Source organism: Lentilactobacillus parafarraginis DSM 18390 = JCM 14109 (assembly GCF_001435895.1).
GTDB classification, from domain to species: Bacteria; Bacillota; Bacilli; order Lactobacillales; family Lactobacillaceae; genus Lentilactobacillus; species Lentilactobacillus parafarraginis.
Genome location: NZ_AZFZ01000008.1, coordinates 1 through 57,671, shown reverse-complemented (window position 1 = coordinate 57,671; position 57,671 = coordinate 1). Strand labels below are relative to the sequence as shown.

Here is a 57,671-nt window from a genome sequence, read left to right as displayed (position 1 = left end):
AGTCTTAAGATAAATTTAAAGTACTTTTCTAAGATACAAATTACTGAGACCGTTGTCAATTAAAATTGTCCTGAGAATGATATGACACAATCAAAATAATCCGTGTTTTCGGTGGGGATTATCGGTCACCGGACGATTAAGAAAAAGCCGTGGTTGAGATCATCCAGAACTTGGATCTCAACCACGGCTGTTAAATTGAAAAGTATGTGATTTAAACGCGTTTATTTTTGAGGGTCCGTTTAATCTTTACCGGACTGTTAAGCAGTGATTCGTCGGTTATCAGTGGCGTAACGTCCCCAATGCTGATGAGAGTCAGATGATGCATCGCTCTGGTGATAATCGTGTAGAGGGTTCCCAGCAAGGAATCATCCGGGTAATTAGTCGAGGAGGTGTCCCAGGCAATCACTGAATCAAATTCCAATCCCTTAGCCAAATAAATTGGCAGAACCAAAACCCCCTTTGGCAGTGTGCGGTCGGCATCCCTTAACAGCGTGGCGTCAGTTTGGCTACGGATCCGGTCATAAACTAGTTTGGCTTCCGCCATGTTTTTTGTGAGCACCGCGACGGTTCCAAACTGTTCGCGTTGGTCAGCCACCGTTTTGAGAACGGTATCAATGGCTTCGTCGGTATTGGGTGACACCACTAATTCCGGGTTTTCACCGTCACGATTAAACGCTTCGATGTCATCGCCGTTTGGCAGGATCGATTTCGCAAAGGTTGTGATCGGATACGTTGACCGGTATGACCGCATGAGACTGATTAGGCGGGAATGACGGACGTGAAAGGCGTCGTTTAATTTTTTGAGAATTTCTGCTGGCTGTTCAACTTCTTTGAAGAGGGCCTGTTCACTATCGCCGAGCAGGGTCCATTTCGTTTTCGGAAATGCGTACTTCAAATACTTGAGCTGGGCAACCGAGTAATCCTGCATTTCGTCGACAAACAGGTACTTCATGGTGTTGTTTTGGCCGCTGGCGCAGATATAGTCCCGCATATAAAGTAGTGGGGCGCAGTCGTCTAAATGAATTCGATGAAATTCAATTTCCTGACTGAAGGCGGTCATTTTTCGTTGCCAGTCAACTGGGTCGACATTATCAGGAAGCGAAACCTGATGAAGAAAGTCCGTGTATTGCAGGTAGGGATCAATGAAATTATTGTTAAAAATCGCGTCGTATACGACAGTAAGCCGGTCGGTGACGATCTTCTTGGCGATGAAGAAGCGCTCATCGTCTTCATTTTGAAAATCGTGGAGTCGCTTGGTGCCAAGCAGGTCGTGATATTTTTCGTTACTCAGCTGATCAATTTGTTCATTGACCCAGTCGGCACGCGTTTCTTTAACAATTCGCTGTTTCAGCCGTTTAATAAGGGCGTTTTTTGTCTTGAAGAAACGATCCGGCACGCTCATTGCCGTTGGAAACGACGCAAAGATGCGCTGAATCTCATGTTTACTGAAGAATACCGATTCGTTGAAGACGATATCGCTGAATTTTAGCTGTGATGGATGCAGCCCATCACAATAATCCTGAATGGCGTCCATGAAAGCTGCCGATTCTTTAAACTGGCGGGTCTTGCGCTGGCTTTCGGTAAGCTCATTGTCACTTTCGTACCGTTCAAACAAACTCTGCACGTTCAGGCCCTTTAATCGGTTATCGATGAACTCATCCAGGGTGACCTGACGCATGTTACGTTCTCCCAGGCTGGGCAAGACTTCAGAAATATAGTGGCTGAAGAGTTTATTCGGCGAAAATAAAATGATTTGGTCGGCTTCAAGCGTGTCACGGCTGTGATAAAGCAAAAATGCAATTCGTTGTAAAATCGCCGACGTTTTACCGGAGCCGGCGACTCCTTGGACGACGAGAAGATTGCTGGTCGTGTCGCGGATAATATCGTTTTGTTCGTGCTGAATGGTGGCCACGATATTTTGCATGTAGTCATCATTTTGCTCGCCGAGGGCCGACTGCAACATTTCGTCGCCAACCGTTTCGTTGGTATCAAACATGTTTCGAATCTTGCCGTTAACAATCTGGAACTGGCGTTTTTTTATCAGGTTGGTTGCCTGGCGGCCCATTGGGGTATCATAGCTGACTTCTCCTAAGGTCCCATTATAATAAATACTGGAAATGGGGGCCCGCCAGTCATAAACTAAAAAGTCACCGGCATGGTCTTCAAAGGACGCGATTCCAATGTAGAGTTTTTCAGCTTGGCTGTCACCTGCATCCTGAATATCAATGCGGCCAAAATAAGGGGACTTTTGGAGGTCCTTCATGGTGGCCAGCTGGCGCTTCAAAATGTTTTCATTTTCGGTTAATCGCGAAACCAAGCCCCGTTGCTGCTGAAGTTCAGCACTGGTTTCAATTCGATCATCCACTTCAAAGTAGTTGACAGATGTGTTATCAGAATAGTTTTGCTGAACCTTTTTGGTTTCCGTGTGGGCCCGGTTATATTCATTTTCGGTTGCCGTTATTTTGGCATCGATTTTGGTGATAACCCGATCCACCCGCTGCTGCTCTTTTTGCTGTTCGTTGATTTCCAAAAGGGTTCCTCCATTCTGTGGCCTTCGATAGTTCGCTATTGTTCTCTTATGCTTGCACAATTTTAGTTTGATTTTGGCAGTCTGTCAATTGAATGCGTCAAGGCGGAGAAATGTTGCCAGAGTCTTTGACATTTGGGCGATTTATCAGTAAAATTAAAGTGTTATTAACAGATGAGTAGAATTGTCAAAAACAGAGAGGTTGAGCGTGCTGAGAATGACCGCGGCAATTCGAATTGGAGCTTCATTTGATGAATGGGTGGCACCCCTATCGCCTGGAGAGGTGACTGTTGACTAACAGGCAGTTACAATTTAGGTGGTACCACGTTTGAGCGTCCTATTGTTAAAGCAATAGGGCGTTTTTTCACAAACGGTGATCACTCCCAACTAAATTTTGAAAGGATCGTTTCACGATGGCAAAGAAAATTATTTTAACAGGTGACCGACCAACCGGCAAATTACATATTGGTCATTACGTCGGCTCACTCAAAAATCGGGTTCAGCTCCAAAATTCTGGAGACTACGAAACGTTTATTATGATCGCTGATATGCAGGCGCTGACTGATAATGCCCGGGACCCGGAAAAGATTCGCCACAGCTTGATTCAGGTTGCCCTGGATTATTTAGCTGTCGGAATTGATCCGCAAAAGTCGACGATCTTGGTGCAATCCCAAATTCCAGCGTTGCCCGAGCTGACCCAGCACTATTCAAACCTGGTGACGGTTTCGCGATTGAACCGAAACCCAACCGTTAAAACCGAAATTAAGCAGAAGAACTTTGGTCAAAGTGTTCCGGTTGGATTTGCGATGTATCCAATTAGCCAGGCCGCTGACATTACTGCCTTTAAGGCCACGACCGTTCCAGTTGGTGATGATCAGGAACCGATGCTGGAACAAACTCGAGAAATCGTGCGGTCGTTTAATTCGATATATAAAGAGAACATTTTGGTTGAACCGGAAGGCTACTTCCCACCGAAGGGGATGGGCCGAATTCCTGGATTGGACGGCAATGCGAAAATGAGCAAGTCTTTGGGTAATGCGATTTACCTTTCTGACGATGCCGACACCATTCAAAAGAAAGTCATGTCCATGTATACGGATCCAAACCATATCCACGTCCAAGATCCTGGTCAGGTTGCCGGTAACACGGTCTTTACTTACTTGGATATCTTTGATCCGGATAAGCAAAAGGTAGCCGATTTGAAGGCTGAGTATCAGCACGGCGGCCTCGGTGACGTGAAAATCAAGAAGTATCTTAACGACGTCCTGCAAGCTGAATTAAAGCCAATTCGCGACCGGCGTCACCAATACGAATCTGACATTGCCGGGGTTTATGATATCTTAAAAGCCGGTAGTGCCCATGCCAATGAGGTTGCCAACCAAACCCTGAAAGAAGTTCGTGATGCGATCGGAATTAATTACTTTGGCTAGAACTGCCGGAAAGGATGGCAGGGATGCAAAACCTCGTAATTTTGGATATTGGTTCTAATTCGGTCCGCATGGCAATTAATCAAATCTTGAGCGACGGAACCTATCGAGAGATCAAACGGGTCAAGAGCGATAGCCGTCTTTCCGAGGGAATGGGGCGGGCTAAAATGCTTCAACCCCAAGCAATGGAACGAACGATTCAAGCACTGGCTGAATTTAAGACGATTTATCAGCGTTATGAAGCCGGGACCGTGATTGGGATTGCCACGGCGGCCGTTCGTCAGGCAAAAAATCAAGCGACTTTTCTGGCGAAAGTTAAGAAACGAATCGGGATTACCATTCGGGTACTCTCAGGTGTCCAGGAGGCCCATTATGATTATTTGGGGGTCATTAACCGACTGGGAATCAAAAATTGTCTGATTTTAGATATTGGCGGTGCCAGCTGTGAATTGATTCGCGTGGTCGAGGGCCAGAGCAAAAATTTGACCAGCATACCAATTGGCGCGGTGAACATTAGTGAACGGTTTCATCTCAATGATACGGTTTCCGGCGCTAACTTATTTAACGCCCAGTTACACATTTCGAAGGTTTATGCCCGAATTAAATGGCTGAAGCATTCCCAGCGTGAACCACTGGTATTACTGGGTGGGGCCAATCGCACACTGGCGCGGATCAATCGGACGCGTCAGGGGATGAAACGTGTTGACGCCATTCATGGCTATCATTTAAGCTATGAGCAAGTGAACCGCACTTTTCTTAATCTTCTTCGTGGTGATGTGAATCGCCGGCGCCGAATTCAGGGGCTGGAACGTGACCGGGCCGATATTATTGTTGGCGGCTTGCTGCCCTTGGTCGTCCTCATGGATAAGGTGGATACCCGTAAGGTCCTCTTTTCGGAGAGCGGCGTTCGTGAAGGGGTTATCACCGAGTTTGTCGAACAGAACCAATCATCAATTTAGTAACTGAATTGTATGACATAATAAGAGGCTGGAACCAGGATTATTCCTGCCCAGCTTTTTGTGCCTTTTCCTAACTGATTGTGAGGTGTGCTAGCAATGGCGGCAAATTGGAATCATTTCTATCAAAAATCCGCTGAGCAGCGGCTGGCATTAGTCGCTCAGTGGGCGCATTTAACTCCCAGCCAATTAAATGACCTGCAGCAAACCAATGCGCCAATTTTTGATCATTTAATCGAGAACTACCTTGCTGATTATGCCCTCCCAGAGGGGATCGTCACGCATCTAACCGTTAACGGGACTGCCTATCTGGTACCGATGGTTATTGAGGAGCCCTCGGTGATTGCGGCGGCCAGTAATGGGAGTAAGCTATTATCCGCAGGGCAGGGGATTTCCGCGACCATAAAAGAGCGGTTGTTAGGCGGCGAGGTGGTTATGAAGAATGCCAGCAATGCGGCTCTTAGCGCTCTGGTCGCTCGCCAGCAGGCGACCCTGATTCAGCTTGCAAATGCCAGTCACCCCAGCATTTTGCGGCACGGCGGCGGTGCAAAGCGACTAACGGTCCGGAAACTGGATGATCAGTTTACCGCGGTTGACTTGTTGGTTGACCCTGGTGAAGCAATGGGGGCTAACCTGATTAACACAATGCTGGAGGCCGTTGCCGGCTGGTTTCGCGACCGTCAGTATGACGTGATCATGGCAATTTTAACCAACAACGCCGACCATAGTTTAGTCAGGGTTCAAGGAACCATTTCATTTGACCGGCTTGGGGCAACCTTAGAAGCAGGCAGAAATGTTGCTGATCGGATTGCCGATGCCAGTACGGTCGCCGAAATTGATCCGCACCGGGCTGTCACAAACAACAAGGGGATCATGAACGGAGTTGACGCGGTGGTCCTTGCAATGGGCAATGATTGGCGGGCAGTTGAAAGTGCCGTGCATGCATTTGCTGCCAGCACGGGTCAGTATCGCGGGCTCAGTCACTGGCGAGTGACCCAAACCGGGTTGACCGGCGACATGACGATCCCGCTGCCGGTTGGATACGTTGGCGGGGCCGCCGGGGTATTCCAAATGGTCGCCGTCAACCACGCGATTGCGCATGTGACCGACGTTTCGGAATTAATGAAGGTGATTGCCGCTGTCGGCCTTGCCCAAAATTTAGCGGCGTTAAAAGCGCTCGTTACCGATGGCATTCAGAAGGGGCACATGAGTCTGCAATTAAAATCCTTGGCAATGGCCAACGGCACAAAGCCTGCGGAACTTGGCTTTATTGTTGGCGAGTTACGAAAGCTTGCCCGGCCAGACGCGGAAGATGTCAAACAACTACTAGTCCAATTAAGAAAGCAGGATTTTCATGAATAATGAAGTGAATATTGACTTAAATGATGACGTTCAAAGCTTAATCAACGCTGTTAATAATTTCTTTCCAGGCACCGCAACGGTGACGTTTATCGGCAAATTACAAGCCGGTTATGTTCGCCATGATCAGGCCCAAACCATTCAGGACGGCAAGAATATCATCGTCCAAATTGACGATTTGAGCGCGCCGAACTATACCGCATCACATGAACTGCTGCATTTGCTGATGGTGTTGCGCGGATTTCCTCAGGTGTTTTTCTCATTGACCACTGGGGATGACAAACTTGACGAGCAGTTAAAAATGATGGGGACTGAATTGTACGACATTGTGTCGCACTTTGTGGTCGTCGCCGAACAACGCAAGCACGGCCTGATTACTGACGAGATTGAGTCGATGTACTTAAAGGGCATTTATGCCACTATTAAGCCGGAACCTCAGCCGGTTGATGATCAAATGACGTTGCGGCTAATGACGCTGCTGGACGCCATGGTTTTCTATGGTGATAAATTTGGCCAGGTGAACGATCAGCTGGAAAAGGATTTTCCAATCTCGCTTGCGGCGGCGAAGAAATTGTACAAGGTGATCACCGAAAAGCCCACGGATTCACCGTTTGGTCTTCGGCGAAACGTGGTTAAACTGTTTAAGGCCTTCGACGAGCAAATGAAACAGTGGGAACTGCCGCCGCTTCATAATACTGAGTTTACGACGTTAACCAGCGTGCTGTCGAAACGGCAATTGAACCTTCAAGTGAAACAATTATTCGAAGTTTTTCATTCGGAATTAATTGAGGTTAACAGCAATAGTCGGGCCTATGTGGGCTTCAACCGCGTGGATGACCAAAATTCGTTTGTCCTGGCAAATCCGAAGGGCGAAAAGGATAATCCAGACTTTTTCAAAGAAGTTTACAATAAAACCGTGAAAGAACTGTTCGATGACCTCAAAATGCCTTATATTGAACGTGTGTAATTGATTAAGGAGAGGTGGCTGACAAATGATTGATTCAAAGATTCAGGAACAATTTGATGATGCCAAAAAGATTGTCTTTCTAACGGGAGCCGGGGTTTCAACAGCTTCCGGGATTCCGGATTACCGGTCGAAAAACGGTTTGTATACCAATGATAAAACCGACAAACCGGCTGAATACTATTTGAGTACTGACTGCCTGCACGATGAGCCGAAAGTATTTTATGAATACGAAAAGTCGAATATGTATTATCCGGATGCCAAGCCAAACGTCATTCATGAGCGTCAGGCTGAGTTTACCCAAAAGCGGGATGCGATGGTTGTGACGCAAAATATTGACAGTTTGTACCGAAAGGCCAACACCAAAAATCTGGTTGAATTTCACGGGAACTTATACAACGTATATTGCCAGAAGTGCCGGAAAAAGGTGGATTACCGGGAGTATTTGAAGAGTATGTATCATCGTAATTGCGGTGGCGTACTGCGTCCGGACATTGTGCTGTATGGTGAAGGGCTCAATCCAAGCGCCATTTCACAAAGCGTTAAAGCCGTTTCGGATGCTGATTTGATCGTGATTGTTGGCACGTCAATGCGGGTTTATCCGTTTGCCGGCTTAATTGACTATCGATCAGCAAACGCGAAGGTATTAGCAGTTAACGAAGAACAGCTTAGCTTCTCATTTCCGTTTACAATGATTAAAGAAAATGCGGTTGACTTCTTTAAGGATCTTAAGGTTAACGCTTAGACAACCGATGATGTCAGGGGGCAGCAGGGTGATTACAATTGGATTAACGACGTTTTCAGAGCATCCGGCATTGATCGATCACGCCAAACGAAAAGTGCGGCTGACCGAGTACAGCGCCCATTTCCCGGTTGTCGAACTTGATACGCCCTTCTATGCGGTGCCTAAGGTTGACGTGATTACCCATTGGCAGCAGCAGGTTCCTGACGGTTTCCAGTTCATCCTGAAAGCCAACCAGGTCATGACCATGCACGATCAGGGAAGCGGGGATCCGGTCGGAAACGAACAACGGCTGGCGGTGTTCAATGAATATAAGCGGGCCGTTTCCCCGCTTATGGCTGCCGGCCAGTTGAAAGCGGTCCTGTTTCAATTTCCACCGTATTTTGCAAGAAAGGTGGCGACGATCGAATACCTTCGACGGATCAGTCTCTTGATGGCCGGGTATCCGGTTGCCATTGAGTTTCGCAATCCTTCGTGGTATGGCAAGGAGATTACCCGTGACGTGGCCGGTTTTCTCAAGGAATTGGGTCTGGGAATGGTGGTCGTCGACGAACCGCATACCACCAACATGGGCGTGCCGTTTGAGCCAATTGCGACGAATCCGGATTTGTGTATGCTCCGACTGCATGGCCGAAACGTTAAGGGGTGGACCGACACGACGGGGGATTGGCGGGGGAAGCGAACCCTATATCGCTACTCCCACGATGAACTGGTTAGTTTTAAAGAAACGGTTTTAAATCTGCAAAAGAGCAGTCGGGAAGTTTGCGTGATCTTCAATAATAATGCCGGTCGGGATGCGGCTGACAACGCTTTGGAGCTGCAAAAACTGCTGGGGCTGTCATTTAATGATCTTTCCCCCCTGCAGCTTGACTTATTTTAAGATGGTTGGTAAATAACGGTTCCGGCAAAATAACAGTTTTGTCGCGTGCTATTATTTGCTATACTTGACGTATTATTATCAATCATCATTGATGAATTCGATTGGAAAAGAGGTACTTTCATGGCAGAAAGTAAACCAACATTTTATATCACAACACCTATTTATTATCCCTCAGGAAGATTACATATTGGTAATTCCTACACGACAATTGCCTGTGATGCCGTCGCCCGGTACAAGCGTGCGATGGGCTACGACGTCTTCTTTTTGACGGGAACTGACGAACACGGCCTCAAAATTGAACAGAAGGCCGAACAGCTTAAAATGACGCCCCAAGCCTACGTTGACAAGATGGCAACCGGGATTAAAGCACTCTGGAAAAAATTGGAAATTTCCAATACCAAGTTTATTCGCACGACGGATGATTACCATGAGAAAGCCGTTGCTGATATTTTTCAACAATTGCAGGATCAAGGAGACATCTATCTCGGCGAGTACACTGGCTGGTACTCAGTTTCTGATGAAGAGTACTTCACCGAAAGTCAGCTTGCCGAAGTCTATCGTGACGATAACGGGAAGGTTATCGGCGGTAAGGCTCCCAGCGGCCACGAGGTTCAATTGGTTCATGAACAATCCTACTTTTTCAAAATGAGTAAGTATGCCGACTGGCTGCTTCAATACTATAAGGATCATCCTGATTTCATTCAGCCGGCAACCCGCATGAATGAAATGATCAAGAACTTTATTGAACCCGGGCTGGAAGACTTGGCGGTATCCCGGACAACCTTTCATTGGGGGGTGCCGGTTAAGTCGGATCCCAAGCACGTGGTGTATGTTTGGATCGATGCGCTGACCAACTATATCACCGCCCTGGGCTATGATGGTCAGGATAACAGTAACTTTAAGAAGTACTGGCCGGCCAACGTTCAGATGGTTGGTAAGGAAATTGTCCGGTTCCACACGATTTATTGGCCAATTATTTTGCACGCGTTGGGATTGCCATTGCCGAAAACGGTTTACGGGCACGGTTGGCTGCTCATGAAGAACGGTAAGATGTCCAAATCAAAGGGCAACGTGATTTATCCGGAAACGCTGATGGACCGTTATGGGTTGGACGCATTGCGGTACTATTTGCTGCGGGCAATGCCTTACGCCAACGATGGGATTTTTACTCCGGAAGACTTTGTTGACCGGGTTAACTTTGACTTGGCCAATGATCTTGGCAACTTGTTGAATCGAACCGTATCGATGATTAACAAGTATGAAGATGGCGTTATTCCAACTTATCAAGCCGGTGTCACGGAGTTTGATGCGGCGTTGGAAGAGACTGCCGCCACAGCGGTGAGTGAATTTAAATCAGCCATGGACAGTTTGCACTTTTCAGACGCTTTATCTGCCGTTTGGAAGTTGGTGGCTCAAAGTAACAAGTACATTGATCAGACCGAGCCATGGGTTCTCGCAAAGAACCCCGAGGATAAGCAAAAGCTTGCCGCCGTCATGGCCCATTTAGCAGCTAGTTTGCGGGTGATTGCCGAATTGATTAGTCCGGTTATGACCCACGCGCCAAAGGAAATATTTGCCCAGTTGGGCTTGGATGAACCGATTGATATTAAGCATCTTGACATCGCGGACCTGCCGGCTGGCGCCAAAACGGTCGCCAAGGGAACCCCAATTTTTCCACGGGTCGACGTTGAAGAAGAAGTTAACTTTATCAAGAATAAAATGACCGTTAACACCAAAGCAAAGGGCCGTTCAGCAATGAAGGCCGCTGCTGAGAAGAATTTTGATCCCGAAGAGACCAACTTGAAATTGACGAAAAAGCCGGTTCGCTTTGAAGCGTTTGAAAAGATTGAATTAAAGGTGGCCGAAGTTCTGGACGTTCAAAAGGTTGAGGGCGCCGATAAACTACTTCAGTTCCGGTTGGATGCTGGGGATGATGGTGACCGGCAGATTCTGTCCGGAATCGCCAAATGGTATCCAAATCATCAAGACCTTGTCGGCAAAAAAGTGATCATCGTTTCCAATCTGAAGCCCAGAAAGATGCGCGGTCAGGTCAGCCAAGGCATGCTGCTGTCCGTTGAGCACAAGGACGGCCGGGTTGAATTGGTCACAGTCGATTCACATTTGGAAAACGGATTAACTTTGGAATAGCAATCAATGGGCTGAATTTCTCATTTTTCAAGTGAGAAGAATCCAGTCCGTTTTTTGTTATCCGGGGTGACTGACAGTGAGGAAAACACGAATGAAAATTTTTGATTCACACACACATTTAAATGATGATCACCTCTACCCTGAAGCCGATCACTATAACCGCCACGCCAAACAGCTGGGCGTCGTTAAGCTAGCTAACGTTGGCTCCAATCAGGTGTTGAACGACCGCTCGTTAGCGCTGGCTGCCCAGTATGATAATATGTACTCAATTATTGGCTGGCATCCAGAAGATTCGATTCATTTTCATGATGACCAAGAAGCATTACTAATTGAGCAGCTCCAGCGGCCAAAGGTGATTGCGCTCGGAGAAATTGGTCTGGATTACCATCAGACAACGTCACCGCGGGCAGTTCAAAAGCGCGTGTTTGCCAAGCAGATTGATATTGCCAAGCAGTTACACCTACCGATATCGGTTCATAATCGGGACGCGTTTGAGGACACCTACGCGATTTTAAAAGACATGGATGTTCGCGACATTCGTGGCGTGATGCACAGTTTTAACGGTGACAGTGAGTGGTTAAAAAAGTTTTTGGACTTGGGCATGCTGGTATCCTACAGCGGGGTTGCGTCATTTAAGAAGACTAAGGAAGTCCATGAGGCCGTTGTCAACACGCCGTTTGACAGCATGCTGGTGGAAACTGATGCCCCGTATTTGGCACCCGAACCCTTGCGCGGCAGGCAGAACGAACCCGCTTATACGCTTTACACGGTTGAGGCGCTGGCGCGGTTTTGTGATGTGAATCCGGACGTGATTGCGGCCAATACCTATCGCAACGCCCTGAAATTATTTGGAATTGAGGATTAAATGAAAAAGATTAAAGAAGTGATCGTCGTTGAAGGTAAGGACGACACCAAACAGCTTTTAAGAGCGGTTGATGCTGACACCATTGAAACTAGGGGGTCGGCGATTCCCGAAGAAACCATGACGCTCATCAAGCAATTAGCAAAAACTCGGGGAATTATCGTGTTCACCGATCCCGATTTTTCTGGTGAGAAAATTCGCAAGGCAATTTCGGCAGAAGTTCCCAATGCCAAGCACGCCTTTATCACCAAGAAGCAGGGGGTCCCAAGACGTTCCGAGGGGTCACTGGGCGTCGAGCATGCGAGTGTTGCCGCAATTCAAGAGGCTCTTCGCCACGTCTATACTGAAGATGATGATGCCGAAGAATTAATTAGTCGCGACACCCTGATGGAAAACGGTCTAATGGGAAATCCAGATGCGAAGCGGCGGCGCGAGCAATTGGGAGAATTATTAGGAATTGGTTATGTGAATGGCAAGCAGCTTCAGCACCGGTTGCGGATGTTTGGCATCACCAAGGATCAGTTTCAAGCTGCTGTAAAGAAAATTGATGGAGATGTTGATCATGAATGATTATCCAGAAATCGCGTCACCGACTCGGACTCAGGCAATTTTAAACCGGTACCATTTATCGGCGAAAAAGAGCCTTGGCCAGAATTTTTTGACGGATTTAAATATCTTAAAAAAGATTGTTGAAGCCGCTGACCTTACCAGAAATGACAATGTGATTGAAATCGGCCCGGGGATCGGCGGGTTGACCGAGCAATTGGCGAAGGCTGCCAACCGGGTGTTGGGATTTGAAATTGACCAAAACCTGTTACCGGTGTTGGCCGAAACGCTGGCGCCGTACGACAATGTTGAGATTGTGAATCAGGATATTTTAAAGGCGAATTTGCCGGAAATCGTCGAATCAAAATTCAAGGCTAGCCATCCCCTCAAGGTAGTTGCGAATTTACCGTACTACATTACAACGCCAATTGTGATGGACTTATTGGCTAATCCGGTGGCGTTTGTTGCGATTGTTGTGATGATGCAAAAGGAAGTGGCCGATCGACTGGATGCAAAACCCGGAACCAAGCCATACGGATCACTCTCAGTGATTGTTCAGCAGCAAAATAACGTTGACATTGCGTTTACCGTTCCCAAAACGGCTTTTATTCCCCAGCCAAAGGTCGATTCTGCTATCGTAAAGTTAACCCCGAAGAAGAATATGGGCGTTGAACCATTTGATCGCAAAAAATTTGTTGGCTTTGTTCGGGGATGTTTCATGCATCAGCGTAAGACACTTTGGAATAATTTGCTGGGGATTTTTGGTAAGGACGCTGACGTGAAGGAACAAATCCAAACAACGCTGGATCAATTAGGGATTCGGGCGGCAAATCGACCGGAACAACTGCGCGTTGACCAGTTCGTTGCCCTTACTAATGCGTTTCATGAAGGTGACTTAATTTAGTTGATAAAAGACCAATTTTTGGTTGTCAGATAAAGTGATTTGTGATATAATTTGCGGTTTTATTACTTTTATGGTATAATGCCTTATCGTGAGGTGAGACGCATGCCAATTACTTTGTCTGTGATCAAACACAGGATGGACGATCATATTGGTCAGCATGTTCTTGTTACTTCTCAAATTGGTCGTCGTAAAACGACCAAACGGCACGGAATTTTGAGGGAAACATTCCCAGCTGTTTTCATTGTGGAGCTTGATCCCGGTAAATCCAGTTTCGAGCGGGTTTCGTACAGTTATACGGATATTTTAACGAAGAATATTGCAGTGAATTTTGATGACGAGCAAGTCGATTAATGTGAATACCGATTGTCTAGGGGGACGGATGCAATTTGAAGTTGCGTTTGGCCTTTTTTTCTAGGCCCTTTTTTATTTTTTTGGTGATTATTCACCAACACCTGACAATTGGGTAATTATTTAGTATAATTTTGTTATTAATTTATCTTGAACGAAAGTGACGTTTCGAAAATATCAGCGGGCTTCACAGCAAAATGGGCTGTTGGCATTGCCCGGCCGCTTACTTTGATAAGAAGCAGCGGTGGAAGAGGGGTTTAGAGTGAAACTGATTGTCCGAGCACCTGCAAAACTAAATCTGAGTTTGGACGCGCCCTTTACCCACTCTGATGGCACGATTGAATGGCGGATGGTGATGACGTCAATTGGCCTTAGCGACTTTGTGCAGATTGAAACCAATTCGTCAAACACCATCAAGGTGACTTCTGACAGTGGTTTTTTACCAGGGGATAGCCGCAATTTAGCGTATAAAGCCGCTGAAATCTTTTTGGAAAAAACGGGGATTGACACCGGGCTTGTAATCTCAATCGAGAAGCATATTCCGGTGGCTGCCGGATTGGGTGGCGGTTCATCAGACGCGGCCGCGGTTTTTCGGGCGCTCAATGATATTTTCGAAACTCATCTCTCGTTGGACCAGCTGGCGAAGATGGGCCTTGCCGTGGATTCTGACGTGCCATATTGTATTTATGGCGACACGGCGTTGGTAAGTGGCCGGGGTGAGGTGATTACCCCGCTGCAAAAATTGCCGAAAATGTGGTTTGTGCTGGCTAAGCCCAACGTCAGCGTTTCGACGCCCCGGGTGCTGCGAAAACTTTTGAAAACGCCAATCAGTCACCCGCGCACCGACGAACTATTAAGGGGAATTGCCGAACAGGATTACACGAAAATTGTGACAAACTTAGGTAATGCGCTCGAGGCAATTTCAATGGCCGAGCATCCTCAGATTTTGACCCTAAAGCAGCGGTTGTTGAAGTACGGCTGTGACGGGTCACAAATGAGTGGGAGCGGGCCCACCGTTTTTGGCATTTGTCGCACCGAATCGCGGGCAAAACGGGTATATAACAGTCTGTCAGGCTTCTGCAATGAGGTGTACCTGACGCAGGTCGCTTGTGAACGGATTCATCAATCATAGGCAAATTAAACACTGAATTGCTTAAAAACTCTAAATTTTGTTTAAGCAATTCTTTTTCTTTTGTTTTGGATTGCAATCAAATCCGGACTCATTTAAGGTATAATAGTAATAATTACTTTTTACATTTTGGAGGTAGCAGTTTTGAGTGATATTTTAATCTCTTGTGAAAACTTATCGTTGAGCTTTCCGAATCACCAGGTCCTATCAGATCTAAGCTTCCAGCTTCACCGGGGTGATTTCTTAGGCGTTATTGGTGAAAACGGGGTCGGAAAGACCACCCTTGTTCGATTGATCTTGAAACAGCTGCGGCCCTCTGGCGGCCACATTCGTTTGGCGCCGGGGCTTAAAATTGGCTACGTTCCCCAATTTCGAAATATTGACGTTGAGTATCCCTTATCAATTCGCGATTTTATTGGGCTTAGCTTCACTGGCTTGAAACTTCCGTGGCTCTCTGGTAAGGAAAAAAACCGGGTTAATGAAGTGATGAAAAGTGTCGGCCTTACCGAAATTGCCGATCGACCGCTGGGATTGGCCTCAGGCGGTGAGAAACAAAAGGCCTATTTGGCCCAAGCCCTGATTAACCATCCAGACCTGTTGATTCTGGATGAATCAACCGCTAGCCTGGATCCCAGCACGAAAAAGGAGTTATTGGACGTGGTGCTGAGACTGAACAATCAGTTAGGATTGACAATTTTGTTTGTTTCCCACGACATGCAATTGATTCGCGAGTACCCTAAGCACTATCTGTGGTTACAGAAAGATCACTATGAAACTGGCAAAATCCAGGATCTACCAGAAGGGGCAGAGGAGGGCTTGTATGTTTAGTTTTGAATTCATGCAAAATGCTTACTTGGCGGGAACATTAATTGCCATCGTTAGTGGAATCATGGGTGTTTTTGTCATTGCCAGAAACATGCCCTTTATGACCCACTCGTTGTCTGAAATTGGCTTCGCTGGTGCGGCATTTGGCATTTTTGTTGGCTGGACGCCGTTAAATGGTATGCTGACGTTTACCACAATTAGTTCAATTTTGGTTGGTAAATTAAGCGGACGGGTTCAATCCAGACGGGAAGCCGTGATTAGTGCAATTTCTGGCTTCTTTATTGGGTTGGGGATTTTATTTCTATCACTTTCAAATAAGAATTCCAGTTACGCGACAAATATATTGTTCGGCAGCGTCATTGGTATCAGCCGCCAAGATGTGTTGCAAATGGTGATTTTGTCAGTCATTGTGCTGTTAATTCTGTTAGTGATATTTCGAAATCTCAAGGATGATTCGTTTGATCCGGTCGGCGCACAAACCAACCATGTGCACAGTGCCACAATTTCAATTATTTTTCTGATCATTTTGGCCTTTAGTGTCAGTGTTGCCGCCCAAATTGTCGGCTCACTGCTGATCTTTGTGTTGCTGACGCTGCCAGCTGCCAGCGCCAAGTATTTCACGCACACCGTCATTAAAATGATGGGGCTGGGAATTGGGTTTGCCCTGTTTGGGGTTTGGTTTGGCCTTTACTTGGGGTATGTGACCAACTGGCCGGTGACATTCTTTATCGCCACCATTGAGGCCGCGATTTACGCGCTGTCATTAGGGTATAATTATTTACGGAGTCAAACCGAGTAATCGGCCAATAAATCCTAAGAAATTGATGTGATTTTCGTAAAATTCCCCAAAATCCGAACATTTATGATAAAATCAAATAGATAATGCATAAACCAGAGGTGGGAGAATTGAAAGTACGAAGAAGTGATCGACTGATCGATATGACCAGATATTTGTTGGAGCGCCCGCATACGCTAGTGCCCTTAACATTTTTTGCGGAACGGTATGATTCTGCAAAGTCATCAATTAGCGAAGATTTAACGATATTAAAACGAACATTCCAAGCGCGGGGGACTGGGCTGCTGGAAACCATTCCAGGAGCAGCCGGGGGAACCCGCTTTTTGCCTTACATCTTGAAAGAAGAGGCTAACCAGGTGGTGGAAACGCTGATTAACCAGATGTCATCAAATACCCGGTATCTGCCGGGAGGATACGTCTATATGTCCGATTTGCTTGGTAATCCAGCAACGCTGCGTCAAATTGGCCGGATCTTTGCGACCCAGTATTTAAATCAAGACGTTGACGCTGTCATGACAATCGCGACAAAGGGCGTACCGATCGCCCAGAGCGTCGCCGACTTTTTAAACGTGCCATTCGTCATTGTTCGCCATGACACCGAAATCACTGAGGGATCAACCGTTAACGTCAACTATGTTTCTGGCTCTTCGACACGGATTGAAAAAATGTCTTTGTCAAAACGAAGCTTAAAACCCGACTCAAACGTTCTGATCGTGGATGACTATATGCGCGGTGGCGGCACCATTGGCGGCATGATGTCTATGGTTGACGAATTTGACGCGAATTTAATCGGCGTTGGGGTGGTTGCTGAAAGCACTGCGCCTGGCGGCCGAGCAGTTAAGGATTATACGTCCTTAATGCGGGTGGACGCTGAAAATGACACGGTTATTTCCAAGCCGGGAAACTATTTGGAAAAAATCTTTAATTAACTTGTTTTTACTGAGGAGAGTTTAGAATGGCAACAAAAAATACGATCATATTAGCCGCTGGCAAGGGTACGCGGATGAAATCCAAACTATATAAGGTTCTTCACCGGCTTTGCGGTAAAACGATGGTTGATCACGTGTTGACGCAGGTTGAAAAGGCCGATATGGATAACATTATTACCATTGTGGGCTTTGGTGCCGATGCGGTTCGCAACAATATTGGGAACCGAACCCAGTATGCGGTTCAGGAAAAGCAGCTGGGAACCGGACACGCGGTCCTGCAGGCTGAAAAATTGCTGGGAAACCTTGATGGGATGACGATGGTCGTTAGTGGTGATACCCCGCTCTTAACCGCGCACACTTTCGAAAATTTATTCACCTATCACCGAAATAAGAAGGCTAAGGCAACTATCCTGACGTCCAACGCGCCTGATCCAACTGGCTATGGTCGAATTGTTCGCAATGATTTAGGAATTGTTGAAAAAATTGTTGAACAAAAGGACGCCACGAAAGAAGAGCAGGCAATCCACGAGATTAATACCGGCGTTTATGTATTTGATAATCAGGCCCTTTTTCAAGCACTGCATCAAATTAACAATCAGAACGCCCAGGGCGAGTATTACCTAACCGACGTCATTGAGGTCTTGAAATCCGAGGGCGAGACCATTGCAGCTTACAAAATGGCTGACTTTGATGAATCGATGGGCGTTAACGACCGGGTTGCCCTTGCACGAGCGACTAAAATTATGCAGGCAAGAATTAATCGCCAGCACATGATGGATGGCATTTCAATGATTGACCCGGAACGAACTTACATTGATGCTGACGTTAAAATCGGCTCAGATACGATTCTTGAACCCGGTGTTCAATTAAAGGGAACCACCACGATTGGCAGTGATTGTTACATCGGCGCGAATTCGGAAATTCGCGATTCAACCATTCATGACCACGTTACCGTCACGTCCTCACTGATTGAAGAATCCGAAATGGCCGATTATTCTGATATTGGGCCCAACAGTCATCTGCGGCCAAACGCGGTGATTGGTGAGCACGTCCACCTTGGCAACTTTGTTGAGGTTAAAAAGGCATCAATTGGCGCCGGAACAAAGGTCGGTCATTTGACCTATGTTGGTAACGCCAAGCTGGGTAAGAACATTAACGTTGGCTGTGGGGTCGTATTTGTGAACTACGACGGTGCCAAGAAGCATGAGACGGTCGTTGGTGATGATTCCTTTGTCGGCAGTAATTCCAACCTGATTGCACCGCTTCAAGTTGCTGATCACTCATTTATTGCCGCCGGATCAACCATTAACCGCCAAGTCAATCAATATGACATGGCCATTGCGCGGTCTCGTCAAACCAATAAACCGGGTTATTTCAAGAAATTACCATATCAGAAGGATTAATGGTCATTTTTCAATCGAAAACATTGTATAATTAAGATATAAAATAACAATTGGAGGATCATATGGCTCGGCAATATTTTGATTCTAAACTGAAAATCTTTGCACTGAATTCTAATCGGCCGCTGGCTGAAAAGATTGCTCAGACTGTCGGCGTTGCCCTTGGGAAGACTTCTGTTGATCGTTTTAGTGATGGTGAAATTCGCATTAATATCGAGGAAAGTATTCGTGGCGACAACATTTTTATCATCCAGTCCACATCGTCACCCGTTAACGATAACCTCATGGAACTGTTAATCATGATTGACGCGCTTCGGCGGGCCAGTGCGGGGACCATTAACGTTGTGATTCCTTACTATGGCTACGCTCGTCAGGATCGCAAAGCCCGTTCGCGGGAACCAATTACCGCAAAGCTTGTGGCCAACATGCTCCAAAAGGATGGTGCGGATCGGGTTGTTACGCTTGATTTACACGCTGCCCAGATTCAAGGGTTCTTTGATATTCCCGTCGACCATTTGATGGGCGCCCCGTTATTGGCCGATCACTTCATTAAAGAAGGATTCGGGTCAACTGACGTGGTTGTTTCACCTGATCACGGGGGTGTTTCGCGGGCTCGGGCATTGGCTGAATTTTTAAAGGCCCCAATTGCAATTATTGATAAGCGGCGGCCAAAGGCCAACGTTGCCGAGATCATGAACATCATTGGCGACGTATCTGGTAAACGCTGCTTGATGATTGATGACATGATCGATACCGCGGGCACCATTACGCTCGGTGCTCAGGCACTGATTGATGCTGGCGCCAAAGAGGTCTATGCTTGCTGTACCCATCCGGTCTTGTCTGGTCCAGCGATTGAACGAATTGCCAAATCACCAATTAAGCAGTTAGTGGTCACTGACACAATTCAGTTGCCGGAGGACAAACACATTGATAAAATCCAGCAGGTTTCAGTCGGCCCTCTGATTGGTGATGCCATTAAGCGGATTAACGAAAACAAACCAGTTAGCCCACTGTTTAATAACCGATTTCGTGGTGAAAATGACTAATGAAGGCCGTTGTTAAGCGATATCCGGTGGCAACTGGGATTGGATTGATCATTATGATTAACCTGATCTTTGTTGGGTTAAGAATGCCGCTAATGGCAGTGGGGAATCTTGACTTTCTTGCTGGCCTGTTCCTGTTGGTTTTGGCTTCAATCTTTATCGTGGGTTCCGGCCATCTGTTTACCGGCTGGCGTTTTTCGGTCCGCAAGAAGACCGATTTGGAAGCCGAAAACGACCCTAAGCATCCCGCTGCCAAGGACGTGGCGTCGATTAAGAATCGGCCAATTACGGTCAATAAGTACGCCCACTTTTGCTTGCTTGTGGGGTTGTTTTTAATCGTTCTGGGAATTGTTTTGACCAGTATCTAACATCAATTTGATTATGAGAAAGGGCCTTGAAATGGTGATTGCCATTCCAAGGCCCTTTAACCAACTGTTCAACGGGCTGATTTAATTAATCCGCTTGCAGAACCCAATGATTAATGGCGTAAGCGACGCCGTCTTCTGCGTTTGTTTTGGTGATTTCCTTTGCCGCGGTTTTAACGGCATCGATGCCGTTACCCATTGCGACGCCAAATCCAGAATATTTGATCATCGTGAGATCGTTTCCCTGGTCACCAATGGCCATGACATTTTCGGCTTTCAACCCCAAGTCCGCTGCTAGATCACGGAGGGCGTTTCCCTTATTGGCGTTTTTATTCATCATTTCAATAAAGAACGGCTCGCTTTGAACGACGTACAGTTGATCACGGAGCGCTTGCGGGAAATTTGTGTTGGCTTTCGAAATCAGCTTTGGAAAGTCAACCAGCATTGCCTTTGAAATGACCAGATCAGATGGGATTTCTTCTGGCGATCGGAACTTAATGGGCAGGCGCACCAAGTAACTTTCGCCGATACTGTACGGACTCAGGTCGCGATTAAACGCGTAAATGGCGTCCATTGTTTCAAATTGGTAATGAACCCCAAGTTTTCTGGCGATCATTTCGGTCTGCAAAAAATCATCGTACGTGAGGGTTTGGTGGGCGATGACCTTTCCGTCCAAATTTTGGGCCATTGCCCCGTTAAAAGTGATGGCGTACTCGTCAGCTCCGGAGATGTTTAATTGATCCAGGTAGGGTTGAACCCCACTTAGGGGCCGTCCAGTACAGAGGACGACTTTGATGCCGGTCTGACGAGCCTTTGAAATGGCGGTAATCGTTGCTTTTGCCAGCTGGTTATGCTCATTTAGTAGGGTGCCGTCGATGTCAATTGCAATTAGTTTGATAGCCATGCGTGATTTTCTCCTTTATGGGTTTGTTAATTTGCCATTGCGAATGTGACGTTTAAACTCATCATATTCAGGTTCAAAAAGATCAACATTTTCTTGGGGTTGAAGAACTTCCCGTGGGAAGAAGAAGCGGTTGTCACCGGTTTGCTTGTCTGAAATGGCACTGACGATGGGGCTGACGGTGGAAAGATCCACCAGCGAGCCGTCGTCTTGAAGTAATTCAATTTGTTTTTTACCCGGACGGTAAGCGTCATAGGGCAGGTCAAAGCTGTTATCGGTTGCGGTGTAGTATTTGGGATTAAATCCGGATTGCTCGATGATTTTACGTAACTGCGGCAGCTGACGCTTCGTTGATTGATCAAATCGAACCGATTTGAAAGGCTTTCTGTCGATAAAGCGGGTCGCTAAGTTGCTCAAAATGTCGTCTGGATATCGTTTCCAATGGATAAAGTAGGTGTTAAGAACCCCATCGTCGAGTTGGAGATAGTCGTCCAGATCGAAGTCGCCTCTCAAAAATGGCAACAGCATATAGGGAGTTGACGGCCCGTTTTGGGTGTGATCGCTAAAGATGTAGGTGGCTCGGGAAAGCAGCCGGTTTAACACAACTTCCATTGCCCGGGAAACCGGGTGAAAATAAACTTGCTGATACATTTGGAAACGACTGACGATGTAGTCTTCAACGGCGTGCATGCCACTCATCTCAAAGCAGATGTGACCCTTATAGGGGCGCATTACTTCCAAGATACGGGCCAGATCAAAGGTTCCGTACTTGACGCCAGTATTGTAAGCGTCGCGCAGCAGATAATCCATCCTGTCAGCATCCAGTTGACTAGAGATCATTTCAACGACTTGCCGATTGGGGTAGGTCTTATTAATGACACTGGCAACTTCTTGAGGGAAGTCGGGACTGACGCGTCTTAATACCTGATTGATTTCGGTTTTATCGGAAGTGATAATTTCTTGGGTGATTTGTTCGTGATTGGTGCCAAAAATGTGTTCAAAGGTGTGGGAATACGCCCCGTGACCGATGTCATGGAGTAAAGCCGCGCACAGGACCACTAAATCCTGGGAAGAATCCCAAAGCCCGTCTCCCTTGGTAGTGGACGGAAAGTTTTTTTCAAATGATTCAACGATCCGTCTGGCAATTTCGTAAACCCCAAGGGAATGGCCGAAGCGTGAATGTTCGGCCCCATGAAAAATTAGGGAAGTTGTCCCGAGTTGATGAACCCGGCGCAACCGCTGAAATTCCGTGGTATTAATTAAATCTAAAATCACTTGATAATTAACGTATACATAATTGTGAACGGGATCGCGAAAGACCTTTTCCCGCTTGAGCTGTTGATGTGCGTAATCCAACAGGTAAGCCTCCATTGATTTAAATTGTTGGTAACTGATCGTTTCTAAGCTGAATTTTGCGTAATTGTTGTTGAAACAGGGATTTAAAGGATTCAGAACGAGCCAACTGGGCTTGACCGTCCATATCCAAGGAGATGTCCTGCCGACTGACGCTTGTCAAAAATTTTTCTTCGACGGCCGAATTTGTGATTTCTGGGAATCCGAGATCCGCAACCGTTGTCATCACCCCTGGATCAACCTCTGGGAAGTGCCAACGATCTTGAGAATAGGCGTTTCCGGCAGTGTAAAAGTCCGCAACTGTTCGGCTTCTGGCATTCTGGTCGCCATTGACGCTGAGGTAGAGCATCAAAACAATGGCGTTGCGAGTTCTCCGTTGGGCAATGCCAGCGATTTTTTGACCGTTAACGCTCAGATCAAATTTTCCAGGACAGTACGAATTAACGATTTCGTAAGTGGCAATTGTTAGCGTTGGAAAGGTTTGCTTCATTAAATTAGCAATCATTTCGTAAGCTGAATCGACACTATATTCCTGGTTGGGATCGGGAATGAACAGTGAGATGTTTAAAATACCGGGATCACTGATCACTGCAAGGCCGCCGGAATTTCGTAAAAAGTGGTCATATTGATGAGACCGTAAACTGTGAAGGGCGGCGGGCAGATTCGGTAAGTGACGATCATTGATGCCCAGGATGAGTGTTGGTGATTCAGTGGTCCAAAAGTGGATGAACGGCCGACAATAGCGGTCGCAGTATTCCAGAAGGGCGTTGGTATCCGCAAAGCTGTCGAGCTTTTGGGATGGCGCGTACCGTTGTGAAATGACCGTGATTGGATTAGTTGTAAAAGCCATGAAAATCCCCCGTTCTGCTAAATAAACAATACAATTAATTATAACAGAACCCAAGCTCCCGCGGCAGTTTCCAACCGAATTTTGAGGCGGTCTGGAATTGGTGAATGATTGATTATCGATGGCGGCCAGCGTAAAATTGAGGGTAAATAGGATGCACAAATTGGCGGTTGGATATATAATGGTTGGTTAGTACAAGAAGTTTTGAGAGAAGGTGCATGATGGATAATTTAGCAACTGGCGTGCCCGTCCAAATTCATTTGGAAACCAACATGGTTCAAAACGGTGAACAGTCGAATTTCGTGTTCGACGTGACCGGTCAATTGGTCAGAGTGGGCTCGTCAATCTATATTCGTTATAGCGAAGACACTGATGACGGTCAGGTGCCGGTCACAATCAAAATAATGGCCAATGGCGACATTCGCCTTACCCGGTCAGCCGAGAATCGACTGCAGCTATTGTTTTCTGCGGGCAAACGGGTGGCAACCCGTTATCGAACACCATATGGACCGTTGGAAATTCAAACGGTGACGTCTTCACTTGATATGGAGATCCTTAATCAGCCTCTGCGTGGCAATATTAATATTGATTATTTGTTATATGCCGGCAGTGATTTATTGGGTAAGTATAATATTCGATTGCAATTTACAATTTAATCGGGTATAGTAGTTTTTAGACTGTTGAAAGGACGTGTACCAGTTTGGAATTAGAAGTCTTTAAAGGCCAAAACAAAAATGAACTATCGATGATTGAAGTTGCCCACGCGATCTTAGCTAAGCGGGGCGACACGATGCCGTTCGCGGATTTAGCCAACGCGGTACAAAATTATTTAGGCGATAGTAACAAAGAAATACGTGATCGCTTGTCGCAATTCTACACTGATTTAAACGTTGACGGTAGCTTTATTTCACTTGGTGATAATCTTTGGGGCTTACGAACATGGTACCCTTACGAATCAATCGACGAAGCAACTGTTCATGCCGAAGATGAAGATGAGGATCGACCGAAGCGCAAAAAGCGGAAGAAGGTTAACGCCTTTTTAGCTGACGCATCTGACGATGATGATGTGATCGATTACGACGATGACGATCCTGAAGATGACGACGATTTCGACACCGATGATACTGATTCAGACGATGACGATGATGATAGCGAATCAGAAGATCTTGGCAAGTACAACAAAGACCTTCAAGACATCGATGACAACACTGATGATGCTGACGATTCCGATTTACCTGATGGGATCGAAGGCCAGTTGAATGAGTTGGACGATGACGATGATTCGCTTAATGACGACGATGATGACGATGACGAATTTAATTCTAAAAAATAATTGAATCGATGAGTTAGTAATTATTCTTGACTAATTCGTTTAATGTATGTATCATGTTTTTTGGGCTCCTTGAGAAATCAAGGACATCTGAACGATGATAAATGGTTCCCTATTCACGTGGATAGGGAATTTTTTGTTTTTTCATTCCCCGGCAAACACTAAGAGGAGAGGATTATATAATGACCAAATATATATTTGTCACTGGTGGCGTTGTTTCATCTCTGGGTAAAGGCATCGTTGCCGCATCCCTGGGTAGATTGTTAAAAAACAGAGGATTAAATGTCACAATCCAAAAGTTTGATCCGTATATCAACGTGGATCCAGGTACCATGAATCCATACCAACATGGTGAGGTGTTCGTTACCAACGACGGCACTGAAACCGATCTTGACCTTGGCCATTATGAACGTTTCATCGATAATAATCTTAATAAATATTCTAACGTGACAACCGGGAAAATTTATGATGAGGTTCTTAAAAAGGAACGTCATGGTGATTATTTAGGCGCAACCGTTCAGGTTATTCCTCATATTACGGGAATGATTAAGGAAAAAATTATGCGGGCCGCAAAGGTTTCCGATGCCGAAATTGTGATTACCGAAATTGGCGGAACCGTTGGTGATATTGAATCACTGCCATTTTTGGAAGCAATTCGGCAGATGAAGACCGAAGTTGGTGATGAGAACACGTTCTACATTCACACAACGTTGGTACCATATTTGCACGCCGCTCACGAAATGAAGACCAAACCAACTCAGCACAGTGTTAAGGAATTGAGAAGCTTGGGGATTCAACCAAACTTATTGGTTGTTCGTTCTGAAAAGCCAATTACCGATTCAATGCGGAAGAAAATTTCACTTTTCTGTGATGTGAAACCCCAAGCCGTTGTTGAATCTTTGGATGTCCCAACCCTCTACACGATTCCACTGAATTTGCAGAAGCAGGGGATGGACCAACAGATTCTTGATCACTTTGGAATCACTAAACCCGCCGCTGATATGGAAGAGTGGAAGGAACTTGAACATCACGTCCAACATTTGAAGCGCACGATTCATATCACGCTGGTTGGTAAATACGTTGGCCTTCACGATGCCTACATTTCAGTTGCAGAAGCATTAAAGCATGCTGGTTACGTGGTGGACGCTGACATTGATTTGGAAATGTTGGATTCTGAAAAGATCACCCCGGAAAACGTTGACGAGCTGTTAGCTCCTGCTGACGGGATTATTGTCCCTGGTGGTTTTGGTGATCGGGGAATCGAAGGGATGATCACGGCGATTCGCTATGCCCGTGAAAAGGACGTCCCATACCTTGGGGTTTGCCTTGGTATGCAGATGGCCTGCGTTGAGTTTGCCCGGGATGTCCTCGGTGATAAGGACGCCAACTCAACTGAGATGAATCCACGGACTGAACACAACGTGATTGACTTGATGGCCGATCAGGAAGATGTTCATGATATGGGCGGCACCCAGCGTTTGGGCGCTTATCCTTGCAAGCTGAAGCCCGGGAGCGTTGCGGCTGCCGCATATGACGATGCCGACGTCATTTCAGAACGGCACCGTCATCGTTATGAATTCAACAATGCGTACCGGAAAGCCATGGAAGAACATGGCATGGTGATCTCAGGAACTTCACCGGACAATCATCTGGTTGAAGTGGTTGAAATTCCAGCTAACAAGTTCTTTGTGGGTTCTCAATACCATCCAGAATTTATCTCACGGCCAAACCGTCCGGAAGGGTTATTTAAGGCATTCGTTGCCGCTGCAAATAATCAGTATCTTGAAAAAAACGACCAGGAATAAATGATATAAAATTAAACGAAGTGGGGTTGCGGCAAAGATGAATTTGACCGCAATCCCACTTTTTTATATTCAAGTAAAGAAGCGGCCCTCAGGCGATTTTCCGATTCATGAAGCCGCAACCAGCACGGCTGGATCCACTTTGAAATTCTATTGTCCGGCCCGTCTGCATCTAAAACATGGTACACTATTATTGATAGTGTTTAGCCAGAGCCTTGGTAGGAGTATTACAATTTGCATAATTCAACTAGGGGTATTGTATTTTACACACATTTTCTATAATATGTTCCATGACATGAAAAATGTTCGAATGGAAAAAGTGAGGAAAGTTTCGATGAGTAAATTAATAATAAATGGCGGGAACCGCCTATCTGGCGAAGTATCGATCGGCGGCGCTAAAAACAGTACCGTGGCGCTGATCCCGGCTGCCATCCTAGCAGATACCCCGGTCAGATTTGATTCAGTTCCTGATATTCTTGATGTCCACAATTTAATGCTTATTCTAAAATCGATGAACGTCTCATCCACCTTTAGCGGGGATGTGCTCACAATTGATCCGACTAACATTGTGGAGGCACCGCTTCCCAGCAAAGCCATCAAGAGCTTGCGGGCGTCGTATTACTTTATGGGCGCCCTTCTTGGTCGTTTTCAACGGGCGGTGGTGAGTTTTCCTGGCGGTGATAATATTGGGCCTCGCCCGATTGATCAGCATATCAAGGCGTTTAAAGCCCTGGGAGCCGAAGTCAGTGAAAAGGACGGCACGGTTACCATTCAAACCGGCCCGGATGGCCTTCATGGTGCCCAAATCTTCTTAGACATCGTTTCTGTTGGGGCAACGATCAACACAATTCTGGCATCCGTTAAGGTTCCTGGAACGACGGTGATTGGCAATGCTGCCAAGGAACCGGAGATCATTGACATTGCGACTTTCCTGAACAATATGGGGGCAAATATTCGTGGTGCCGGTACCGACGTGATTCGAATTGAAGGTGTGCCAACATTGCAGGCCAAGAACACGCACACCATCATTCCTGATCGAATTGAAGCTGGCACATACTTATCTCTGGCCGCTGCAATGGGCGATGGCGTTCTCATCACCAACATTATTCCTGAACATTTGGAATCGTTTGTTGCAAAGCTCGAAGAAATGGGCTGTGACCTGACGGTTTATGAAGATAGCGTCTACGTGGGCCCATCCCATAATCTCAAGCCAATCCGGATTAAGGTGATGCCATATCCGGGATTTGCGACGGATCTGCAACAGCCCATTACGCCGCTGCTATTTACAGCAACCGGCGAAAGCATCATTATTGACACTATTTATCCCCAGCGGATTAAGCACATCTCTCAGCTCGCCAAGCTTGGCGGCCGCGTTAAGTCTAAGGATACCGATGAAGGCATTATCGTGGTTGATCCCTCACCCAAACTTGTCGGGGCAAAGGTGGATGCCGGCGAAATTCGCGCCGGTGCGTCCCTATTAATTGCGGGGTTAATGGCTAAGGGTACCACCGAAATTTCCCATGCCGAGAATATTCTTCGTGGATACGGGAATTTGGTCGACAAATTAACCGGATTAGGAGCCGATATTAAGCTTACCGTTGAAGACGAAGAAAAGGTTTGAAATTTTATTGTCGCCAATCATGAAGTGTGTTAAACTAATATGGTTGACTAATCGATAATCTCTGAGCCATCACATTGGCCCAGGGCAAAGGAGCGATATATAATGAAAAAAGGAATTCATCCAGATTACCACCAAGTTGTATTTCAAGATTCAAGTACTGGCTTTAAGTTTTTGTCAGGCTCAACTAAGACTTCTGACGAAACGATTGAATGGGAAGATGGCAACACTTATCCATTGATTCGTGTTGAAATTTCATCAGATTCTCACCCATTCTACACGGGTAAGCAGAAGTTTACTCAGGCCGATGGTGCCGTTGATCGTTTCAACAAGAAATACGGCTTCAAAAATAATGACTAGTTCTAATTGCGAGACACTTGGTGCCTCGCTTTTTTTGTTAACAGTGGTTTTTTGGTGAAGGGAATCGCCCCGATCACTTGGAAACGTGATTGAAAGAATCGTGACAACAATTACGGGTCCTCTTATAAGCGGGACTGGCGCTAATTGGTGCTGGTCATGATTTTTCCGAAGACGGCCGCAATCGGCTAAAAAAGCCTCGTTAGACCAGTGGGTGCACTGATTTTACGAGGCTTTATGCATGAGTTGCCAGCAATGGGCATATGCCATTAACGTGCGTGTCGATGGGCATTACCTGGCTGAAGCACTTCTAAGCGTGATTTCTTCTCATTACTTTTGTATTGTTATAAACTAAGATTAGATTCAAAAGGACTAATATTGCTGTCGAAATGAAGACCCCAGCATAGTCAAATTGCGATGCAACAACCGAACCAATCATTGGGCCAGCAACGTTTCCCAATGCCTGAAACGACTGATTCCAGCTAAAGATGCGGCCAGTCACTTCATAGGGGGTGTTTTTAGCTAGGATTGCTTGAACAGCAGGTAACATTGACGCGTTCGCAATTCCAATCAGGAAGCGCAGTCCGATTAATTCCCAGACGTTGGTCACAAAGGCCATTGGAACGTAGACAACAATTGCGAGGACAAACCCGATAATGATAATCCGGTCGGTTCCGATACGATCGCCGAGTTTTCCCAGTAACGGTGCGGCTACGAGGGTGGCAATTCCCGGTACTGCAGCCACCAGACCACTGAAGAAGGTGGTTGCCGGGCTGTTATTCATAATTTGGCGGACATAGAGGGCCAAAATGGGGGCGATTGAATTATTGGCTGCCTGAATAATCATCGTGGTGACGAACATGCCGAAAACCAATTTGGAGTTGGTTAATCGCTTAATTACGCCACGGGTGCTCAGCATCAGCTGCTTTTGAACTGGTTTAAAATCCTCGTGAACGAAGAAAAACGTTAGGATAAAAACTGATAATAATAACATCCCGGTGATGAAAAACGTGACGCGATAGCTGAAAAAAGACGCAAGAATTCCACCAACTAGTGGGCCAAGTAAGGTTCCAGAAACATTTCCGGTCACTAGGGTGCCAAGTGCCTGGCCACTTTTTTCTTTTGGGACCTGCGTTGCAATCAGGGCATTGGCGTTGCTGATGTAACCCGAAAAAACGCCCTGAAGCAGCCGTAAGCCAATCAACTGCCAAACGTTCATTGCCAGCCCCATCAGAAAGAAGACAATCGCCATTCCAGCCGCGGCTCGCACCAGCATTAATTTACGGCCGGTTCGATCGGCTAACTTTCCCCAAAGCGGGGATGCCAAGGCAGTGACCAGGTAGGTTGCGGCAAACGCCAGCCCGCTGTATAGACTTAATTCGTCATGGGAGAAATGCCCCATTGTATCGACGTAAAGGGACAGAAACGGCATGACCTCACTAAACCCGATACCAGCCATGAAAGTTCCGAACCACAGAATTAATAGATTTTTACGCCACGTGTTGGGTTGTGAGCGATTAGTTGCCAAAGAAAAACTCCTCTCGTTGCCGTTGGGCGATTTACCAGAATTTTGGAGGTTGTTATGAAAAAGTCAACCATGAAAAAAATAATTTATAATGGCATCTTTGTGCTGCTACTGGCTGTGGCGCTCGTGATGATTTTTAACCGGCCAATCAAGAACACGGTAATCGATTCCTACAAGCCGAAGATTACCCGCCAGGCCATTGTTAAAGCGCAGCGGCACGTGAAGAATGCGACTAACCACCATCGCCGCCAGCCGGTGAGCTATAACTTTAAAAAAGTAAAGTCGTTGGATTTTCAGACTGCCGTTGCTGCCAGAATGAATACCCGGACAATTCAGCCAGCGGGCCAGATTTTGATCCCCCAATCCGGCATTCACTTGCCAATTGGACTGGGGGTTGCCAATCAGACGCTCGCGCTGGCGGCAGGGACAATGCGACCTGATCAGCGGATGGGTCACGGAAATTATCCCCTCGCCGGTCATCACATGGTCAACCCAAAGATTTTGTTTGGTCCGCTGTACTATAAAACCAAAGTGGGCCAGCAGATTTATCTCACCGATATGAAGCGGGTCTATCAATACCGGGTTTACCGGCGAACGTTCATTGCGGCCACCCGAGTTGACGTTATTAATCAAACTAAACGCCCAATTGTCACTTTAGTAACGTGTGACGCCACTGGAAAGGGGCGCTTGATGATTCGGGGGCGGTTGGTTGCTCAATACCGGTTGAATGCCGCAACGCCAAAAATAAAGCGAGCCTTTTTGCGGCCCGCCAATAATCTATCGTAAATTTGATTTAACGTAATCCAACCACAACGGCAGGGTTTCGGAAAGCTGTCGATAGGTCCGACCAAATTGATGGTCAAACCAAGGGTCAGGGATGTCGGTTCCCTGTTTTCCGGGCACAATGTCGTAACACAGGCGGATCTTTGCTTGATTCGCCTTTCCAGCCATTTGTTTAAGGTAGTCAATATTTTGGCCGTCCATACCGATAATCAGGTCAGCTTTTTCGAAGTCGGCCGGGGTAATGGGACGAGAGACCATTCCTGAATAGTCCAGTCCGTGTTTGTCCATTTCAGCCCGGGCACCCGGGTGGGGCGGATTGCCCTGTTCTTCATCACTGATTCCTGCTGAATCCACGGTGATCTGTTGTTGTAAGTGCGCTTTGGAAACCATCTTTTTAAACATCGCTTCTGCCATTGGTGAGCGGCAAATGTTTCCGAGGCATACGAATAAAATTGTTGTCATTTCAACGACCTCATTATTAATAATAGATTAACTTTAATGATAACAATTATCACCTTCAAGGGCAAACATATCAATTTAAGATAAGTCAAGACAGATAGCCCAAAGCGGAGTACAATGAAAACCGAGAAGATAAGATGGAGAAATGAACGATGAAGGGTAATTTCATATTTTTTAATACAAATCCAATTACAAACATGATTTTGTCGTCCGGAATCACGGCTGCCGATTACATAAACGGGCTGGAGGAATTGCCGGATAATATTATTTTACTTGATAATAGTGATGATGTGGCCAATGGCTACAATTCACATTCCAAGTTCAACTTGGTAAACGGTTCCGGGGAGATTCGCCGTTATCTATTGCGGTCTCCAAACGTCCCCAAAAAGTTCATCGACTTCAACGATGAGGATAGTGTGAACGGACTGTCCCCATACGAAATCGCGGAACTTCTATACTTGGGGCACATGGGAATTCCCATGGGGCGGCCGTTTTCCTCAAAGTTGTTGAATCACTATATATACATTGATTTAAGTGATGGGGCAACGCGGACCTATTACCGCCGGTTTTCAGACTTTAATCACGTTTTAGAAATTGCATTAAAACGTAATTTAAGAGAAACTCACAATACCTTGCGGGTCTTCCTACGGCCACTTGCGATTAAGGATGTTGATAATAAACTGCTCATCAAGTTGATTACACTCGCAAATGATGGTTTGTTTATCGTCTTTGACGCGTTGCGGGAGCGCAACCGGACCTACCACGTTCCGCTTCGAATTTTGAAGGATCCTGACCAGGTATCCATCATTTTAAAGACGAGGGAAATTGAAACAAATACCGATTATATTGGTGATTTGACGTATAATTTACAAAAATCTGAATGGAATTTGGACCTTAATGATCAAACGGCAAGTGTTTAGCCGTTTGATTTTTGTTATAATGGTTCATAGCCGTAATTTAATGGAGAAACTAAATTTAGTACTGGAGCGTTTTTAAAATGAAGATGACGATTGGTGAAATTGTCAAAGCAATCGATGCCGATCTCGATAATGAGACCGACGACGTGTTACAAACTGAGGTTAACGGGGTCTGTTTTGATACTCGTAAAATTCAACCTGGCCAGTTATTTGTTCCGCTGAAAGGGGCCCATGACGGGCATGATTTTGTTGACAGTGCCATCAAAGGTGGTGCGGCCGCAACCCTATGGGCAAGTGACCATGCCAACCGGCTGCCGCTGGCAATTCCCGCGGTGGTCGTTGCTGACCCGTTGGCCGCCTTTCAGGAATTGAGTCGTTATTACCTGAGCAAGATTAACCCCCGGGTCATTGCGGTGACTGGCAGTAACGGGAAGACAACGACCAAGGACATGATTGCCGCAATTTTGGGTGACGAATTTCATGTGACCAAAACGTTTGATAATTTTAACAACGAAATTGGCGTGCCATACACAATTCTCCAAATGGAATCCAACACTGAATTTTTGGTCGTGGAAATGGGGATGGACCGTCCCGGCCAGTTGGACTTTCTCTCCCGATTGGTTCAACCAGATGTTGCCATTATTACCATGATTGGCGAAGCCCATATTGAATTCTTTGGCACTCGCGATAAGATTGCCGACGCAAAGATGGAAATCACTCACGGGCTCAAAGAAGATGGCTACTTTATTTATGATGGTGACGAACCGTTGTTAACGGAGCGCGCCAAGCAGGTTAATTTTGCCCAGCGTACTTTTGGCCGCAAAAATACCAATGACGTTTATGCAACGGCGACCAGCGATGGTCAGTTTGAAACCCGGTTTACGACTAATATTTGGCCGGACCAGTCGATCACGATTCCCATGATGGGCGACTATAACGTCAATAATGCCTTGGCGGCAATTTCTGTGGGGCAAATTTATCAAATTCCCCAACTTGAGATTGTTCAAAAACTTGCCCACTTTCAAGTAACGAAAAACCGGACTGAATGGTTAACTGGCAACCGTGGTGAAAAAATCTTAAGCGACGTCTACAATTCGAATCCGACGGCGGCTAAGGAAGTTCTCAACGCTTTTAGCCGGACGAAAACTGATGGTAGACGAATTGCGGTTTTAGGTGATATGCTCGAATTGGGTGAAAAATCCCCCGAGATGCACGCTTCTTTGAAGCAGGCGATTGATCCAACCGTTATTTCAGTGGTGTATTTGATTGGCGAAGATATGCAGGCTCTCTATCAGCAATTAAAGCCGGTTTTTGCCCCTGAAAATCTCCATTATTACCATGCGGATCAACTGGATCAATTGACGGCTGATTTACAGGCAGACATCCAATCCACTGACGAGGTGATGCTCAAGGCCAGTCACGGAATTCATTTGGAAAACGTCGTTAAAAAGATGCTGGCGAAAAGTGAATAACGATTTTTCCTTGCGTAATGAATCCAAACGATGTAAACTTAATAAGTTACTTTTTAAGAAGTCTTATTAAAATAAAAGAACTGCAATACTATCGAAATTTAGTCAAGTAATTAACGCAATACGAAAAACGGACTTTTTTCAGTTAATTACGGAACTGCTAGTGTTCCAAATATAGGAGGAAACATATTTGAAGTTTAGTGAACTAGGACTATCGGACAGCTTACTTTCAGCAATTTCAAGCAGTGGTTTTGAAGAAGCCACGCCCATTCAAGCTGAAACCATTCCAATGGTTCTCAAAGGTGAAGACGTTATTGGTCAGGCCCAAACCGGGACAGGAAAGACCGCCGCATTTGGTTTGCCGATTCTGCAGAATTTGGATTTTGACAATCCAAACGTTCAGGCACTGATCATTTCACCAACCCGTGAATTAGCCATTCAGACGCAAGAAGAAATTTATCGTCTTGGTAAAGATGAAAAGGCTAAAGTTCAGGTTGTCTATGGCGGCGCAGACATTCGTCGTCAAATTAATGCCTTGAAGAGTCATCCCCAGATCATTGTGGGAACTCCCGGGCGAATTTTAGATCACATTAGTCGTCATACATTGAAGTTAGCGCACATTAAAACGCTTGTCCTTGATGAAGCCGACGAAATGCTGAACATGGGCTTTCTTGATGATATTGAATCGATCATCAAGCAAACCCCCGAAGATCGGCAGACGCTGCTTTTCTCAGCAACGATGCCCCCGCAAATCAAACGGGTTGGCGTTCAGTTTATGCGCGATCCTCATCAAGTTAAAATTAAGGCAAAGGAATTAACCACTGATTTAATCGATCAGTATTACGTTCGGGTTAAGGAATACGAGAAGTTCGACACCATGACCCGATTCTTCGATGTTCAAGATCCTGAAGTGACGATCGTCTTCTGTCGGACTAAGCGCCGGGTTGACGAAGTTTCTAAGGGATTGGAAGCTCGAGGATATAAGGCCGCTGGATTGCATGGTGACCTGACTCAGGCTCGCCGAACCCAGATTATGAACGAGTTTAAGCAGGGAAAGATCGACATCCTGGTTGCAACCGACGTTGCGGCCCGAGGAATTGATATCTCTGGGGTTACGCACGTTTATAATTACGATATTCCACAAGATCCCGATGGGTATGTTCACCGGGTTGGCCGGACGGGCCGTGCCGGTAAACATGGGGTTTCAATTACGTTTACCACCCCGAACGAAATGGACTATCTTCACGAAATTGAGAAGTTAACCAAGGTGCGCATGCTGCCTTTGAAGCCCCCAACAGAGCATGAAGCCTTTGTTGGCCAGTTAAGTAATGCCGAATCTGACATTGGTGAACTGATCAAGAAGACGAATACTGAAAAATATGAAGAGATGGCTGACAAGCTGCTCGAAGAATATGAAGCAACTGACTTGGTAGCTGCCCTATTGAATGACGTTACCCGTGATTACGTGAAGGTTAAGATTACACCTGAACGACCATTGTCACGACGACATCATGGTAGCGGCGGCCGTGGTCGCAATAATAACCGGCATGGTGGCGGTGGCCACTGGAATCATCGTGGCAATAGCGATCGTAATTCTGGCCGTAACCGGGGTCATCATAGCAACGGTGGCAACCGGGAACGCAGCCATAAGGATGATCACCATTCAGGAAGCAAACGCCGGTTCACGATTAAAAACAAATAATTAAATAACCCTTTATTAATAGGGATATGGCAAAGCTGGGGCAAATTCATTTTTGTGCCAGTTTTTGCTACTTACATAATAAAATATGGTATTATTAATTGTAACTTTTTTAACATGTGGGGAGATTTAAATGATTGCTGGGCTTGGAATAGACGTCACAGATATCGCGAGAATTCGGTCAGCGGTTGCGCATAACCATCATTTCATTGACCGGGTTCTAACTAAACAAGAAATTGATCAGCTTGAACCAATGTCCGATAAGCGAAGAATTGAATACGTGGCTGGCAGGTTTTCAGCAAAGGAGTCGTATTCTAAGGCATACGGGTCCGGACTTGGATCGGCAGTTCGATTTCAAGATTTAACAATTGTTGACAATGCCCAGGGAAAGCCCGTGGTGGTGACCCACCCCTTTGATGGGAATGCCTTTGTTTCAATATCCCATACCAATGACATTGTGATGACCGAAGTAATCTTAGAACAAAAGAATCGAGGATAAAGAATGACTGTTGGAACCTTGCGTAACGCACAACTTGTTATTAATCAGCAGGCGATCTTCAACAACGTCAAAAACGCTGTTCAGCACACTGATGACCAAACGGATTTATTTATTGTTTTGAAGGCTAATGGTTATGGCCACGGGGCGATTCAGGTGGCCAGAATTGCTGAAAAAGCCGGTGCAAAAGGATTTTGTGTGGCCATCTTAGAGGAGGCCCTGGAGCTTCGCGAAGCCGGGTTCAACGAGCCAATTCTTGTGTTGGGCATTACGGATCCCACGTTAGCTCCTTTGGCAGCCGAAAATCATATCGCCCTCACGATTAGTGCGACTGACTGGTTAGAGGAAGCTGCAACGGCGATGGCGGTTGACCCGCGACTGCCTAAATTGGCGATTCATGTTGCTCTGGATACCGGAATGGGGCGGATTGGCTTTCAAACCCCGGCTGAATTAACAGCGGGACTTGAAACCCTTCAAACCCATCAGGATGTCTTTATTTTTGAGGGCATTTTTACCCATTTTGCCACTGCTGACAGTAAGGATGATGCCTACTTTAAGAAGCAGTATGCAAACTTTCAGGAATTGATGGCAGTTGTTGCTCATAAACCGCGCTATGTCCACGTTGCGAATACGGCAACCAGTCTTTGGCACCACGTATGCGGCGCCAACATGGTGCGCTATGGGATTTCGACCTATGGCTTGAATCCTTCTGGCAGAGAGATTACCAAGCTTCCCTACGACCTGCATCCCGCGTTGACGTTTACAGCTGGTCTCAGCTACGTTAAGAAAATCGCCAAGGGCAAATCGGTTGGTTATGGCGCCACTTACACTGCCGATGAGGATCAGTGGATCGGAACCGTTCCGGTAGGTTACGCGGATGGCTTTCCGCGAAAGATGCAGGGATTCTCAGTTTTGGTGGATGGTCAGCCTTGCCCGATTGTCGGCCGGGTTTGTATGGATCAATTTATGATTCGGCTGCCAAAATCCTATGCTGCCGGGACAACGGTCACAATTATCGGTAAGTCGGGCGATCGCCAAGTCACGGTTGATGACATGGCCGACTATATCGGCACAATTAATTATGAAGTGATTTGCGAATTTGGTGAACGGCTTCGAAGAAAATATGTCTAAATGCTACTGCTTTATTCACGCTTTCATGGTATATTAGAAGGTACAGTAATCTGGAAAATAGGGGATATTACGATGAAAAAGGCGACTAATCACAAGCAATTTTCTGTAATGATTAATGATCGAGTTGCAGACCGGTTGGATCAATTTTCAACGACGATGGGCGTTTCTGAGAGTGCAGCGGTTGAAATTGCAATTAATTATTTTTTTGATGATCCAAAGTTGATTAGTGGACTGATGAAAGGGTACCGCGAAATGGCGAACTTGAACCGTGAAATCAGCCACGATTTTTCATGCTGTGAAGAAGATGCCGATGTGCATCTCGCCCAGTATCGACGAAGATTACGGAGTTTTGAATAATTTAGTGACATGGTATGACGATGGGAGGTGTGAGGGTGACTGACGTTATTTTTAAACGCGGAGACATTTTCTACGCTGATTTATCACCCGTTGTCGGTTCCGAACAGGGGGGAATGCGTCCGGTGTTAATTGTTCAAAATGACATCGGCAACCATTACAGCCCAACCGTCATTGTTGCTGCGATCACCGCACGGATCTCGAAACCCAAAATGCCAACCCACGTTGGAATTTCCGCCAATAACGGGATTGAACGTGATTCGGTCATTTTGCTGGAGCAGATCAGAACGATTGATAAACAGCGATTGAAGGACAAGGTGACCCATCTAAATAATTCGACCATGGCGAAGGTAGATAAGGCGATTCGGATTAGTTTGGGATTAGGCAAGAACGGCTGAGAGATCAGAATACATAAAGCGGCATCGGTGTGAATCGACGTCCTTGGAAAATGTGAACGTGATAATTAACCGGTCATTTTATAACAGTTTAAAATAAGCTTGCGTGACAATGGCCCGCGCTTGGAGGCTCAATCTTCGGTAAGAACTCAAAATACCGGGATTGAGTTTTTTGATAGAAAAATAGTGACGAAGTGTCACCGACTGTGATATACTATTTCCAATGATAAAAGTGACACGATGTCACTTAAAAACCATTGGAGGAATTTAAAAATGAACGTACAATTAATATTAGCGATTATCACAATTTCACTGGCACTTGTCTTTTATACGACTGGGGTTTTCTCCGAGCGTCGGTCAGGATCACTGAAGTTACGGCATCTTGGCTTCTTCGGCCTGGGGTTAGTGTTTGACTCAACCGGGACGACAATTATGTCAATGATTGCAAATGCGTCGGGGCCAACCGCTGGGACTGGTCTTCATCAAGTCACGGGAGTTGCCGCAATTGCTTTAATGGCCTTTCATTTTGCTTGGGCGGTTTACGTGCTAGTCAAAGGCTCACAAAAAGCCAAACAGACTTTTCATCGTTTTAGCCTGGTTGTTTGGCTATTCTGGCTGATACCATACATTGCCGGCCTCGTCGTTGGGATGAGTCATTAATTTTGGGAGGGAGTTTTAAATAGATGGTAAAAAAGGTAGATCATAAGACATTTGCGATGGTCATCCTCATCATTGGGGTATTCATGTCGGCCCTGGATAATGGGATTATCGCAAGCGCCTTAACAAGTATTAACTATTCATTTCACGTAAGCGAGGTTCAAGGAACTTGGGGAATCACCCTTTACACCTTGGGAATGGCAATTTCCACGCCAATTATTGGCAAGCTTGCCGACAAGTATGGCAGACGAAAATTATTTCTGATTGAAATTGCTATTTTTGCGGTTGGGTCGCTGTTGGTAGCCCTCAGCCCAAGCTTTACGCTGTTTCTGGCTGCTCGAATCATCCAGTCAGTTGGTGGTGGCGGCATCTTTATTATTGCCTCCAGTCACGTTCTGTCTACTTATCCTAAGGAAGCCCAGGGCGGCTTATTAGGCGCCCTGGGAGCGGTGAACGGCATTGCATCGGTCGTTGGCCCTAACTTGGGAAGCCTGATTTTAAACACAACCGGTCGTTGGAATTGGTTATTTCTGATTAATTTGCCAATCGCAATCTTTGTGTTAATTGCCGGCTTTATCGCCATTCCGGAGACCAAGGGCAGTCATATCAAACGTTTGGATTTAAAGGGCCTGATCTTTTTGAGCCTCGGGATCTTTGCGGTCATGTTGGCCATTACCAACTTACAAAGCGGTCACTTGCTAGCAAGCTTGCTAACGCCACAAGTTTGGGGGATTCTGGTTCTTGGAATTTTGTCATTCGGAATTTTTGTGATGCTGGAGAAGCGGGTGTCTGAGAAAACTGATCCATTTTTACCCTACCAACTTCTGAAGAATCAAGGGTTTCTGCTGACGCTGACAATGGGGCTATTGTCAGGAATGCTGATTGCAATCTTTGTCTTTATTCCGAGCTTCGTTGAACAGCGCTATGGTGTTTCCGCGGATAACAGCGGGATTTGGATGAGCGGCATTGGGCTTGGCTCAATTGTCGGTGCTGGAGTTGGCGGGACCTTGGTTTCCAAATTGGGGGCGGCTAAAACGGTGGTTGTATCCGGAATTCTTTCCGCAATTGGGTTCGGGGCGATTGGCTTTTTCAGTCCGTCAACCGGCTGGTTTCTTGGCGCTTCAACGCTCGCGGGGGTTGGCTTTGGGATGCTCATGGGCGCACAGCTTTCGGTATTGATGGCTCACTTTGCCGGCCCAAAGCAGAACGGCGTGGCATTAGGAACCCTTTCGGTTAGCCGGCAAGTTGGATTGACAATTGCCCCAACCATCTATGCGACGGTGATCCAAAATGGCTTTAGCCGGATTCCCATGAAGGAATCGCTTGAAGCCTATTACCGCCAGTTATTACAGTCGACTGCTCAAGATCAAGCTGGGCTGCTGCGGATCTTTTACCGTACCGCGCAGGCTGCCTACGCCAATCTGTTTGTCGTTGCAATCGTTGCGTCTTTGATCATTGCCGTTGGTGGCTGGTACCTGAAGCGGCGCCAAGTGGCCGCGTGATCGTTAAATTTCAGTCAGTAAGCAAAAAAGATGGCCATCCAAAGTTGGGTGGTCATCTTTTAGTTACCCGGCTAAAATCGATTGGCCGGAATTTCGGGCAAGTTTACGAATGTTTGTGATTAGGTTGGTGGTTAGCGACGTTGCTTGATGGTGATTACAATCGTGCGAAAGTCGCCATTGACACTATTTGTTTTCTTCTTTGAGGTTTTCGACTTCTGGAACCCGGAATTCTTTTCGTTCCAGAGCGGCAATAATTCTGTTCAGGCGATCCTGATCAACTTCCGCAGGGAGGGTAAACATGATCCGGTGAACCAGTTCACCTTCTTGGGCGTCCAACGAAATGACGCTGGCGATGTTGGTGTATTTAGTGATGATTTTGGCGATTTCTTCAAGGTCACCCCGTTCACCACTGGCGACCACTGTCAGGACGTAACTGCCGATGTTGACGTTCCAAGACTGAGACAGCATATCTAATAATCGCGTATGGGTGAGAATCCCGTAGAAGTTATTGCGAGCGTCTAAAACCGCGATGTAGGGAAGATCTTTGATGGAGAAGAACACTTGAAAGAACGCGGAGTTAACGTTAACAAATTTAGTGGCGTTTTTGAGAAGGGTGGTGACTGGCAGCGACATGTCACCGCCTCGGGATTTGTGGCGATAAATGTGCATTTTATAAATGTTGCCACGGAAGATAGTGCCGGTTTCATCAAGAATCGGCACACATCGGTAGCCAGAATCCTCAAGAATTTTGAGGGCTTCTTCAAGGGTGGCGTCCTCCTTGACAGTGATTAACCGTTCTTTGGGTTTAACAAGTGTTTTTAATAACATTTTAAATTCCTCCAACTTAGACTATATATGATTATCATACCATAGCGGTCCCAAGAACAGTACCGTTAGAAATGGAAAGTTCTCATGATTATTTCACAAAATTAGAAATGGGGTGAGTGAGCGCTTTTCTTGGCGGAGAACATCCGCAACAAATGAATTGATCGGCCCAAACCAGTTGGGCGTTTAGATGATGGGGATGTTGTGGCCTTACTCACCAATCCATACAAAAAGTGGCGACAATTTGAGTTGTCGCCACTTTGATTTTGACCAGAGGAGTCATAAGCGCCCGATTACAGAGCAGCCATGCCATCCTTGGTTGTCTTTTGAAGGGTCTCAGCTGATGCAGTCATCTGAGCCTTTTCTTTGTCATTCAATGGGACTTCGATCACTTGAGCGATTCCAGAACCGTTGATAATGGCAGGTGAACCAATGTAAACATCGGTCAAACCATATTCGCCGTCCATTGGGGCGCCAACGGGGAGAATGGCATTTTCATCCCGTAAGATTGCCCGTGAAATTCTCATCAAGCAGGTTGCAACACCATAGAAGGTTGCGCCCTTACGGTTAATAATTTCGTAGGCCTTGTGACGAACTTCATCCTCAATGGTATCCAAGTCGTCATCGGATAAACCGGCTTTTTTGGCAACGTCCAAGAATGGCTGGCCGCCAATTCGAGCAGCGGAGTATGCGGCGAATTCTGAATCCCCATGTTCACCAAGAATGTAGGCATCAACTGATTGTGAACTGAGATTCAGCTTCTTGCCCAAGGCAACCCGCAGACGTGAAGTATCCAGCGATGTGCCGCTTCCGAATACCCGGTTCTTTGGGAATCCTGAGAATTTTTGAGCTGCGTAAGTCAAAATATCAACTGGGTTGGCAGCCACAACGATGATCCCCTTAAATCCTGAAGCAACTAGTGGTTTAATAATCGCCTGCATAATCTTCAAGTTCTTGTTAACCAAATCCAAACGGGTTTCACCGGGTTTTTGAGGTGCACCAGCGGTGATAACAGCTAAATCAGCATCTTTACAATCTTCGTAATCACCTGAGTAAACAGTCTTAGGTGAGGTGAATACTTGAGCATCTTCAAGATCCAGGGCATCACCAACCGTTCGTTCCTTGATCACATCGACAATTACAAAGTCTTCAGCAAGTCCCTGCTGCATCATTGCAAATGCATATGAAGAACCAACCGCGCCATCACCAATTAATGCAACTTTTTGACGTTTTAGAGCCAAAAGAATCATCTCCTATTCATTTAATATCACCATAATTATACCACAGGGTCGTTTTTGGTTTCACAAATTGGTTTATAATATTTTGATTAGAACGCTTCCATCTGCATTTTTCCGACATCTCAGGCTTGCTCAGTATGTATCTAGACCAATTCAAAAACGTTTGTCATCAAACCACCATTTTCTAATGATTTTTTCTGCCCAAAATTCAGCTGGGAATTTGGCGAGCCGATCGATGAGTTGACACCCAAATATTGACGCAATATGCTATAATTTACCGGACAAACTTTTTAAGAAAAACAGATAATTGACAACGAGTTAATCGTAGCTGCTGAACTTTTTGGTTCAGCCTTTTGTGTTGTCAGAATGTGAGGAAATAATTTTGATGAAGATGATTGTTGGATTAGGCAATATTGGTCCCCAATATGACGGGACCCGCCATAATACCGGCTTTATGGTTGTCGAAGCGTTTGCTAAGAAGCACGGCATTAACATTAAAACCCGGAAGATGAACGCCAAGTTGGGATCGGATTTTTTGAATGGCACCAAGGTCTTGGTGGTCGAACCCACGACGTTTATGAATGATTCTGGCGTTGCTGTCAAGCCCTTAATGGACTATTTCGACGTGAAACCAGAAGACGTGATTGTCGTTCATGATGATATGGATTTACCCATCGGCAAGATTCGCATCAAGGACAAGGGATCTGCCGGCGGCCACAACGGAATTAAAAGTATCATTGCCAATCTTGGCTCTGAAAACTTTTGTCGCATTCGAGTTGGCATTCAACACCCGGCCAAAAATAATACGGTTGTCAATTATGTTCTCGGCCGATTCTCCAAGGATCAGCTCCCTGAATTTAAAATGGCCAGTGATCACGCTGTAAACGCGCTGGAAGACTGGGTCGACGGTACCAGTATCCCTGAACTGGAAAATCGGTACAATTAGTGAAAGGACGATAACGTTGCAATTTGATCAAATACTTTCTAAGAGTCCTCAGTTTACTCAAATTGAATCAAATCTAAAGCCCAAAAGCCGTCAGTTGGTTACCGGCATTGGCGGGTCTGCACGGACGCTTTTGATCGATAACCTGTTGAAGGCCAGTGGTAAACCAATTGTCGTTATCGTCGACACGCTTTTTCATGCGGATCAATTGACTGGTGATCTGAGTAATCTGCTTGCCGATGATCAGGTGTTTGAATTTCCAGTCGAGGAAATGGGCGCTGCCGAGTTAGCGACAAGTTCGCCAGAGTATAAGGCCCAACGGGTATTAGCGCTCAATCAGCTCATTAGTGGTGAACCGGCAGTGATCGTGACGTCCGTTTCAGGGTTGAAACGGCTTCTTCCGGCACCCGAACAGTTTAAAAGTGCCAAGTTAACCATTGATATGGATTCAGACTACGATCTTGAAGCACTAAAGTTGAAACTCCACCAAATGGGGTACGCCTTTCAAAAATTGGTTGCGGCGCCGGGTGACTTTTCGATTCGCGGCTCAATTCTCGATATTTTTCCGTTAAACAATCAGGACCCCGTTCGGATTGATTTTTTTGATACTGAAGTTGATTCGATGAGAACGTTTGACGTGGGAAATCAACGTAGTATTAAAAATATTGATAAGATCGATATTTTGCCAGCAACCGATTTGCTCATCGACAATGACCAACGGCAAAAGGTTGCCAAGCAACTCCGTGGGGAATTGACCAGTGAAATGGCTGATTTAGATGATGACGCGGCCAAGAAGCTTCAAAACACGATCGAACCGCAGATCATGGATCTTGAGAATGGATTGAACGATCCGAAGTGGCTGCTGTTTGCTAACCAATTTTATGATCAGTCCCACTCATTGTTGGATTATTTGACTGAGGATGGGGTTGTCATTTATGACGATTATTCCCGAATTACCGATTCTGAACGCCAGCTGGAAAGTGATGATAACGTTTGGTTGGCCGACAAGTTAAAGAATCATGAACTGCTCAAAACAACTAATTACACGAATGATTTTAAAACCATTTTTAAAAAGAATTCAAAAGCCACTTTAATTCTGTCCCTGTTTCAAAAGGGGCTTGGCCGGATGCGGCTTGACGCAATTGTGAATATCACCGTGCGGCCGATGCAGCAGTTCTTTTCACAGATGCCCATGCTGCGGACAGAAACCGGACGATGGCAGAAACAAAAACAGACCGTGATTATCATGGTTGCCAGCGCGCAGCGACTGCAGAAAGTTGCCCAGACGTTGGCCGACTTCGAAATAAACGCGACTCAAACCGATCGTGATCATCTTCTGGCGCACACGGTTCAGTTAGTCGCTGGTAACTTAGACAACGGCTTTGAGCTGCCAAGCGCCAACTTAGTAATCGTCACCGAAAAAGAAATGTTTGGGACGGTCGTGAAAAAGCGGCCCCGGCAGACAACCTTTAACAATGCTGAACGAATTAAGAGTTATACCGACTTAAAGCCCGGCGACTACGTGGTTCATGTTAATCACGGAATTGGGCGGTATGAAGGTATGAAAACGATGGAAGTTGACGGCAAGCACCAGGACTATCTGACGATTTCTTATCGGGATAGTGCCAAGCTCTTCATTCCCGTCACCCAGTTAAACCTGATTCAAAAGTACGTTTCGTCCGAAGATAAAAAGCCGCGGATCAATAAGCTTGGTGGTGGTGAGTGGCAGAAGACAAAGCGAAAAGTTGCTTCGAAGATTGAAGATATTGCCGACGACTTGATTGATTTGTACGCCAAACGGGACGCTGAGAAAGGCTATGCCTATCCAAAGGATGATTCACTGCAAGCGGAATTTGAAGCGCGGTTTCCCTATACTGAAACGCCTGATCAATTACGAAGTGCTGACGAAATTAAGCGTGATATGGAACATCCAAAGCCCATGGACCGCTTGTTAGTTGGTGATGTTGGTTATGGTAAGACCGAAGTGGCGTTGCGCGCGGCATTCAAAGCCGTTGAAGTTGGCAAACAGGTCGCTTTTCTGGTGCCAACAACTATTTTGGCGCAGCAGCATTACGATACGATGATGGATCGGTTCGCCGACTATCCCATCGAAGTTCGGGTGCTGTCACGGTTCCAAACGACTGCCCAGGTTCGCGAAACGCTAGCCGGTCTCAAAAACGGCACGGTTGATATTGTGGTTGGCACTCATCGATTATTGTCCAAGGATGTTCAATTTAACAATCTTGGGCTACTAATCATTGATGAGGAACAACGATTTGGCGTCAAGCATAAGGAACGGATTAAGGAAATGCGGACCGACGTTGATGTATTGACATTGACCGCGACGCCAATTCCGCGAACGCTCAATATGTCAATGATGGGGGTTCGTGATCTTTCGGTCATCGAGACGCCGCCTTCAAACCGGTATCCCATTCAGACATACGTCCTTGAACAAAATGCCGGGACGATCCGGGAAGCAATTACCCGGGAAATGGCTCGTGGCGGCCAGGTCTTTTACCTGCATAATCGGGTTGAAGACATTGAAAAAACCGTTGAGCAAATTTCTGAGCTGGTTCCCGAAGCCCGGGTTGCCTACATTCATGGCCAGATGACTGAAAATCAACTGGAAGATATTCTCTATGACTTTATTAACGGCGAATACGACGTGTTAGTGACCACGACAATCATTGAGACGGGCGTTGACATTCCCAATGTCAACACGCTGTTCGTGGAAAATGCCGATCATATGGGACTCTCCCAGCTGTACCAGTTGCGAGGACGAATTGGCCGCAGCAGTCGGGTGGCGTACGCCTACTTTATGTATCAACCCAATAAGGTACTGACAGAAATCGGTGAAAAGCGCCTGGAGGCCATTCGTGATTTTACTGAATTGGGGTCCGGCTTCAAAATTGCGATGCGGGACCTATCAATTCGGGGCGCTGGGAATCTACTCGGAAAGCAACAGCACGGCTTCGTTGATTCCGTTGGCTATGACCTGTATACCCAGATGCTGGGGGATGCCGTTGCCAAGAAGCGCGGTCGCAAGGTGGCCTTTAAAACTGACACGACCATTGAACTGGACGTTGAGGCATACTTACCAAGCAGCTACATTCAGGATAACCAACAAAAAATTGAAATTTATAAACGCATTCGCCAAATTGAAAACGAGGATCAGCTTCACGAAGTTGATGATGATTTGATCGATCGATTTGGTGATTACGGGCAGCCGGTGGCCAATTTGCTGAAAATCGCTGAGATGAAGATGTATTCGGACGAGTCGATGATCGATAAAATTCACCAAGACGGCCCCCGAGTCACGTTAACCTTTGCCCCGCAAGCCAGTGACGAATTTAGCAGTAAGGAACTGTTGGCAGCGATTGCCGCAACGAAATTCAGAGCAACGATTAACAGTGCCGATCATAAATACCAGATCGTTTTGACGGTTCAGCCCAACATGACTGATTGGCTCGACCAAATTATTGCCCTGAACCAATCGCTGGCTAACCGGCGAAAGCAGCACCACAGCAGCAAGGTAACTTCCAATGACAAATAATTCCCGCCGCAAGCAGGTCTTAACCGGGACCTTCGTGTTAACCGCCAGCGCGTTCATTGCCAAATTATTAAGTGCCGTTTACCGGGTGCCGTTTCAGAACATGGTTGGTAACGTCGGCTTTTACGTTTACCAACAGATTTATCCCATTTATGGGATTGGAATGACGTTTGCCCTAAATGGGCTGCCGATGTTTATTTCCAAACTGGTAGTAGACGTTCGGGATCCTGCTGATCAAATTGCCTTAATTCGGCGACTGCAGGTCTTTCTGAGTATCATTTCACTTATCATCTTTCTAGGATTGCAGTTTGGCGCGCAAACCATCGCGTTGGCCATGACTGACGGCCATTTGGCACCCGTCATTCGCGCGGTGAGCTGGATGTTTCTGTTTACCCCTTTTTTAGCAACCTGGCGGGGTTATTTTCAGGGCAGGCTGGAGATGGGGCCAACCGCATATTCCCAGGTCATTGAACAAGTGGTTCGGGTCACGGTTATCTTAGTGATTGCCGGCTGGGCGATTCACGCGGGGGCAGATCCCTATATGATTGGGGAGTTGGCAATGTTCTCAGCCCCGGTTGCTGGGGCTTGTGCACTTCTCGTCCTGCTCTTTACGGTGCGTCGGAAACAACTTCCAAGGCCTTCGAAACGGGCAAACTTAACCCCTTTGTTTCGCCGATTGATTTTTGAAGGCGGAACGCTTTGCCTGGTCTCAGCCGTTATGCTTTTGCTACAACTGGTTGATTCCTTTTCCGTGGTTGCTGGTCTGCGGCATTTTGGCTTATCATTTGCCGCCGCCCAGAATCTGAAGGGAATCTACGATCGTTCGCAAACCTTGGTTCAGTTGGGAATGGTGGTTACAATGGCGTCAACCACTGCCGCGCTGCCAAGTCTCTCGTTAGCTCATGGAAGGGGCCAACAGACGACGTTTGACCATTTGGCGGCGACAGAGATGCGGGTTAATTTTGCGCTGGCTTTGGCCATGAGTGCCGGATTGTTTGTTTTGATGCCCCAGATCAATACACTGTTGTTTTCCTCGGCTGACTTGAGCTTGACGATTGGCGTTTATTGCGTCAGCATTGTGTTGGTGACGATCATTTTGACCGCCAGCACCATTCTTCAAGCCGTTGGCCGGTACCGGGCGACGATGGCGGCAATTATCAGCGGGGTGATCGTCAAAATCTTGATCAATCATTGGCTTGTGGCAAGATTTTCGGCTATGGGGGCAAGCGCTGCAACCCTGATCGGCCTGCTTGTGATGATGATTGTTCTCCGAGTTTTAGCGGCCCGCCAGCTTGCCCATCTGTTTAACGGATTGCAGGTTCTCAAACTCCTGGTGGTGCTGGCTGCGATGAGCGTGCTAGTTAAGCTCATCACGAGTGGCATTGCGGTGGGCTTTCAAATTCCATTAACACGAATGAGTGCCATGATTGAAGTGGTGATCGGTATTCCGGTCGGCGTCGGGATTTTTCTGCTTGGCTGCCGGGTGCTTAACGTTTTTTCACTTCGAGAATGGTTTGCAATTCCGATGATTGGTCGGTTGATGCGATTACTAAAAATTTAAGCGAAATATTGAAAGGATGCACACTAGATGAGAATCGATAAATTTTTGAAAGTTTCCAGAATTATCAAGCGTCGTTCCGTTGCCAAAGAAATTGCCGACCAGGGCCGAATCACCATTAACGACCGGACGGCTAAGTCTTCTTCCGAAGTGAGCCCCAATGATACCCTGGTGATTAAGTTTGGTAACAAGACCCTCACGATCCGGGTTAAAGAGTTATTGGACACCACGAAAAAGGACGATGCGCAGCGAATGTATGAGATTGTCTCAGAAGATTATGAACGCGATTACAAAAATGAGTAAATTTAATTCTTAAGAACGTCCCGATGGTATAGACAAACATTTTTTTATTGCTATAATTTAACTTTAGAAAGTGTTTTATCAGGGGGATTGAACATGGATCAACAACGGCAGAAGATTAGAAAACTCGATAATTCCTACACCCGGCAACGTGAGCGGGACTTTCAACATGCTCAGGCTGCAGCCTCAATCCGCCGTCGCCGGAAGAAACGGGCTTGCCTCATCATGGCTGTATTCATGTTCTTTGCGTTGATTTTTGCTGTCCAAATTGTCCGGGCGAAGGTCAATTATGCTTCGGTTAACGTGCAAATTACCAAGCAGGAGAAACGGGCTAAGAAGGTTCAAGCGACCCATAAGCGGCTAACTGCAGAGGTTTCACAACTTAATGATAAAAATTATGTTGAACAATTGATTCGGGATCGTTATTACTACACGAAGCCTGGGGAAACGGTTTATAGTTTTCCGAACCAGGCCCCCAAAGACGTGAATGATGACGATCAGTAGTAGTTTGAAGTTCATTATAAAACTGTGATAAATGATTGATGATTGCTGTCACTTCAGCGGTCATCTTTTTTGAATGGTTGGGGATGCCCAGCCGCAATTTGGAAATCTGATGAAGGATTGCCTCATGAATTTTTAATTAGATTTCCCGAACTAAAATTAAATATGCTATACTGGTTACACTTAGAACTTTAGGAGGAACAATTTTTTTAATGGCAATTGAAGTTGGGGAAAAAGTTAACGGTAAAGTTTCCGGAATTACAAATTTTGGTGCATTTATTGATTTAGGTGATCATCGAACTGGTCTAGTTCATATCAGCGAAGTTTCTGACGGATTTGTTAAGGATATTCATGATGTCTTAAAAGTCGGTGATGAAGTTACCGTCAAGGTTTTAAAGATTGAGGGTAACAACAAGATCAGTCTTTCCATTCGAAAGGCGCAAGATTCATCAGAATCCGAGGGTCATCACGAATCCAATCACAGTAATTATTCTCACCATGGCGGCCACGAACATGATCGTGAAAATGGTCATGAGTCTCATGAGAATTATGGGCATCATTCCCGTAATAATCATGGCAATAATCATGGTGGCCATTCAAGTAACCGACCAGAGAGCTTCGATGACTTAATGTCAGGTTTCCTAAAGCAAAGCGAAGATCGGCTTGCAACGCTGCGAAAGAACACCGAGGGTAAGCGCGGTGGTCGTGGCGGTAGACGAAGTTAAAATGCGTTATCGTTAAAATAGCTGAAGAATTGGCACAGGGCTGAATGGCTTGGTGCCGATTTTTTATTTATCGTTGAAAAAAGGGGGGCACCATGACATTACAGCAAAAATTTGACCAAATCGTTCAGCAAAATGATTGGTGGCAGGCCGGCCAACGGGTGGTTGTCGCAGTTTCAACCGGGGTTGATTCCATGGTGCTGCTGGATTTGCTCCAGCACTTGGCCACAAAGGCCCCGGAAGTGATTGTTGCCTACGTGGATCATCAACTTCGTGACCAAAGCCGCCAGGAAACGGCTTTTATCAAGGACTACTGTCAGGCTCATCAATTAACACTGGCAATGACGACTTGGCCAAAAGCCCAACATCCTGGTGGGGGGATTGAAACGGCCGCCCGCAAATTTCGCTACCGGTTTTTTGGCCAGGTGTTGGATAAATGGCACGCGGCCGTCTTGCTTACCGCGCATCACGGTGATGATTTGGCGGAAACGATGCTCATGAAATTGGTTCGGGGCGGTCAATTGGCATCGTTAGTCGGGATTGCCGACTGCCGATCAATCGCCAACGGGAAGCTTGTTCGGCCACTGCTGGATATGAGCAAGCAGGAAATTCGCGGTTACGCTGCCGATCAGCATCTCACCTGGTTCGAGGACGCGACTAATCGGGATCTTGGGATTGAGCGTAATCGGATTCGTCACCAGGTGCTGCCAGAATTAAAGCGGGAAAATCCGCATGTGTTACGCCATTTTCGCGAATATTCTCAACAACTCACTGATTACCTGGATGCGACTGACGAACTGGTGGGCGCCGTGGTAGATCAAGCGGCGACTAAAAGTTCGGATCAAAATGAAATGGTATTGAATCTTAATCAGCTTCCCACTTCCAGACAGGGACTTTCCCTGATACTGGCGTTCGTGATTGAAAAACGCATGGGAATCGTTGACGTGACTCACGGCGCCCGCCAGCAGTTGAACAACCTGGTCCTTAATTCCGCGCTTCCCCAGGCAACCATGCCGCTGCCACATGGCGGGATGGTGATTAAATCGTACGGGAAGCTGATTATTCGTAAAAAAGACCACCAGCCGGTAATTCCGGCTGAAAAAGCTCAGCAATTTATGGTAATATTAGACCGTTGGTATTCGCTTCAAGCAGGCGGCCGGTTTGGCCTTTTTCACAAACGACCGGACGGCCGCTACAAGGTGACAGCCATGAGGTTAACGGCTGAGCAGCTGCCAGCGATGGTGCGTCCTTGGCATCACGGTGACCGGATTGCCCTCAAAAATGGCGGCCATCAAAAGGTCCACCGGGTCTTAATCGACGCAAAGGTACCTAATGACCGTCGCGAACGGGTTTCGGTGTTGGTCGCTGCGACTGGCGATGTTTTAGCGGTTTTGGGGATCAAAAGTCGGCCAATGATTAACCCAGATGCTCCGCAATTGTACTTGGTCGAAAGTAATCAGTCATTTTTAGAAAGAAAAGGAATTGATAATGGATAACGACATTTTAAAGGTACTTTACAGTACTGACGAGATTCACGCGGCGTGCAGCAGACTTGGGCAACAAATCCAGAAAACGTATGCCGATAAAGTCCCGGTCGTCATCGGGGTCTTAAAGGGTGCAACGTTCTTTATGTCTGATATCGTCCGTGAGATTGATACATACATGGAAATTGATTTCATTGATGTTTCAAGTTATCATGGAGCAACTCAGTCTTCAGGCCGGGTTGACCTCATTACGGATATTTCAACGGACGTCGCCGGCAGGGATGTTCTGATTATTGAAGATATCGTTGACACCGGGCGGACACTTAAGTTTTTGATGACCAATCTTTCCGAGCGGGGGGCTAAATCCATCAAGGTTTGCACGCTGCTGGATAAGCCTGAGGGCCGCCAGGTTGAGGCGAAGTCCGATTTTATCGGGTTTCAGGTTCCGAATGAGTTTGTAGTGGGGTATGGTTTGGATTATGATGAAAAGTATCGAAACCTGCCTTACATTGGGGTACTAAAACCTGAGATTTATACAAACAATTAATGGTCAAACTTAGTCAATTGTGGTAGTATTTTGACTATCAACATGAATTAATTTTTTGAGGAGGACGTTGATGAACTCAAATAAAAATGGGCTTTTTAAAAATAGTCTATTTTACATTGTCATTTTCCTGCTGATCATGGGGGTTATCTACTTCTTTAACGGAAGTAATCAGACTACCCAATCACAAGAGGTCCAATCAAGTCAATTTGTGAAGGACTTAAAAAATGACAAGGTAAAAAGCTTTTCAATCCAGCCTTCAGGCGGTGTTTACAAAGTAACCGGTGAGTACCGACAGGGCCAAAAGGCAAAGGTGACGACTGGTCTGTTTAACTCTGGAAATCAGAGCCAGTCCAAGAACGTTACCAAATTTACCACTAGCGTCCTTGAGAATAACTCCTCAATTGCTGAAATCACCAAGGCTGCGCAGTCGAACAATATTAAGATGAATGCAAAGCCTGAAGAGTCAAGTGGCTTTTGGGTAAACTTATTAGTTTACGTCTTGCCGCTACTGTTATTTGTATGGTTCTTTTACATGATGATGGGCCGTGCTGGTGGCCAAGGCGGCGGAAATGGCAGAGTGATGAACTTTGGCAAATCCAAGGCCAAGCCAGCCGACAGTAAGCAAAATAAGGTCCGATTCTCAGATGTCGCCGGTGAAGAGGAAGAAAAGCAGGAACTGGTTGAAGTTGTTGAGTTCCTGAAAGATCCTCGTAAATTCACTACCTTGGGTGCGACGATTCCACATGGGGTTCTTTTGGAAGGGCCTCCCGGCACTGGTAAAACGTTGCTTGCTAAAGCGGTTGCCGGTGAAGCTGGCGTACCGTTTTACTCAATTTCAGGTTCAGATTTCGTTGAAATGTTCGTTGGTGTTGGTGCCAGCCGTGTTCGTGACTTGTTTGATCAAGCCAAGAAGGCTGCGCCAGCCATCATCTTCATTGATGAAATTGATGCCGTTGGTCGTCGCCGGGGTGCCGGTATGGGCGGCGGACATGATGAACGTGAACAAACTTTGAACCAACTGTTGGTTGAAATGGACGGTTTTAGTGGGAATGAAGGCGTGATCGTTATTGCTGCTACCAACCGTGCTGACGTGTTGGATCCTGCCTTAACCCGTCCTGGTCGTTTCGACCGGAAGATTTTGGTTGGTCGTCCTGACATTAATGGGCGAGAGGCAATTCTGAAAGTTCACTCTCAGAATAAGCCGTTTGCCAACGACGTTGACCTTCATGAAATTGCCAAGCAGACGCCAGGATTTGTTGGGGCCGATCTTGCCAACCTGTTAAACGAAGCAGCTTTACTTGCCGCTCGGCGTAACAAGACCAAGATTGACGCCAGTGATATTGACGAAGCCGAAGATCGGGTGATTGCCGGACCTGCCAAACGCAACCGGGTCATTTCCAAAGAGGAACGGGAGACCGTTGCTTATCATGAGGCTGGTCATACCGTGGTTGGCTTGGTTCTGAATGACGCTCGGGTTGTCCATAAGGTAACAATTGTCCCTCGTGGGCGAGCTGGCGGGTACGCAATCATGCTGCCGCGTGAGGATCAGCAACTCATGTCCAAACGAGATGCCATGGAGCAAATCGCTGGTTTAATGGGTGGCCGAGCCGCCGAAGAAATCGTCTTCAAGTCCCAGTCATCTGGTGCTTCAAACGACTTTGAACAGGCAACTAACATTGCTCGTGCCATGGTTACCCAATACGGGATGAGTGAACGTTTAGGCAACGTTCAATTGGAAAATCCCGCTCAAGATACTTATGGCCCGCGTTACTCTCAAGAAACTGCCGCCGCAGTTGATGAAGAAGTTCGTCGTTTGACGAATGAAGCTCATGAAACTGCCAAGAAGATTATTGAAGAGCATCGTGACAAGCATAAGTTGATTGCCCAAGCTTTACTGAAGTATGAGACCCTTGATGAAAAGCAAATTCTCTCCCTTTGGAACACTGGTAAGATGCCAGAAAGCGCCAAGACAAGTGAATTTCCAAGTGAACGGGCGGCAACTTTCGAAGAAGCCAAGCGGGAATTGGAACGTAAAGAGGCTGAACGTCAAGCGGAACTTGAAAAGCAAAATCAGGATGGTTCAGATGATCAACCCAAAGATTCTACGAATGGGTCTGATGATCAGGAAAAGCCCGATGATGTTTCACAAAACGATCAAAATCAAAATCACGATCATCCAGATCAACAGGATCCTGACGATCGTAACTAGATTAACGAATAGGAATGAGGCTGGGACAAACACGTTGTCTCAGCCTCATCTTTTGTTCCAAATATTTTATAATCACGGCGTGTGATTCAAAACCATTTACTAACAGGCGAGAAAGCGAATCCTTTATACGGTTAAAATTGAAGCTGGTTAAATGAGTCGTTGGCGTCTTACGTACTTGGATACTATTTAACTGTTTATTTTGAGAATGGAGACGATGTTATGAAAGATTATTTAGTAAAGGCCACCACTACAGATGGCATGTTTCGGGCCTATGCCACCAATGCAACGGCAACCGTTGCCACGGCACAGAAAGATCATCACACTTCACCGGTTGCAATTACCGCCCTTGGCCGGACACTTATTGGCACGATCATGCTGGCGACTTCGGTGGATAAGAATGGTGAAGCGATAACCGTTAAAGTTGATGGGAAGGGACCCCTCGGGCAAATTGTGGCCGACGGAGATTCACAGGGGCGTGTGAAGGGGTATCTTCAGCATCCTCAATTCAGCATTCCGGCCACTTCTCAGCATCAGGCACGCATTGGCGAAGCGGTGGGCACCAACGGCTTTCTTGAAGTAACGCGGGCTTCCGAACATGATGACCCCTATACGAGTAGCGTTCCCCTGGCATCTGGTGAAATTGGTGATGATTTAACCTATTACCTTGCCCAATCAGAACAAATTCCGTCGGTTGTTGGCGTTTCGGTATACGTCAACGATGATCTTTCCGTGGGGGCTGCTGGTGGTTATATGGTTCAAACGCTTCCTGGCACGACTGATGAGGCGATCAATAAGGTGATTGATCGGATCAAGCAGATTCCCCAAATTTCGCAGTTGTTGATGGATAATCAAACCCCAGAAGACATCCTGCACTTGATTTTTGGCAAGGGAAACTTACACTTCCTTTCGAAAATGCCGGTTGAATTTTATTGTAATTGTTCTAAGGAAAAGTTTGCCCGGGACCTGACCGGATTGTCGGTTGCCCAGCTTGAAACCATGATGAAAGAAGACCACGAAATTAACGTGACGTGTAATTTCTGCCAGTCGAAGTATCATTACAACGATGACGAGTTGGCGGCCATTATTGCGACGGCAAAAGCCCGCCAAAGCAAGTAAGTCTGGTATTCAATTTGGCGAAGATGTGATAATATACGAAGATGTGATAATATACAAGGCAGACTTTTACATGAATGAGAATTGAATTTTGAGGTGAAATATATGGAATGGAAAATTGGCGACGTCACGATTCCCAACCAGGTGGTTGTTGCACCCATGGCTGGGGTGACGAATTCAGCTTTTCGAATTATTTGTAAGGAATATGGCGCTGGATTGGTTGTCTGCGAAATGATTTCGGACCGCGGCATTATGTATAAGAATAAAAAAACCCTTGATATGATGTTTGTCGATCCCAAGGAACACCCAATGAGTATTCAAATATTCGGCGGTACCAAGGAGACGTTGGTCCAAGCAGCTAAATTCGTTGATCAGCATACGGCTGCCGATATTATCGATATTAACATGGGCTGTCCGGTTAATAAGGTCGTTAAAACTGATGCCGGCGCTCGTTGGTTGTTGGACCCTAAGAAAGTATATGAGATGGTTTCCTACGTCACCGATGCCGTTAAAAAGCCGGTAACCGTTAAGATGCGGACTGGTTGGGACGAAGACCATATCTATGCGGTTGAAAACGCGTTGGCTGCTGAACGGGCGGGTGCATCCGCCCTCGCAATGCATGGCCGGACTCGCAAGCAAATGTATATGGGTCATGCAAACTGGGATATTCTCAAACAGGTGGCCGAGGAAATTCACATTCCCTTTATGGGCAATGGGGATGTTCGCACCCCCCAAGATGCTAAAAAGATGCTTGATGAAGTGGGCGCAGACGCGGTGATGATGGGGCGAGCAGTCGAAGGGAATCCTTGGATTCTGACGCAAGTTACCCACTATCTTGAAACTGGCGAGCTATTACCAACCCCTACTCCTGAAGAAAAAATTAGGACTGCCAAGGAGCATTTGCATCGTTTGGTTGAACTGAAGGGGGATCACGCGGGATCCCATGAATTTCGCGGCCAGGCCGGCTATTACCTTAAAGGGATTTCCCATTCTGCTCGGACGAAGGTCGCCATTGTCAATGCCGAGGGAGAACAGGCGATGGACGACATTTTTGACGAATTTCTGGAGAAAAACGCCAAGCGTCAAGCGACTCGTCAACGAATGGCCCAATAAAGCAGCCATTTTTGTGGTATCATTTAAATAGCTTATTTTCGTAGGAGGTTAGACATTGGCCAAGGATAAAGAAATGAATGATCAAATGATCGTTCGGCGACAAAAGATGAATGAATTACGTGAAGAGGGAATCGATCCGTTTGGACATCGGTTTGTTCGCTCACATCTCGCTGCGCAACTTCACCGGGAATTCGATGATATCGATAAAGATGACCTGATGGATATGGATAAAAAGGTGACCATCGCTGGTCGAATGATGGCAAAGCGTGGTAAGGGAAAAGTCGGCTTTGCCGATCTCCAAGACCGCACCGGTAAGATACAGATATACGTTCGTAAAGACATCGTTGGCGACGACGTTTACCATATTTTCAAGCGTTCAGATATTGGTGATCATTTAGGAATCAAAGGACAAATTATTAAGACTGATATGGGTGAATTAACCGTTCGTGCCGAGTCAGTCACCTTTTTGTCCAAGGCACTTCGCCCATTACCAGATAAATGGCACGGCCTTCAAGATAAGGAGCAGGTCTATCGGCAACGATATCTTGATTTGATTTCAAATCCTGAAAGCTTTGAACGTTTCCATAAGCGGAGCCACATTATCACGGCGATTCGCAGTTATTTGGATTCTCATGACTATCTGGAAGTTGAAACACCGGTGTTACATAATCAGGCCGGTGGTGCGAACGCTCGCCCATTCATTACCCATCATAATGCTCTGAACATCGATCTTTATCTGCGGATTGCGCTCGAACTTCATTTAAAGCGTTTGATTGTCGGCGGCATGGAACGGGTTTATGAAATTGGCCGGGTTTTCCGGAACGAAGGAATGGATACGCGGCATAATCCTGAATTCACCATGCTTGAATCATACGTTGCCTATTATGATTTTCACGACGTCATGGATGAGACTGAGGGCATTTTTAAGGCTGCTGCCAAAGCGGTGACGGATGATAATATCATTACTTATCAGGGCCATACGATTGATCTCAGCAAGGAATTTAAACGTCAACATATGGTTGATGCGATTAAAGAGTACACTGGGATTGATTTCTGGAAACCGATGAGTGATGAAGATGCCAAGAAATTGGCCGATGAACATCATATTCATTACGAGAAATGGTGGAAGACCGGTCATATCATCAATGCCTTCTTTGAAGAGTTGGTTCAGCCTAAATTGGAACAGCCAACGTTTATTTATGGCCATCCGGTTGAAATCTCACCTCTGGCTAAGAAGAACGCTGACGATCCGCGTTTTACTGATCGGTTCGAGCTCTACATTTTAACCAATGAGTTTGCAAACGCCTTTACCGAATTGAATGATCCAATTGATCAACGCCAGCGATTTGAGGCGCAGGTCAAGGAACGTCAAGAAGGTAATGACGAGGCTGAGGGTATCGATGAAGATTACGTTGAGGCCTTGGAATACGGAATGCCGCCAACTGGTGGTCTGGGAATCGGTATTGATCGTTTGGTTATGTTATTGACTGATGCCCCGTCTATTCGGGATGTCCTCCTGTTCCCAACAATGCGTCCGGAAGACAATTCCCAAACTGAATAACTAAAATTGATTGAAGTTCTATAAAATCTTTTGATTTTGTGGAGCTTTTTTTGTCACTAAAAAGCCGAATGCGGTTTGGCTCAGTTGGCCGTTTGTTTCACCTATACCACTTTATAAACGAACGGCATCCGGATAAAATGTGGCTATCGTTCGTGATTTGAAGAATACGGTTTTTTTTCATCCGGGTTTTATCAGCTTTTTGGTCACAGATCCGTGATTTGTTTTCACATTTCCCTTGACGAAACGCTGAATTTTAGGTATA

General features: G+C 46.3%; 53 protein-coding genes. 45 read left to right on the top strand and 8 right to left on the bottom strand.

The window, feature by feature from the left end; genetic code table 11:
- Positions 1-211: 211 nt before the first annotated feature.
- Complete coding sequence (gene helD / locus FD47_RS03415) at positions 212-2,530, bottom strand: RNA polymerase recycling motor HelD (RefSeq protein ID WP_054732978.1); 2,319 nt, start codon at positions 2,528-2,530, stop codon at positions 212-214.
- Positions 2,531-2,940: 410 nt separating this feature from the next.
- Here helD and trpS point away from each other — a divergent pair, with 410 nt between their 5' ends.
- From trpS to FD47_RS03325, 18 genes are all read left to right on the top strand, one after another.
- Entirely contained in the window at positions 2,941-3,957 is a 1,017-nt protein-coding gene (gene trpS / locus FD47_RS03410; RefSeq protein WP_054732981.1) for a tryptophan--tRNA ligase, read from the top strand.
- Positions 3,958-3,980: 23 nt separating this feature from the next.
- Positions 3,981-4,913: a Ppx/GppA family phosphatase gene (locus FD47_RS03405; protein WP_040537479.1), complete on the top strand. Its 933-nt coding sequence runs from the start codon at positions 3,981-3,983 to the stop codon at positions 4,911-4,913.
- Between the two features lie 96 nt (positions 4,914-5,009).
- Entirely contained in the window at positions 5,010-6,272 is a 1,263-nt protein-coding gene (locus FD47_RS03400) for a hydroxymethylglutaryl-CoA reductase, degradative (protein WP_054732984.1), read from the top strand.
- The gene (locus FD47_RS03395) at positions 6,265-7,236 is read left to right on the top strand and encodes a hypothetical protein (protein ID WP_056980049.1); all 972 of its coding nucleotides are present in this window, start codon (positions 6,265-6,267) and stop codon (positions 7,234-7,236) included. The genes FD47_RS03400 and FD47_RS03395 overlap by 8 nt, the downstream gene beginning before the upstream one ends.
- A 25-nt stretch (positions 7,237-7,261) precedes the next feature.
- Complete coding sequence (locus FD47_RS03390) at positions 7,262-7,978, top strand: NAD-dependent protein deacylase (protein ID WP_056980048.1); 717 nt, start codon at positions 7,262-7,264, stop codon at positions 7,976-7,978.
- Positions 7,979-8,006: 28 nt separating this feature from the next.
- The gene (locus FD47_RS03385; RefSeq protein ID WP_054732986.1) at positions 8,007-8,855 is read left to right on the top strand and encodes a DUF72 domain-containing protein; all 849 of its coding nucleotides are present in this window, start codon (positions 8,007-8,009) and stop codon (positions 8,853-8,855) included.
- Positions 8,856-8,975: 120 nt separating this feature from the next.
- Positions 8,976-11,003, top strand: a complete 2,028-nt coding sequence (metG, locus tag FD47_RS03380; RefSeq protein ID WP_054732991.1) for a methionine--tRNA ligase — start codon at positions 8,976-8,978, stop codon at positions 11,001-11,003.
- A gap of 91 nt (positions 11,004-11,094) precedes the next feature.
- Positions 11,095-11,868 (top strand): TatD family hydrolase, encoded by a 774-nt coding sequence (locus tag FD47_RS03375; RefSeq protein ID WP_056980047.1) that lies wholly within the window; start codon positions 11,095-11,097, stop codon positions 11,866-11,868.
- A complete protein-coding gene (gene rnmV / locus FD47_RS03370; RefSeq protein WP_008210630.1) occupies positions 11,869-12,435 on the top strand; it encodes a ribonuclease M5 in 567 nt (188 codons plus the stop codon).
- On the top strand, positions 12,428-13,315 hold the full coding sequence (rsmA, locus tag FD47_RS03365; protein WP_169790557.1) for a 16S rRNA (adenine(1518)-N(6)/adenine(1519)-N(6))-dimethyltransferase RsmA: 888 nt from the start codon (positions 12,428-12,430) through the stop codon (positions 13,313-13,315). Before rnmV ends, rsmA begins: the two co-directional genes overlap by 8 nt.
- Before the next feature lie 102 nt (positions 13,316-13,417).
- On the top strand, positions 13,418-13,666 hold the full coding sequence (locus FD47_RS03360; protein ID WP_008210635.1) for a Veg family protein: 249 nt from the start codon (positions 13,418-13,420) through the stop codon (positions 13,664-13,666).
- Positions 13,667-13,925: 259 nt separating this feature from the next.
- On the top strand, positions 13,926-14,795 hold the full coding sequence (gene ispE / locus FD47_RS03355; RefSeq protein WP_054732999.1) for a 4-(cytidine 5'-diphospho)-2-C-methyl-D-erythritol kinase: 870 nt from the start codon (positions 13,926-13,928) through the stop codon (positions 14,793-14,795).
- A gap of 141 nt (positions 14,796-14,936) precedes the next feature.
- The gene (locus tag FD47_RS03350; protein ID WP_040537483.1) at positions 14,937-15,620 is read left to right on the top strand and encodes a metal ABC transporter ATP-binding protein; all 684 of its coding nucleotides are present in this window, start codon (positions 14,937-14,939) and stop codon (positions 15,618-15,620) included.
- Positions 15,613-16,416, top strand: a complete 804-nt coding sequence (locus FD47_RS03345) for a metal ABC transporter permease (protein ID WP_008210642.1) — start codon at positions 15,613-15,615, stop codon at positions 16,414-16,416. The genes FD47_RS03350 and FD47_RS03345 overlap by 8 nt, the downstream gene beginning before the upstream one ends.
- 107 nt (positions 16,417-16,523) lie before the next feature.
- Entirely contained in the window at positions 16,524-17,342 is an 819-nt protein-coding gene (gene purR / locus FD47_RS03340; protein WP_171035034.1) for a pur operon repressor, read from the top strand.
- Positions 17,343-17,368: 26 nt separating this feature from the next.
- Complete coding sequence (glmU, locus tag FD47_RS03335) at positions 17,369-18,745, top strand: bifunctional UDP-N-acetylglucosamine diphosphorylase/glucosamine-1-phosphate N-acetyltransferase GlmU (RefSeq protein ID WP_008210646.1); 1,377 nt, start codon at positions 17,369-17,371, stop codon at positions 18,743-18,745.
- A 62-nt stretch (positions 18,746-18,807) separates the two neighbouring features.
- Complete coding sequence (locus tag FD47_RS03330; RefSeq protein ID WP_054733007.1) at positions 18,808-19,788, top strand: ribose-phosphate diphosphokinase; 981 nt, start codon at positions 18,808-18,810, stop codon at positions 19,786-19,788.
- Positions 19,788-20,153 carry a DUF3899 domain-containing protein gene (locus FD47_RS03325; RefSeq protein ID WP_054733009.1) on the top strand — a complete coding sequence of 122 codons (366 nt, stop codon included), beginning with the start codon at positions 19,788-19,790 and terminating at the stop codon, positions 20,151-20,153. The genes FD47_RS03330 and FD47_RS03325 overlap by 1 nt, the downstream gene beginning before the upstream one ends.
- Before the next feature lie 85 nt (positions 20,154-20,238).
- Here the strand turns inward: FD47_RS03325 and yidA are convergent, their stop codons facing one another.
- From yidA to FD47_RS03310, 3 genes are read right to left on the bottom strand one after another with little or no spacing between them, the layout of a single operon-like run.
- Positions 20,239-21,054, bottom strand: a complete 816-nt coding sequence (gene yidA / locus FD47_RS03320) for a sugar-phosphatase (RefSeq protein ID WP_054733012.1) — start codon at positions 21,052-21,054, stop codon at positions 20,239-20,241.
- 15 nt (positions 21,055-21,069) lie between these two features.
- Positions 21,070-22,407, bottom strand: coding sequence for an HD domain-containing protein (locus FD47_RS03315; RefSeq protein WP_040537484.1), 1,338 nt, complete (start codon positions 22,405-22,407; stop codon positions 21,070-21,072).
- Positions 22,408-22,426: 19 nt separating this feature from the next.
- Positions 22,427-23,254 carry a lipoate--protein ligase family protein gene (locus FD47_RS03310; protein WP_054733024.1) on the bottom strand — a complete coding sequence of 276 codons (828 nt, stop codon included), beginning with the start codon at positions 23,252-23,254 and terminating at the stop codon, positions 22,427-22,429.
- Positions 23,255-23,472: 218 nt separating this feature from the next.
- On the opposite strand from FD47_RS03310, the gene FD47_RS03305 reads away from it, so the two are divergent.
- The 5 genes from FD47_RS03305 to FD47_RS03285 all read left to right on the top strand — a co-directional run bounded on the left by FD47_RS03305 (position 23,473) and on the right by FD47_RS03285 (position 28,361).
- On the top strand, positions 23,473-23,907 hold the full coding sequence (locus FD47_RS03305) for a YwiB family protein (protein WP_040537485.1): 435 nt from the start codon (positions 23,473-23,475) through the stop codon (positions 23,905-23,907).
- Between the two features lie 44 nt (positions 23,908-23,951).
- Positions 23,952-24,584: a DNA-directed RNA polymerase subunit delta gene (rpoE, locus tag FD47_RS03300; RefSeq protein WP_056980046.1), complete on the top strand. Its 633-nt coding sequence runs from the start codon at positions 23,952-23,954 to the stop codon at positions 24,582-24,584.
- Between the two features lie 179 nt (positions 24,585-24,763).
- The gene (locus tag FD47_RS03295) at positions 24,764-26,386 is read left to right on the top strand and encodes a CTP synthase (protein ID WP_008210657.1); all 1,623 of its coding nucleotides are present in this window, start codon (positions 24,764-24,766) and stop codon (positions 26,384-26,386) included.
- A 331-nt stretch (positions 26,387-26,717) separates the two neighbouring features.
- The gene (locus FD47_RS03290; RefSeq protein ID WP_056980045.1) at positions 26,718-28,004 is read left to right on the top strand and encodes a UDP-N-acetylglucosamine 1-carboxyvinyltransferase; all 1,287 of its coding nucleotides are present in this window, start codon (positions 26,718-26,720) and stop codon (positions 28,002-28,004) included.
- A 102-nt stretch (positions 28,005-28,106) separates the two neighbouring features.
- Positions 28,107-28,361 (top strand): type B 50S ribosomal protein L31, encoded by a 255-nt coding sequence (locus tag FD47_RS03285; protein ID WP_008213303.1) that lies wholly within the window; start codon positions 28,107-28,109, stop codon positions 28,359-28,361.
- 307 nt (positions 28,362-28,668) lie between these two features.
- Here the strand turns inward: FD47_RS03285 and FD47_RS03280 are convergent, their stop codons facing one another.
- Positions 28,669-29,886, bottom strand: coding sequence for a multidrug efflux MFS transporter (locus FD47_RS03280; protein ID WP_054733032.1), 1,218 nt, complete (start codon positions 29,884-29,886; stop codon positions 28,669-28,671).
- 54 nt (positions 29,887-29,940) lie between these two features.
- On the opposite strand from FD47_RS03280, the gene FD47_RS03275 reads away from it, so the two are divergent.
- Complete coding sequence (locus tag FD47_RS03275; protein ID WP_054733035.1) at positions 29,941-30,669, top strand: class A sortase; 729 nt, start codon at positions 29,941-29,943, stop codon at positions 30,667-30,669.
- Here FD47_RS03275 and FD47_RS03270 read toward each other — a convergent pair.
- On the bottom strand, positions 30,661-31,128 hold the full coding sequence (locus FD47_RS03270) for a low molecular weight protein-tyrosine-phosphatase (RefSeq protein WP_054733038.1): 468 nt from the start codon (positions 31,126-31,128) through the stop codon (positions 30,661-30,663). The genes FD47_RS03275 and FD47_RS03270 overlap by 9 nt on opposite strands.
- Before the next feature lie 149 nt (positions 31,129-31,277).
- Here FD47_RS03270 and FD47_RS03265 point away from each other — a divergent pair, with 149 nt between their 5' ends.
- From FD47_RS03265 to FD47_RS03225, 9 genes are all read left to right on the top strand, one after another.
- Positions 31,278-32,045, top strand: a complete 768-nt coding sequence (locus tag FD47_RS03265; RefSeq protein WP_054733041.1) for a hypothetical protein — start codon at positions 31,278-31,280, stop codon at positions 32,043-32,045.
- Positions 32,046-32,122: 77 nt separating this feature from the next.
- Positions 32,123-33,514 (top strand): UDP-N-acetylmuramoyl-tripeptide--D-alanyl-D-alanine ligase, encoded by a 1,392-nt coding sequence (locus tag FD47_RS03260; protein WP_056980044.1) that lies wholly within the window; start codon positions 32,123-32,125, stop codon positions 33,512-33,514.
- A gap of 187 nt (positions 33,515-33,701) precedes the next feature.
- Complete coding sequence (cshA, locus tag FD47_RS03255) at positions 33,702-35,213, top strand: degradosome RNA helicase CshA (protein WP_008213309.1); 1,512 nt, start codon at positions 33,702-33,704, stop codon at positions 35,211-35,213.
- A 130-nt stretch (positions 35,214-35,343) separates the two neighbouring features.
- Positions 35,344-35,709, top strand: a complete 366-nt coding sequence (gene acpS, locus FD47_RS03250; RefSeq protein ID WP_054733044.1) for a holo-ACP synthase — start codon at positions 35,344-35,346, stop codon at positions 35,707-35,709.
- 3 nt (positions 35,710-35,712) lie between these two features.
- The gene (alr, locus tag FD47_RS03245; RefSeq protein ID WP_054733047.1) at positions 35,713-36,837 is read left to right on the top strand and encodes an alanine racemase; all 1,125 of its coding nucleotides are present in this window, start codon (positions 35,713-35,715) and stop codon (positions 36,835-36,837) included.
- 72 nt (positions 36,838-36,909) lie between these two features.
- Positions 36,910-37,194, top strand: coding sequence for a hypothetical protein (locus FD47_RS03240; protein ID WP_040537852.1), 285 nt, complete (start codon positions 36,910-36,912; stop codon positions 37,192-37,194).
- Positions 37,195-37,208: 14 nt separating this feature from the next.
- Positions 37,209-37,589: a type II toxin-antitoxin system PemK/MazF family toxin gene (locus FD47_RS03235; RefSeq protein WP_008213314.1), complete on the top strand. Its 381-nt coding sequence runs from the start codon at positions 37,209-37,211 to the stop codon at positions 37,587-37,589.
- Between the two features lie 270 nt (positions 37,590-37,859).
- The gene (locus FD47_RS03230) at positions 37,860-38,246 is read left to right on the top strand and encodes an HsmA family protein (protein ID WP_056980043.1); all 387 of its coding nucleotides are present in this window, start codon (positions 37,860-37,862) and stop codon (positions 38,244-38,246) included.
- A gap of 23 nt (positions 38,247-38,269) precedes the next feature.
- Positions 38,270-39,745 (top strand): MFS transporter, encoded by a 1,476-nt coding sequence (locus FD47_RS03225; RefSeq protein WP_054733050.1) that lies wholly within the window; start codon positions 38,270-38,272, stop codon positions 39,743-39,745.
- A gap of 183 nt (positions 39,746-39,928) precedes the next feature.
- Here FD47_RS03225 and cbpA read toward each other — a convergent pair whose 3' ends face one another.
- Entirely contained in the window at positions 39,929-40,573 is a 645-nt protein-coding gene (gene cbpA / locus FD47_RS03220; RefSeq protein WP_008213317.1) for a cyclic di-AMP binding protein CbpA, read from the bottom strand.
- Positions 40,574-40,863: 290 nt separating this feature from the next.
- Positions 40,864-41,820, bottom strand: coding sequence for an L-lactate dehydrogenase (locus FD47_RS03215; RefSeq protein WP_054733053.1), 957 nt, complete (start codon positions 41,818-41,820; stop codon positions 40,864-40,866).
- 373 nt (positions 41,821-42,193) lie between these two features.
- Here FD47_RS03215 and pth point away from each other — a divergent pair, with 373 nt between their 5' ends.
- From pth to lysS, 12 genes are all read left to right on the top strand, one after another.
- On the top strand, positions 42,194-42,754 hold the full coding sequence (gene pth / locus FD47_RS03210; protein ID WP_054733055.1) for an aminoacyl-tRNA hydrolase: 561 nt from the start codon (positions 42,194-42,196) through the stop codon (positions 42,752-42,754).
- A gap of 16 nt (positions 42,755-42,770) precedes the next feature.
- Complete coding sequence (gene mfd / locus FD47_RS03205) at positions 42,771-46,304, top strand: transcription-repair coupling factor (protein ID WP_056980042.1); 3,534 nt, start codon at positions 42,771-42,773, stop codon at positions 46,302-46,304.
- Positions 46,294-47,862, top strand: a complete 1,569-nt coding sequence (locus tag FD47_RS03200) for a putative polysaccharide biosynthesis protein (protein ID WP_056980041.1) — start codon at positions 46,294-46,296, stop codon at positions 47,860-47,862. The genes mfd and FD47_RS03200 overlap by 11 nt, the downstream gene beginning before the upstream one ends.
- A 27-nt stretch (positions 47,863-47,889) precedes the next feature.
- Entirely contained in the window at positions 47,890-48,162 is a 273-nt protein-coding gene (locus FD47_RS03195; RefSeq protein WP_008213323.1) for an RNA-binding S4 domain-containing protein, read from the top strand.
- 93 nt (positions 48,163-48,255) lie between these two features.
- The gene (locus tag FD47_RS03190; RefSeq protein WP_054733057.1) at positions 48,256-48,663 is read left to right on the top strand and encodes an FtsB family cell division protein; all 408 of its coding nucleotides are present in this window, start codon (positions 48,256-48,258) and stop codon (positions 48,661-48,663) included.
- 209 nt (positions 48,664-48,872) lie between these two features.
- Entirely contained in the window at positions 48,873-49,385 is a 513-nt protein-coding gene (locus FD47_RS03185) for a S1 domain-containing RNA-binding protein (protein ID WP_008213325.1), read from the top strand.
- 92 nt (positions 49,386-49,477) lie between these two features.
- Positions 49,478-50,878, top strand: coding sequence for a tRNA lysidine(34) synthetase TilS (gene tilS, locus FD47_RS03180; protein ID WP_056980040.1), 1,401 nt, complete (start codon positions 49,478-49,480; stop codon positions 50,876-50,878).
- Positions 50,871-51,413: a hypoxanthine phosphoribosyltransferase gene (gene hpt / locus FD47_RS03175; RefSeq protein ID WP_054733066.1), complete on the top strand. Its 543-nt coding sequence runs from the start codon at positions 50,871-50,873 to the stop codon at positions 51,411-51,413. Before tilS ends, hpt begins: the two co-directional genes overlap by 8 nt.
- A gap of 70 nt (positions 51,414-51,483) precedes the next feature.
- Complete coding sequence (gene ftsH, locus FD47_RS03170) at positions 51,484-53,622, top strand: ATP-dependent zinc metalloprotease FtsH (RefSeq protein WP_054733070.1); 2,139 nt, start codon at positions 51,484-51,486, stop codon at positions 53,620-53,622.
- Between the two features lie 219 nt (positions 53,623-53,841).
- Positions 53,842-54,738: an Hsp33 family molecular chaperone HslO gene (gene hslO, locus FD47_RS03165; RefSeq protein WP_056980039.1), complete on the top strand. Its 897-nt coding sequence runs from the start codon at positions 53,842-53,844 to the stop codon at positions 54,736-54,738.
- 102 nt (positions 54,739-54,840) lie between these two features.
- Positions 54,841-55,848, top strand: a complete 1,008-nt coding sequence (dusB, locus tag FD47_RS03160; protein ID WP_054733072.1) for a tRNA dihydrouridine synthase DusB — start codon at positions 54,841-54,843, stop codon at positions 55,846-55,848.
- Between the two features lie 55 nt (positions 55,849-55,903).
- Complete coding sequence (gene lysS / locus FD47_RS03155) at positions 55,904-57,409, top strand: lysine--tRNA ligase (RefSeq protein ID WP_008213334.1); 1,506 nt, start codon at positions 55,904-55,906, stop codon at positions 57,407-57,409.
- Positions 57,410-57,671 lie beyond the last annotated feature (262 nt).

Excerpts from the sequence above, each read along its gene's own strand:
- trpS (WP_054732981.1), top strand. The coding sequence starts at position 2,941 with ATGGCAAAGAAAATTATTTTAACAGGTGACCGACCAACCGGCAAATTA.
- FD47_RS03405 (WP_040537479.1), top strand. The coding sequence starts at position 3,981 with ATGCAAAACCTCGTAATTTTGGATATTGGTTCTAATTCGGTCCGCATG.
- FD47_RS03400 (WP_054732984.1), top strand. The coding sequence starts at position 5,010 with ATGGCGGCAAATTGGAATCATTTCTATCAAAAATCCGCTGAGCAGCGG.
- FD47_RS03395 (WP_056980049.1), top strand. The coding sequence starts at position 6,265 with ATGAATAATGAAGTGAATATTGACTTAAATGATGACGTTCAAAGCTTA.
- FD47_RS03390 (WP_056980048.1), top strand. The coding sequence starts at position 7,262 with ATGATTGATTCAAAGATTCAGGAACAATTTGATGATGCCAAAAAGATT.
- metG (WP_054732991.1), top strand. The coding sequence starts at position 8,976 with ATGGCAGAAAGTAAACCAACATTTTATATCACAACACCTATTTATTAT.
- FD47_RS03375 (WP_056980047.1), top strand. The coding sequence starts at position 11,095 with ATGAAAATTTTTGATTCACACACACATTTAAATGATGATCACCTCTAC.
- rnmV (WP_008210630.1), top strand. The coding sequence starts at position 11,869 with ATGAAAAAGATTAAAGAAGTGATCGTCGTTGAAGGTAAGGACGACACC.
- rsmA (WP_169790557.1), top strand. The coding sequence starts at position 12,428 with ATGAATGATTATCCAGAAATCGCGTCACCGACTCGGACTCAGGCAATT.
- FD47_RS03360 (WP_008210635.1), top strand. The coding sequence starts at position 13,418 with ATGCCAATTACTTTGTCTGTGATCAAACACAGGATGGACGATCATATT.
- FD47_RS03345 (WP_008210642.1), top strand. The coding sequence starts at position 15,613 with ATGTTTAGTTTTGAATTCATGCAAAATGCTTACTTGGCGGGAACATTA.
- glmU (WP_008210646.1), top strand. The coding sequence starts at position 17,369 with ATGGCAACAAAAAATACGATCATATTAGCCGCTGGCAAGGGTACGCGG.
- FD47_RS03330 (WP_054733007.1), top strand. The coding sequence starts at position 18,808 with ATGGCTCGGCAATATTTTGATTCTAAACTGAAAATCTTTGCACTGAAT.
- FD47_RS03325 (WP_054733009.1), top strand. The coding sequence starts at position 19,788 with ATGAAGGCCGTTGTTAAGCGATATCCGGTGGCAACTGGGATTGGATTG.
- yidA (WP_054733012.1), bottom strand. The coding sequence starts at position 21,054 with ATGGCTATCAAACTAATTGCAATTGACATCGACGGCACCCTACTAAAT.
- FD47_RS03310 (WP_054733024.1), bottom strand. The coding sequence starts at position 23,254 with ATGGCTTTTACAACTAATCCAATCACGGTCATTTCACAACGGTACGCG.
- FD47_RS03305 (WP_040537485.1), top strand. The coding sequence starts at position 23,473 with ATGGATAATTTAGCAACTGGCGTGCCCGTCCAAATTCATTTGGAAACC.
- FD47_RS03295 (WP_008210657.1), top strand. The coding sequence starts at position 24,764 with ATGACCAAATATATATTTGTCACTGGTGGCGTTGTTTCATCTCTGGGT.
- FD47_RS03290 (WP_056980045.1), top strand. The coding sequence starts at position 26,718 with ATGAGTAAATTAATAATAAATGGCGGGAACCGCCTATCTGGCGAAGTA.
- FD47_RS03285 (WP_008213303.1), top strand. The coding sequence starts at position 28,107 with ATGAAAAAAGGAATTCATCCAGATTACCACCAAGTTGTATTTCAAGAT.
- FD47_RS03275 (WP_054733035.1), top strand. The coding sequence starts at position 29,941 with ATGAAAAAGTCAACCATGAAAAAAATAATTTATAATGGCATCTTTGTG.
- FD47_RS03270 (WP_054733038.1), bottom strand. The coding sequence starts at position 31,128 with ATGACAACAATTTTATTCGTATGCCTCGGAAACATTTGCCGCTCACCA.
- FD47_RS03265 (WP_054733041.1), top strand. The coding sequence starts at position 31,278 with ATGAAGGGTAATTTCATATTTTTTAATACAAATCCAATTACAAACATG.
- FD47_RS03260 (WP_056980044.1), top strand. The coding sequence starts at position 32,123 with ATGAAGATGACGATTGGTGAAATTGTCAAAGCAATCGATGCCGATCTC.
- acpS (WP_054733044.1), top strand. The coding sequence starts at position 35,344 with ATGATTGCTGGGCTTGGAATAGACGTCACAGATATCGCGAGAATTCGG.
- alr (WP_054733047.1), top strand. The coding sequence starts at position 35,713 with ATGACTGTTGGAACCTTGCGTAACGCACAACTTGTTATTAATCAGCAG.
- FD47_RS03240 (WP_040537852.1), top strand. The coding sequence starts at position 36,910 with ATGAAAAAGGCGACTAATCACAAGCAATTTTCTGTAATGATTAATGAT.
- FD47_RS03235 (WP_008213314.1), top strand. The coding sequence starts at position 37,209 with ATGACGATGGGAGGTGTGAGGGTGACTGACGTTATTTTTAAACGCGGA.
- FD47_RS03230 (WP_056980043.1), top strand. The coding sequence starts at position 37,860 with ATGAACGTACAATTAATATTAGCGATTATCACAATTTCACTGGCACTT.
- FD47_RS03225 (WP_054733050.1), top strand. The coding sequence starts at position 38,270 with ATGGTAAAAAAGGTAGATCATAAGACATTTGCGATGGTCATCCTCATC.
- cbpA (WP_008213317.1), bottom strand. The coding sequence starts at position 40,573 with ATGTTATTAAAAACACTTGTTAAACCCAAAGAACGGTTAATCACTGTC.
- FD47_RS03215 (WP_054733053.1), bottom strand. The coding sequence starts at position 41,820 with ATGATTCTTTTGGCTCTAAAACGTCAAAAAGTTGCATTAATTGGTGAT.
- pth (WP_054733055.1), top strand. The coding sequence starts at position 42,194 with ATGAAGATGATTGTTGGATTAGGCAATATTGGTCCCCAATATGACGGG.
- FD47_RS03200 (WP_056980041.1), top strand. The coding sequence starts at position 46,294 with ATGACAAATAATTCCCGCCGCAAGCAGGTCTTAACCGGGACCTTCGTG.
- FD47_RS03195 (WP_008213323.1), top strand. The coding sequence starts at position 47,890 with ATGAGAATCGATAAATTTTTGAAAGTTTCCAGAATTATCAAGCGTCGT.
- FD47_RS03190 (WP_054733057.1), top strand. The coding sequence starts at position 48,256 with ATGGATCAACAACGGCAGAAGATTAGAAAACTCGATAATTCCTACACC.
- FD47_RS03185 (WP_008213325.1), top strand. The coding sequence starts at position 48,873 with ATGGCAATTGAAGTTGGGGAAAAAGTTAACGGTAAAGTTTCCGGAATT.
- tilS (WP_056980040.1), top strand. The coding sequence starts at position 49,478 with ATGACATTACAGCAAAAATTTGACCAAATCGTTCAGCAAAATGATTGG.
- hpt (WP_054733066.1), top strand. The coding sequence starts at position 50,871 with ATGGATAACGACATTTTAAAGGTACTTTACAGTACTGACGAGATTCAC.
- ftsH (WP_054733070.1), top strand. The coding sequence starts at position 51,484 with ATGAACTCAAATAAAAATGGGCTTTTTAAAAATAGTCTATTTTACATT.
- hslO (WP_056980039.1), top strand. The coding sequence starts at position 53,842 with ATGAAAGATTATTTAGTAAAGGCCACCACTACAGATGGCATGTTTCGG.
- dusB (WP_054733072.1), top strand. The coding sequence starts at position 54,841 with ATGGAATGGAAAATTGGCGACGTCACGATTCCCAACCAGGTGGTTGTT.